Source organism: Rheinheimera mesophila (assembly GCF_000986865.1).
GTDB classification, from domain to species: domain Bacteria; phylum Pseudomonadota; class Gammaproteobacteria; order Enterobacterales; family Alteromonadaceae; genus Pararheinheimera; species Pararheinheimera mesophila.
Genome location: NZ_LAVS01000021.1, coordinates 1 through 48,370 on the forward strand (window position 1 = coordinate 1; position 48,370 = coordinate 48,370).

Below are 48,370 nucleotides of genomic sequence, written 5' to 3' on the forward strand. Positions count from 1 at the left end.
TTTATTTCAGGTGGTTTGGGGTTTTGTATGAAATGAGGTGAGGTTATAAAAATAGCAAACCAAACTACAAGGCTAATAATGAAAACGACACTGAGCTATCACCAATAAACCGTCCACATAGGTGTAAACCAGACGGTGTTCTCTGTTGATACGCCGTGAATAAAACCCGGTTAAATCGCCAATAAGGCGTTCAGGTTTGCCTTTACCCTCCAGCGGAGACCGCAGTGCTTCTTTAATTAGCTCATCAATACGAGCAGAAAGCTTCTGGTCATGCGTCTTAAAGTACAGGTAATCTTCCCAGGCATGCTTATCGAAGCCAATGCCGGGTTCAGCTTTTTTCTTCGACATTGACTACATCCTGCATTTCGAATGTACCTGCTTTAATCCGAGCTACAGATTCCCTTAAACGGTTTGCGTTATTTGGCGTACCCAATAGATACAGGGTTTCCTGCATAGCGTTAAAGTCTGCCTCGGAAATCATCACCACATTACCAGAACGCTGACTGGTGATAAGCGTAGGCTCATGCGTATCCAGCACGCGATCAATCACAGCTTTAAAGCTGGCTCTGGCTTCGCTGACTGTTAATACGTCCATTTTTCTATCCCCAAATTACCGAACACAACTTACCTAAAAACTACTACTTTACTGAGATAAAAGTACCAAACTTTGTACAATTGGTCAATTTTAAAAGTACAACACTTTGTACAATTACATTATCAGAGGCCTTCTGATAATGTAATTGTAGAGAAACGATAGCGCAGATTTGAGGTCGAGCAATAATTTAGCTAAATGGGCTTTGAGCGAAACAAGGAAACAACGCACACCGCAAGATCTGACGCTAAGGTTTTTCCTGCTTCAGCAACAAATAAATATGCCTGTTTAATTGCTCAAAGCGTGCGTGTTTTATGGTTAGAGCAAATAACACTCTGTATTAACCCTGATATATAGCCAAAGTCAGTTTTACGAACAAAACAGCACTACGCCAAAGCGAGGATGGGTATAGGGCTAAGCAGACCGTCTTTCGCAGGGATAGCGAAAGGCGAGCCCCCATGGAGGGGTTTACGGCGTGTCTGCGTGTACTATGCCCATTCCGCAGCCACCTCACCCGCTATCACAAAGTGAAAAACATGGTTAAAGCTAAACCCTAAGGGGTCTGAATTTTATAACTCTTCATATGCTTTAAATACGCCACTAAGTGGTCGATATCCTTATCGCTAAACTGCGGAAAAGTGGGCATTTTGCTTTTGTATCTGTAGCCGGAGGCGTTGGGGATAAAGGCTTTTAGGTGATCGTCAGTCCAGTATTCGGTAACGTTTTTCGGAGCGTTAAGCTCCGGCCCTAACTCGCCACCTTGCAGGTTGATGGAATGGCAACTGATGCAGCTTTGTTTAAACAGCAAAAAGCCCTGATAAGCGGCTGAGTTTTGGGCTGCATTGGTTGGATAGAGTTTGGGGTACCGTTGCTGGAAACTGACCAGCTCCAATTTCACTAACTGATAAGGCCAGGGTCTGGTTTTTTCGACCGCTTTGCCTTGTTTCCACACCAGATAAAATGGTGCAGGTGACACCATGGCTTTGCCCTGGGCTACTAACGCAAATTCAAAGTCCTTTTTGCCGCTTTCGGCAAACACCATTACCGCCTGGTCATCCAGCAAATACTCAAGTGGCATACTGGGCGCGTAACCGTCAGAGGCGGTCAGTACCACTTCATCGGCGGCTTGACCAGGCGTATAACCTGCAGCTTTTAATAGCTGCAATAACGACACGCCTTCGAAACTTTTTTCACTGTTGTAGACAGGGTCAACTAACTTGATCTGCTGCACCGGCACTTGTTGTTTGATTTGCGCCAGAGACCAGGTGAGCTTTTGCTCTGGCAGTTGGATCTGCAGATCTTGCGCAGCAAGACAGGATGGCATCACAGCCCACCATAAAACTATCCACCAAACTCTGTTCATCGCTGCTCCTGCCTTCTGTGTAGATAATACGAATGTTTTGAAGAACCTGGGCTTGGCGTAGCGCCTCTCTTGCCAACCTCGGTTAACAACTTTGCCGTATGATTAGCTCAGAGGGCATTACTAAATCAGCGCCTAACTCACCCGACAACAAGATGCGCGCCGCAGTACGGCCTTTTTCATCGCTATGCTGGGCAATAGTAGTCAGGCTGGGGTAAAAACGTTCAGCCTCCTCAATACCATCAAAGCCCACTACCACTAAATCATCCGGTATTTTAATCTCCAGCTCACGGGCAACCGCCATAGCAGCCAGCGCAATACGGTCGCTCATACAAAGCAAAACTTGAGGCCGTGGATACTGAGTTAAAGCCTCACGGGCAGCTATCAGAGCAAAATGATGAGTATTCACAGGAATATGCCAGACCGAATCGGCAGGTAAATCGCGGCCTTGCTCCTGTGCTGCCGCTAAATAACCATCTAAACGGCGGCGGGAAATGGCTTGTTCTGTGCTGTATAGCTCATGCGGTTGAATACGGCAGACTCTGTCGGATTCAATTAAACGCAGCCCCAGCACTGCCACTTTACCCGACATTTTTTTCAACGCATGTTCAGCAATCCGATGCGCAGCCGCGTAGTTATCAACGTTCACCGACATCACAGTATCCAGATTACAGTCCACAGTGATCAAAGGCTTACCACTTTTGATAATGCGGTTTAATTGCTCAGGATTGCTGGGCGCGCCATACAAAATAAAGGCATCAGGCACAGCTTCAGCACTGCTGCTGCTGGTATCGTGACGGCCAGACAACAACAGCATATCCATGCCCTGCTCCTGCAGTACTTCGGCCACCCCTTTAATAAACTGATTAGCGACCGGGTCGCTGACTGAATACTCCAATGTGTCCGACAATAAAATCGCCACTATGCCAGAGCGGCCGGTGCGTAAACTACGGGCTGCGGCATTGGGGCCGTCGTAACCCAATTCGGCGCATTGCTGCAAAATACGCTGGCGTAATTCAGGGGAAAGTTGGTCTGGTCTGTTGTAGGCATTGGACACTGTTGCCACAGATACCCCTAAGTAGGAAGCGACAGTTTTTAAATTGAGTTTTTTTGGTTTTTCAGTTGCCGACACAGCCATAACACCCTGTTTTAGTTCAGGCTTTATCATGCCTGTTCAGTCACAGAATTGCCAGCGCCAGAGTGTGACGCAGAAGCAGGTAATGCCACAGTGACCAAAAGTCCAGGCCCCTGATTTTGCAGGCTTAAACTACCGCCATGCGCTTCGGCAATATCACGGCACAAAGTTAAACCTATGCCAGAGCCATTCTCTTTGCTGGTGTAAAAAGGCACCATGGCATGGGCTAAAGCTTCGCTTGTCATACCGCCGCCTGCATCCTGAATATGGATCAGCAACTGATCTGGCATCTCGGTAAAACTCAGTTGAATTTGCTCTGGATCTGAACCTGATTCATGAGCGTTTTTTAACAGGTTTAACAGCAACTGCGACAGCTGCAGTGGGTCGGCCAGCCAGATACGGCGTGGTAAATCGCCTTCGAGTTCAAACTCGTACTGATCCTGCAACTGATTGATCAGCCGAGCCCATTGTACTGGCGCTAACGCCGGAGCAGGTAACTTGGCAAACTGAATATAAGATTGTAAAAACTGATTTAAATGCTGCTGGCGCTCACTAATGGTCTGGAAAATTTGCTGCAACTGGGTATGTTGTAATTGTGTTGCCACCAACTGGCCTGAGTAGGCCATAGAGGACAAAGGTGCCAGCGTATTATTCAGCTCATGCCCTATCACCCGCAGCAGTTTTTTCCAGGCTTTGACTTCTTCGCGATGAATTTCGCGGGTCATAGGTTTGAGTAAATAGAGCTGATGTGGTTTTTGATTGAGCGAAAATGAACTTACCGACAAATGCCAAATAGACACAGGTTCGCCCAGATGCAATAAACCCTGTTGTCCGCTTTGAATAGCCAGGGCCAGTTCAGGTAGTTTTGCCGTTAATTCAGCAAACAGCAGTCCTTCAAACTTACGGCCCTGATGCAATAAAACCCGGGCGGCCGGATTGGTCATCAGCACCCGTCCTGTCTGGTCTGTTAATACCATAGCACTGGGGCTGGATTGCAAGACGGTGTCGAGCAGCAATTCACGCTGATACAAAGTGGCGCGTTCCTGCCGGAGTTGCGCCGACATCTGCTGCAATACTTCAGCTAAAGGTTTTAACTCCCGCAACAGTTGTCTGTTGGCGTCGACATTAAAACTGCCGTCCTGCAGGTTTTGCGCATGTAAATTCAGCGCTTCAATCTCCTGCAGCAAAAGGTTTAACGCCAGGTGCAGTACCAGCCAAATCAGCAGAACAAAGCCGACAAAAATTCCGTACCAGAGCGGCTGCGCATCCAGATAGCGCAGCAACAAAAATACCGGCACTAATAAAGCCAGCACCAGTAAATACACTCGGCGGATCAATTGCATAAGCAATTACACTGGTTCAATGCCATAAAACTCCATGCGCCGGTACAAAGCCTGACGGCTAATGCCCAGTTGTTTAGCGGCTCGCGCCACCACCCCCTGAGCTTGTTGTAACGCCTGCTCTATTTGTTGTTTATCCAAATCATCCAACGCTTTTTTGGCTGAGCTTTGTTCCTGTGGCAAAGCTAAATCATCGGCGTCAATTTCATCCGAGAGCGTCAGCAATAAAGCGCGCTGACATAAATTTTGCAGCTCCCGCACATTGCCGGGCCAGTGGTAACTTTGTAGTGCCTGCTCGGCTTTTTTCGTTAGGCTTTTTTGGCCTGCTAAAAAATGCCGTGCCAGAGGCACTATATCGTCCACTCTGTCTTTCAGTGCTGGCAAATGCAATTGCACGACGTTAATGCGGTAATACAAATCCTGCCGGAAACTGCCTGCGGCTATGGCTTTGGTTAAATCGGCATTGGTGGCGCTGATAATACGCACATCCACTTTACGGGTCTGACTAGAGCCTAAACGCTCAAACTCACCGGTTTGTAACACCCGCAGTAACTTCATCTGGCCTGATAACGACAGGTTGCCTATTTCATCCAGAAATAAAGTACCGCCATCTGCCGCTTCAAAACGGCCTATCCGGGTTTTAGTGGCGCCGCTGTAGGCTCCGGCTTCGGCCCCAAACAGCTCAGCTTCCATTAAATCGGCAGGCAATGCGCCCATATTGACTTTGATCAACGGCTGTTGTTTACGGCTGGAATTGGCATGCAACACCTGTGCTATGCCCTCTTTGCCCGCACCATTTTCACCTGTAATCAGCACTGCTGCATTGCTGGGGGCCAATTGCAAGGCCATCTGCAGCAACTGCTCCATGGCGGTGCTGGCAAAGACTAAACCACATAAGTCTTTACCGGCAAACAGACCTAATCTTTCCTGCTGTTTGCGCTCAGCTTTTAAGTTTTGTTCGGTCAGTTGTTTAATTTTCAGCGCATTCGCCACAGTGGTGAGTAAACGCTGGTCATCCCAGGGTTTGGCGATATAGTCGGTGGCACCGGCTTTGACCAGCTCCACCACCATATCCAAATGAGTCCAGGCCGTCAGCAGCACCACCGGAATAGCCGGGTAGTCAGAGCGTAACTGATAAAACAGTGCTTTGCCCTGCGCGCCACTCATTTCCCCCTGAGCAAAGTTCATATCCTGCAAGATCAGATCGATAGCTTGCTGCTGCAAAATACTTTTAGCGAGCTGAGGCTGCTGCGCAATAAAGACCTGATACCCCTGCAACTGAAACAGGGTCATCAGGGCGGTACAAACCGCCTCGTTATCATCGATGACCAGTATTTTGTTCATTACTTATAAGGTCTTAGTTGCTGTGGCTGGTGAAATTCTGGTTGCTATTCTGGCAGGATACCATGTGGCCAGCGTGACACAAAGCAGCAATAAAACCAGTGTCAGCAGCGGCAGCCAGACCGGCACTGCAGGTATGCTGATCACCTTAGCCAGACTGATATTTAAGCCATAACAGACCAGAATCCCAAAGCCAGCACCTATGGCTGTGGTTAACCAGCTTTCACTTAACACGTCCAGCAACACCCGTGCCTTACTGGCGCCTAAAGCCCGCTTAATCCCTACTTCTTTTTGCATTTGTAGCGCGTGGAAATGGGCGTGGCTGTAGGCTGATATCATAGCCACTAACAACATCAGGCCACTTAATACAGCGAGTAACGTGGCTAAACCAATTTCGGAGCGGAATACTTCGTCACGGTTTTCATCCATCCGCATTACGGTATCAATGTCCATTTCTGGCTCGGCATTTCTGATCACATCAGTGAGTTGCTGACGCACAGCTTCAGACTGTCCCGCTGCGACCCGGACCATCAGTTGATAACCCATTTCCGCTCTGGCCATGGGCATAAAATTGATAGCACCATAGGATTGATCTGTGGCATAGCGCTGTGAATAAAAGTCAGACACTACACCAACCACAGTGCCCTGATTGGTGGATTTCCCGACAGGGTTTTGTTCAGCAAAAAGTTGTTTCGCCAGTTTCTCGGTCAGAACAATATTTTGCGTGCCTTTATCCAGCTCGGTCAGTTGCCTGCCCGCGATTAAGCGAGTGCCAAGCACCTGAAAAATCTGACTGCCTGTGTTGTAGTAAGGCACTGCATCAATATTACTTTGATCCTGACGGTCGGTTTCAAACAGGTTAGAACTTGACCCGCCCTGCCGCAAAGGGGTCTGATTGGCGTATTCGGCAGCTTCAACACCGGGAATTAAGCGAATGGCCGCCAGTTGCCTGTTTATCACTTCAGACAACGCAGGTTCAACCCGCATCGATGCGCTGGTCGGTTTTACTCTGACGGTCAGAATTTGCTCCAAAGCCAGCCCTGTTGGTTGATCCACTAACTCTTTAGCTGCGCTGGCCAATAGCAAAGAGTTCACTACTAAACCTAAAGTGACAGCCAGTTGCAGTAACAACAGAGCTGTTACCACTTTACGGCGCAATAAGGATTTAAGAATTAAATGAACAGACATGGTGTGCTCCTTATTGTTTTAACTGCTGATTCAGCGGACTGAATGAGGTTTTTAACGCCGGGTATAAAGTGACCAGATAACTGATCAACAGCACAAAGAGCGCCATCACGCCGAGCATCTGCCAGTCCCACCCCGCTAAAGCCCTGGTGCTGGGCAATAACGAATTAATAGTCCATAAGCCCAACTGAGCAAACAGCAGTGCCGCAGCAAAAGCTAATACCGAACTTAACAGCACATCGGCCAGAATTTGACTTTGTAGCTGCAAGCGGCTGGCACCTAAAGCCCGGCGTAAACTGAACTCGTATTGGTTCGCCATATAACGGTTTAACGATAAATGACTGGCATTGACCACACAGACCAGCAGAAATAATGACGCCACTAAAGCAAAAGCATCCAGTTGCTCATTGGTCGCCCGCATCGCTTTTTGCACGTCCAGAATATTATCCAACTTGTTACTTTCTGGTCGGGTATGGCGGCCAGCCGCTTTTTCATCCGCCACCAGGTTTTTCAGAAATTGTTGGTACTGCGTGACTTTTTCCGGGCTATCTAATTGAACCCAAAACTGCAACTGATTCACAAAGTTAGTTCTGGCCATTTGTGGATAGGTTTTCACATCTCCATCCCAATCCACATCAAAAAACGAGTTTTGTGTATTGGACTGAATGGCTAAATCATAAGCGGTTTCCAGCGGAATATAGATGTCCTCAGCAGGCTCGGCGGAGCGACGGCCGTTCACATCATACAAACGTGGCAACATGGCCCAGTCGCTCAGCACACCTATAACTTTATAAAGCTGGTCATCAATCAGCATCTCCTGCCCAACCACATCGGTGCGGCTAAAAAACTTCAGCGCGGTATTTTTACTGATCACCACTTCCATCCGCGCATTATTGTCAGGCCAGGTTTCGCCATGTAAAAAAGGCACATTAAACAGCTTAAAAAAGTCGCGCTGGGTGGCTCGCAGATTGACATGGCTTGGGGTAGCCTGCTGATTCTCCACAGTTTTGGCATAAGCCTCACTGGAAAACATTGCCGCTTCTGCCGATGGAATACCGCTGCCACTCATCTTTTGCATATCCATGTAACTCATCACCCGAGGCGGATCAAAACAGTCGGTACAATCGCCCGGTGTTGAGTTGAGGCGGACCATAAATAAGCTGGCACTTTTTTCCGGCAGCGGGTCACGATTCATCCAGTAATACAAAGTGGCGTTACTGAAAAAGGTGCCCAAACCTAAACTTAAAATCAGCAAGGTTAAGGCATAAGGCAAAGGCGCTCTTTTAATGCTGAACCAGCTCAGCTTCAGATTATGGAGTAAGGCTTCCATGTTAAGCTCCTGCTGCTGTTAAAGGTTCGTACCCCAGTGGTTCATATAAAGTCGCGTCATTGAGCTGACCATCCACAATCTGAATATGCCGGTTAGCGCGACGGGCCTGATCCGGGTCGTGAGTCACCATTAAGATGGTGCAGCCTTGCTGATTGATTTTCTCTAACAGCTCCATCACCTGGCGGGCCATCAACGAATCCAGATTACCCGTAGGTTCGTCCGCCAGCAGAATACGTGGCTCACCTGCAATAGCACGGGCTATAGCCACCCGTTGTTGCTGGCCACCAGAAAGCTGACTTGGGTGGTAATCACGACGCGCAGCTAAACCGACGGTTTCTAATGCATGTTCAACCCGGCGTTTACGCTCTGCCGCACTAAAACCACGATAACGCAGCGGCAGCTCGATATTGTCGAACAAGCTGAAATCTTTAATCAGGTTAAAACCCTGAAAAATAAAACCTATTTTTTCGTTTCTCAGGGCAGACAATTCCCGGTCTGATAAACCTTTGACCGAGCGGCCATCCAATAAATAATCGCCCTGATCAAAACTTTCCAAAGTACCCAGCACATTCAGCAAGGTGGATTTACCAGAACCGGACGGGCCTGTTAAAGCGGCGAATTCACCTTCGTTCACCTGCAGGTTAATTTGCCGCAGGGCATGAGTTTCAATTAAATCGGTTCGGAAAATCTTGCTTAAGTTATTAATTTTAATCATGGTGTGCTCCTGTAGGGCTCAAGCCCCAGATTCCTGCGAAAGCCTTAGTTCAGTTGAACTTTGTCTTGTTGTTTAAATTCATCCAGATTAGAAATGACCCATTGGTCTCCCTCTTTGGCACCTTGTAAAATTTCGACGTATTGCACTGAAGACGCACCTAACACCACAGGGGTTTTCACCGCCAGATTATTGGTGACCTGATACGCGATACGACTGGCGCCTGAACCAACAAAATCACCACGCTTGATGCGCAGTACATTTTCTTTTTGTTCGATAATGACGCGGGCTGATAAACGTTGGTTCTGGCGTAAGCTGGCACTGTCGTTCTGCGAGAAACGCACACGGGCTGTGACTAAGTTGTCTTTCACTTCAGGTGCTATATGGCTCAGCTCGCCTTTGAGTTGCTGATTGCCTAAGTTCACTTCAACCGGCATACCGACGGCTAAATCGCGGATATAACTTTCCTGCACCGACAACTCGGCTTCATAACGACTCAAATCGATGACAGTTAATAAACCTGTTCCCGCCAGTACATGACTTTGCTGTTCCACCAGCCAGTTGCCGACCTGACCAGTAACTGGCGCTTTAATTTGTAAAGCCGCCAGTTTGCGGTCCAGTTCAGCCACCACCAAAGCCTGACGGGCTAAAGCGGACTGACCCGACTTTTTTTCAAAATTCAGCTTATCTGAGGCCAAAGCGACTTTACGTTTGGCGTGATCAAACTCCAGTTCGGCCTGTAATAATTTGTCTTTGGCGACGTCGTAATCCAGTTGGCGAATCACACCCATTTTGATCGATTGCTCAGCCCGTGCCAGTTCACGTTTCGCCGCCACTAAGTTGACCTGAGCGGTGTTTTGCACCTGCTCCATATCCAGTTGCAGTTCACGGGCCAGTAAAGTGGACCGCTCAAACTCAGATTCCATGCTGGCCAATAAAGCGCGTTGTTGCTGCAGCTCGTTATCCAATGCCGGACTGGACACCACAGCCAATAAATCGCCTAATTGCACAGCTTCACCTGGTTGTTTCAGATACTGCACCTGGCCTGCTTCCTGACTGAACAAAGTAGGTGCATTGGCCGCTACGACCCGACCTTGCACCGACAAATCACGGGTAAAGCTGCCGCGCTCGACGACGGCCAGTTGCACCTGATCTTTGGGCAACACCAAAGAAGCCTGAGCCGAACTGGCCGCCAGCAGGCTATAGCTGATATAACAGATACCAGCCATAAACAAAGTGGCCAGCACAGGGCGGCGCCACTGTCTGGTTTTGTTCGGTTGGATTTGAATATCCTGATTTTCTGTACCCTGGATCATCGTTGTTCTCCGCAATCTGATTACGCAGACATAGCAGGGAACGTGCCAGCAGAATAAAATCAATTAACCTATTGTTTTATAAACAAATACCAATACACTAATGAATAATTAAAACTGTCCGCGGACAGAAAAAGTGTCCGCGAACAACAGCCGGACAGCGGACAAAAACCCAGGAGTCACCATGCACTATGTATTGCAGTATCAAACCTCAGCCGATTATCTGGAAAAGCGGGTGTTATTTCGTGCAGAGCATTTGCAACTGGCCTGGCAGGCCGCAGAGCGGGGAGAATTGGTGTTAGGTGGTGCAGTGGGCGAGCCTGTAGAAAGCGCTTTGCTGCTGTTTAATGTGGCCGACCCGGCGCAGGTGAAAGCCTTTGCCGAGTCGGACCCTTATGTCATTAATGGTTTAGTCAGCAGCTACCGGATCCTGCCGTGGCATACGGTAGTGGGTGAACAAGCCACTACACCTATACGCTAAAAATTAAAATCTGTTCTGACCTCAAGCTCTATTTTTTCTGCCACTGGCCATTAAGCTGAATGTAGTGACCGGCTTCGGTTTTTTCTATGGCTTTTTGGCCGGCCATAGCCTCAACGTCGGCTAACTGAATACCGTTTTTCGCCGCCAGTTTCTGGTATTCGGCTTTGCGGGCTTTGTTAATTAACTCGGCAATTTGTTCAGCTTGTGCCGAGGAGCCTACCACCCCCAAATAGCCATTCGGTTGTTCGCCCACTAAGCCCTGGCTTTTAGCAGAACTCAAGGCAGACATAGCCTGCTGCAAATCCATCGCCAGCACAGGCAAACTGATTGCAAACAAAGCTGACAGCACTAATTTATGTACAGTTTTCATCTTGGTGCTCCTTAAAATAAACCACTGGAATCACTGATCAGCTCGTCCAGCTCTTTGTCCACTTTAATTAAAATTTCATGCTGAATTTTGACATTCAGATTGATATTAATTGGCTCATTTGGCATAGCCACCTGTACAGTCGGGGTACAGGCTGCGCCGCCTAACATAACCAGACAGAGGATAAAACCCGGTGCTGCTTTTGTGCTGCGCTTTACCGGTGCTGACCGGGAACCTTGTTGATCCTGCCCATATCGCATTGTTACTCCTTACGGGCGTCTTTGGCTTTTTGGGTTGCCAGACGCTGTTGAACTCGTTTTTTTACTAAGTCGCTGACCTGACCACTTAACTGCAAACTGCTGATCATAGCCGGTAAATTTTCTTCTAAATTAATGGTGAAATTAACAGCCCGGCCTTGTTCAAAATCCGGGTTATTGCCTGCCAGTTGAAGCGCCAAGAACAACTGGCCCTCTTTGCTGTAGCTCACTCCGGCTGACAGCACTGAAAAATGAAAATTCTGCAGCGCCTGCATCACAATCTTCATGCCCTGATTCGACTGAGCCATCGCCTGAGCTTTTTGCGACTGATAGGCAATTTTGCCACCGGGTGCCAAAGCGGCCACCGAGCCCTGAGCCACCGTCAGCTTGCCTTGTTCTATGTTCAGAGGCAAAGTTCCTGACAGAGTTCCCTGTCCTGTGATATCGGCGCTGGGGTGCTGTTTCAACAATTCTGCTAACTGTAATTTCTCCAATTGCAGCGCTACCTTAGCATCCTGAGTTAAATCCAGCTTTTGCGGCTTTGCACTGACCTCGCCACCAAACAATGCCAGCTTGGCTTGCTTCAGGTCTAACTGGCCTTTTAGCCAGTCCGGTGCTGTAGTTTGGTAGACTGCATTCAGCTCCAATGGCCCCATCACCAGACCGTGGTTCACCTGTTGCAGCTTCAGATCGCCAGTCTCTACTTTCCAGGCCGCACCTTCGCTGAACAGCTTCAATCTGGTGGTTAAACCGTTAAAGACAGTCCGGTCGTAAATACCGCTGAGATCACGCAGCAGCAGTTCTGTTTGTTGTTTGGATAGCTTCATGCTGCCAAGGTCAAACACCAGTTGACCTTGGCCTGAGGCTTTGCCTTTTTGCAGCGTCAGCAGTTCAGGCCAAACAGGCCCGATTTGCAGCGGGTTACCGGCCAGAAAAAACAGCTCTGGCAAAGTCCAGCTCAGACTGACTTTTTGCTCTGCCATCTGCACTTTATGCTCAAGCGCTAAAGATGCGCTGTTGGCTAAACGCCCTTCGATTTGTGCTTGTTGCTGCTGATACAAAACAGTGCCGGCCCAGTTCCAGTCCAGCGTTTTGAGCAAAGGATACTGCAGCTGCTTCACTTCAAGTTTTAGATCGCTTTTCAGCTGTGCATTTGCCAGTAACGCCGGGGCTAATTCCAACTGCAATGAAGTTGCATTCAGCACCAGCTGCTGTACCTGCAAATCAGGTTGCTGATAACTGGTGGTCAGTTGCAAAGGTTCAGCGGCTTCAAATTGCAGCAGGTTGTTTTGCCAGACGGCGCGACCGCTTATCTTTAGAGCCAGATCAGAGAGCTGATACTGCTGCCAATTGAGCGTACTGCTTAAAAGGCTCAGTTCAAACTGCGGAATTTGCAGTTGTTCAGCACTTGGTGTGATCAAAGCTTTGAGCGCCAGCTTGAGATCGCCGACACCTTCAATAAATACGGCTTGTTGATTCGCCAGTTGCAGCTGTATCTGTTGGCTTTGTTCGCTGTAGGTTAAAGCGCCGGTCAGCTTGCAGTCGTTATTTTCAGTGCTGTTGCTGAGCTTAGTATTTAAACGGGCACAAGGCAGCGAGACTTCTATCTGTTCGAACGTCAACACCTTCGGCAACCAGAGCGGTAATGTGGGTACTGAAGGCGCAGCTTCCTGCTGTGTTTCGCTGGATGTCGCACGCTGTAAATCCAATTGGGCTTTTAAGGATTTAGCTTTTACCAAATCCAAAGGCCAGGGCCACCCCGTCCAGCCAAGTTCCAGTTGCTCCAGTTGCATCTGCTGCTGACCGGAAAACGGCAGAGTGAACGACAACTGTTGCACGCGCGCCGAGCCCCATGACCATTCCAGCACCTGCCATTTTGGATTCAGTTGAGTCCACCAGAACTGCAACTGAATAAAAGCAAATACACAGCCTGCCAGCAGTAATAACAGCAGGTTCCATTTTAACCGGGAAGTCGATTTCTTCGGGCCAAAAACAGGCTTAGCCACGTCATTTCCTCTTTGCTTATCAGAACTTTAACTCAGGCTGACTGAATTATGAATGAATTCAGATCTTTAGTCTGGCGCTAAACACAAACGGACACCAGCGCTATCAAGCCGCTTCTGGTCGCATTGTATCGCTTTGTTACATAGTTGTATCTTTTTAACCCCTGTGAAACGTGTTTTAATCGGACCACTTACAAGGAGGACCCTATGAACAAATCCAAATTAGCCATTGCTATCGCTTTTACTCTGACGTTGGCGGCGTGCGGCACTCAGACGCATTCAAACTTACCTGCGGGTGTGACATTGGTTGACCAGTCCAAAGCCCAGCAAGGTATTCATATTCCCTATAAAAAGTATGTGTTAGACAATGGTTTAACTGTGATTGTTCATGAGGATAACTCCGATCCATTAGTGCATGTAGATGTCACCTATCACGTGGGTTCGGCTCGTGAAGAGTTAGGAAAGTCAGGGTTTGCCCACTTCTTCGAGCATATGATGTTTCAGGGTTCTGAAAACGTGGCGGACGAAGAGCATTTTAAAATTATCACTGAAGCGGGTGGCACCCTAAACGGCACCACCAACTCAGACCGCACCAACTACTTTGAAACCGTACCTGTCAATCAGGTAGAAAAAATGCTCTGGTTAGAAGCAGACCGCATGGGCTTTTTACTGGACGCGGTAACAGAGAAGAAGTTTGAAGTACAACGCGAAACTGTGAAAAACGAACGGGGCCAGCGCGTTGACAACCAACCTTATGGCCGGTTAAACGAGCGGGTATCTCAGGCTTTGTATCCGGACGGCCACCCCTACTCCTGGCCTGTGATTGGTTATATGGACGACTTAAATCGCGCTAACGTCAATGATGTCAAAGCCTTTTTCCTGCGCTGGTATGGCCCGAATAACGCAACTTTAACCATAGGTGGTGCAGTAAAAGCTGAGGATATTCTGCCTCTGGTGCAAAAGTATTTTGGTTCTATTCCACGGGGTCCTGAAGTAACGGATGCGGCTAAAACGTTCGTGAAGCTACCAGAAACCCGTTATATCTCGATGGAAGATAATGTGCACTTACCTTTGGTCTACATCGCTTATCCAACAGCCTATGCCAATCACAAAGACGAAGCGGCATTGGATATTTTGTCGGAAATTTTAGGCGGCGGTAATAACTCATTGCTGTATAAGAATCTGGTGAAAAATCAGTTGGCGGTGCAAGCCGCTGTGTCGCACCCTTGCCGTGAACTGGCGTGTGAATTTTCTCTGTATGCCCTGCCACATCCGGCGTCCGGTAAAACGCTGGCCGATATAGAGCAAGTGATCCGTGCCAGTCTGACCGAATTTGAACAGCGTGGTGTCACTGACGACGATTTATTAAAAGTAAAAGCCAAAATGGAAGCCAGCAGTATTTTTGGTCTGCAAAGTGTAGCGGGCAAAGTCAGCCAGTTGGCGGCCAGTCAGACCTTTCAGGGTAAACCTGATACTATTGCCGACGATATAGCCCGTTATAACGCCGTGACCAAAGAGGATGTGATGCGGGTGTACAACACCTACATTAAAAATCAGCACTCTGTGGTGATGAGTGTGGTGCCAAAAGGCCAGAAACAACTGATTGCCAGAGCTGATAATTTCACGCCGGTCAAACACGATTTTGGTGGCCCGTCTACAACCAAAGCCGAGGATTTACAGGTACGTAAGGCCGTAGACACCTTTGACCGCAGCAAACAACCTCTGGCGGGTGTCAACCCTGCAGTAGAGTTACCCGCCACCTGGACCATGGATTTGGGCAACGGCATCAGAGTGTTGGGCAGCCAAAGCACTGAAACCCCGACCACTTCGTTGCTGCTGAAGATCCCGGTCGGCAGTTATTACGAAACAGCCGACAAAGCCGGTGTCAGCGCCTTACTGGCGGCTATTCTGAATGAGAGCACTCAAAACTACAGCACAGAACAAATGAGTCTGGAGCTGGAAAAGCTGGGCAGCAGTATCAGTATCAGCTCAGGCGACAGTTACATCGAGGTGTTTGTCTCCAGTCTCAGCAAACATCTGCCACAAACCTTAAGGCTGCTGGAGGAAAAGTTACGTAATCCAGCCTTTAAAGCCGAGGATTTCAGTCGCCTGCAACAGCAAACCTTGCAGGGTATTCAGCACAGCGCTACAAGCCCGGCTTATATAGCAGCCACTGCGTACAATAAACTGATGTTTGATGGCAGCATCGCGGCGTTACCAAACGAGGGGACGCTGGAGTCGGTCAGTAAACTGACCCTGGATGATGTGAAAAACTGGTATCAGACCTACTTTAAACCCGCGGGTGGCCAGTTAATAGTGGTGTCTGATCTGGCCCAGGACAAAGTGGCGGCAGAACTAAAAACTCAGTTGGCGGACTGGCAAGGTCAAGGCCCGTCAGTTCAGGTCAACACAGGTCGGATGAAAGCAAAACCCGGCACTATTTATCTGCTGGATAAACCTGATGCACCACAAGCTGAAATTCGCATTGGTAAGCGTTCACTGACTCAGGACATTACAGGCGAGTTTTATCAGGCCAGCCTGATGAACTTTGTGTTAGGTGGTACCTTTAATAGCCGTATTAACCTGAATTTACGTGAAGATAAAGGTTACACCTATGGTGCCCGTGCCAGCTTTATCGCCGACAAGTTTGCAGGTACTTACACTGCTTCAGCGGCAGTGCGTGCCGATGCCACGGCGGATTCAATTCGTCAATTTATCAACGAACTGGACACCTTCCGCCAAACAGGTATTACCGATGACGAGCTGGCCTTTATGCGTCAGGCTATTAATCAATCCGATGCGCTGAAGTACGAAACACCGAATGCCAAATTAGGTTTTATGGCGCAAATTCTGGAATTTAACTTAACGCCGGATTTTGTCCGTGAGCGGAATCAGATTGTGTCCAACATCAGCAAAGCACAAATTAATGCGTTGGCCGCTAAACATTTAAACACCAAAGAAATGGCAATTCTGGTGGTGGGAGATGCCAAAAGTTTAACGCCTGAACTGGAGAAACTGGGGTATCCGGTGGAAAAAATCAGTCTTTAATCGCCTCTCTGTACTATAGGCCACCTGCAGGTGGCCTTTATTTTTCCTCACCAACAGGCCAACTTTGTGATCGGTCTTAACAGTACAGCCATTTGGTTACAAATTTAATCTATTTTCCGATAGGTGAAAGTACTTTTGCTCGCTACACTCTAACGGCTATGGTTTGCGTCTTTGCTGTAGTTCCAACCTCAGATCAAACGCAAAATAGTCGGAATTGCCCAACGCCATTCAGGGATCATCACTACTCATTTCTTACATTTTTATTAATTTATGACTAATCGTCACAATTTGTCGAAAAACGTGGCACACTAGCCTGTGTGCGAGTCAGAACTAAGTTCAGAACTTCGGAGCTGAATTTAATTCTGGGTGAGGCTCTAATCCGGGAGTGAGGTCAGGTCGTAGTATCAGGGCTTCAACTTTTGGGTATTTATTAACTTTTAATCTGGTTACTGCTATGAAAAGATTTAAATCTATACTGTTTGCCTTACTTGGCCTGATCTGTGTGTTTATGCTGCTTGCAGGGGTCAAAGGTGGCCAGATTGCAGCCATGATCGCATCAGGCGAAAGCTTTGTGCCTCCGCCTGAGTACGTCAGCACCTTTAATGTGGAACAACAAAGCTGGCCAAATACCTACAATGCGATAGGTACAGTGCTGGCCGACGAAGGTATTATTGTGGCCGCTGAAGTACCAGGTCGGGTGAAAAAAATCAGTTTCAGTAATGGCCAGCAAGTTACCGCAGGTACAGTACTGATTGAGCAGGATGTCACCAACGAGCAGGCTCAGTTACGTGCCGCCGAAGCCAGCTTCAAACTGGCGAAAACCAGCTATGACCGGTTGGTGCAGTTACGCCGCACCAATATTGCCACCCAAAGCGAATTGGACAATGCCAAACAACAACTGGATAGTGCCGCAGCTCAGGTTGATAACTTAAAAGCGACCTTGCAGAAAAAAGTGATTCGCGCACCTTTTGATGGCCGCATTGGTATTCGTCAGGTGGATTTAGGCACAGATTTGCAGGCGGGTACTCCGATAGTGTCATTACAGGCCACCAACAAAGTGCGGGTGAACTTTCCGGTGCCGCAACACTGGCTGACCCAAATCTCCAAAGGGTTACCTGTGGAAGTCTCTGTTGGTGACGGCGCCGTGGTTGTCAAAGGCGAGATCAGTGCAATAGGGGCTGAGATTAATACCAGTACCCGTAATGTGATAGTGCAGTCTATTTTGGATAACAGTAGCAATGTGCTGATCCCCGGTATGGCTGTTTCTACCACTGTCACCTTAACAGAACCGCATCAGTTGCTGGTGGTACCGAGCACAGCCATTATCTACGCTCCTTTTGGTGACACGGTATTTGTGGTGGAAAAAGATGACAAAGGCGGCTTAAAAGCCCGTCAACAGTTTGTCCGTCTGGGCAAAGCCCGTGGTGATTTTGTTGAAGTAATTGACGGCCTCAAAGCCGGTGAACAAGTGGTGAGTGCCGGTGCTTTTAAGCTGTTTAATGGCCAGGCCGTGGTGTTGAGTAAAACTCAGCCGCCAGAGTTTAAAACCACACCAACACCAGCGGATACCTGAGTTGAAGACCATCAGCACCAGCCATCAAGAATGAGCAGATTATGAATTTTACCGATATTTTTATTAAAAAGCCTGTGCTGGCCATAGTGGTCAGCCTGCTGATATTGCTGGCTGGTTTCCAGTCGATGAGCAATATGACGGTACGGCAGTACCCACGTTCAGACATAGCTGTGATCAAAATTACCACGGCTTATATAGGCGCTAACGCTGATTTAGTCCGTGGTTTTATTACCACCCCAATTGAAAGGGCGATCGCCTCTGCCGGTGGTATCGATTACATCGAATCACAAAGCACTATGGGTGTCTCCACGGTCACAGCCCATTTACACCTGAACTATGATCCACTCAAAGCCATGACGGAAATCAGTGCCAAGGTGAATCAGGTGCGGGGCGATTTACCGCCCGAAGCTGAAGTCCCGGCTATCGCCATAGAGGCGGCCGACAGTCAGTTTGCCGCCGCTTATTTAAGCTTTAGCTCAGATATTCTGGAACAGAACCAAATTACTGAGTTTTTAAGCCGGTCAGTACAGCCTCGTTTAATTGCCATCAGTGGCGTACAAAAAGCCGATATCCTGGGTGGCCGTACTTTTGCCATGCGGGTCTGGCTTAAACCTGAACGTATGGCCGCATTAGGCATTACCGCCTCTGATGTACGCACCGCCCTGACCGACAATAATATTCAGGCCACTATAGGTCAAACCCGTGGGGCTTATACACAAGTCAATCTGCGCGCCAACACCGACATGAAAAGTGTTGATGAATTTAAGCGGATGATTTTACGTCAGAACAGTGACGGCATAGTGCGTTTGTCCGATGTTGCCGATGTGGTGTTAGGCGCTGATGATTACAACACAGACGTCAACTACTCAGGTGAAACTGCGGTTTTTATGGGCGTTTTTGTGGCGCCGAATGCCAACTCGTTGGATGTGATCAAAGCGGTCACCAAAGAGATGGAGCAAATTAAAGCTGAACTGCCCAGTGGCTTAACCGGCGAAGTGTCTTATGACGCCACCAAGTATATTGAAGCAGCAATAGACGACGTGGTGAAGACACTGGCAGAGACCTTGCTGATAATTGTCGTGGTGATCTTCCTGTTTTTAGGCTTTAGCCGGTCGGTACTTATTCCTATAGTAGCCATTCCGCTGTCGTTGATTGGCGCCATGTTCATCATGAAGTTGTTTGGTTTCTCTCTAAACTTGCTGACCCTGTTATCTATCGTATTGTCCGTCGGTCTGGTAGTGGATGACGCCATAGTGATGGTGGAAAACATAGAGCGCCATATTCAAAATGGCCTGAAACCATTCAAAGCAGCCTTAGTGGCAGCCCGCGAACTGGGTGGTCCTATTATTGCAATGACGGTGACGCTGATTTCGGTGTACGTGCCCATCGGTTTACAAGGGGGTTTAACCGGTACTTTATTCCGCGAATTTGCTATTACGCTGGCAGGTGCTGTGGCTATTTCCGCCATAGTGGCCATTACGCTATCGCCCATGATGGCGTCGCGGATGTTAAAACCTCATACTAGTAATAAGGCGCCGTTGGATGGTATTTTTAACAGGTTCCAAAACTTTTACAGCCGTAAACTGGAAAGCAGTTTACAGAACAGATCCGGTATGTATGTGTTTTGGGTTGGTATTACTCTGCTTTGTGTGCCTTTGTACAGCATGTCGCCAAAAGAGCTGGCTCCGGTCGAAGATCAGGGCGTTATTTTCGGTATAGTCGACTCGCCAGCCAACTCGACTGTTGACCAGTCGTCTTATTACGGCAAATACGTTAACGAAGCTTTTATGTCCGTACCAGAAACTGACTTTACCTTCCAGATCACCTTCCCTACCGGTGGTTTTGGCGGCATGGTCACTAAACCCTGGGCAGAACGTGAACGCACTGTATTTGAAATGATGCCGGAAGTGCGGCAAAAACTGGCAGAAATTTCAGGAGTTCGGATATTACCTATCACGCCACCGGCTTTACCCGGCGGTGGTCAGTTCCCTGTTGAGTTTGTGATTGCCTCCACAGCCGAATCAAAAGAGATTTACGAGTACGCGCTGAAACTGGAAAAAGTTATGCGTGAAAGTGGCATGTTCCCGTTTCAGGTGATTGATATGAAAGTCGATCAACCTGAATATCAGCTCAATATCGACCGCGATAAAGTGGCTGATTTAGGCTTGAACATGCGCGATGTAGTGCAGGACTTAGGCACTTTATTAGGCGGTGGCTACGTCAACCGCTTTAATATGTCGGGTCAAAGCTACAAAGTAGTGCCACAGGTGAAACGTCTGGAGCGGTTAACCCCTGACGATTTAACTAACCTTTATATCAAAGGGCCAGAGGGCCAAATGATTCGGGTTGATCAAATCGCCAGCCTGACCCACAGCACAGTGCCACGCAGTATTAACCGGATGCAGCAGCTCAACGCAGTGAAAATCAGCGGTGTGACTATTAAACCTCTGGATGAAACCTTAACCTTCCTCGAAACCGAAGCGAAGAAGTTATTGCCAGGTGGTTACTCTATTGACTACACAGGTGAATCGCGCCAGTTAAAACGTGAAGGCAATACCTTCCTGCCCGCTTTTACTCTGGCTGTGACTATGATTTTCCTGGTGCTGGCGGCGCAGTACAATAGTTTCCGCGATCCTATCGTCATTTTGTTAGGTTCGGTGCCTCTGGCTCTGTTTGGTGCACTGGTCTTTACCTTCCTGAAAATACCAGCGCCTATGCCATTTTTCACCGACGGTTTTACCAGTACGCTGAATATTTATTCGCAGGTCGGTTTGGTGACACTGATCGGTTTAATAGCCCGTAACGGTATTTTGGTGGTGGAATTTGCTAACAAACTGCAGGAGCAGGGAAAAGCCAAACTGGATGCGATACGCGAAGCGTCTGTATTGCGTTTACGCCCTGTGATGATGACCAGTATTGCCACTATTGCCGGTCACACGCCACTGATCTTTGCTGAAGGAGCAGGTGCCGAGGCCCGCAACTCGATAGGGATAGTTCTGGTATTGGGAATGACGATCGGCACCTTGATGACACTCTTTGTGTTACCTTCGGTGTATATGCTAATCGCTAAAGATCATAGTCATGACAAGGTCATGGACGAAGAGGATGACGATATAAACCAGGTAAAACCAGCCTAACCGCTGCGGTTTGAATAAAGGGCTAACAACGTTAGCCCTTTTTTGATTCAACCAGCAACATAGTGAAGTCCTCTGCCGACACCGCCCTGGACCACAAATAACCTTGCGCATAATGGCAACCTGCTTGTTGTAATAGTGCCAGGCTCTGCTGATCTTCCACCCCTTCAGCTACCGTTTGCAAACCCAGGCTGCTTGCCAGTTGAATAATACCTTTGACCAAAGCCAGGTCTTTGCCATCATGCGAGATCCGGCCAACGAAAGATCGATCTATTTTTAAACTACTGAGCTGAAACTGGCTTAAATAACCTAAATTCGAATAGCCGGTACCAAAATCATCGATGGCAAAATGCACACCCAAGGCCGCCAACTGTTGCATTTGTTGTTTTACCAAAGCGGTATCATCAATCAGTACAGACTCGGTTAACTCCAACTCCAGTGACTGTGCCGCCAAGCCAGTCTCTTGCAGAACTTGCCGGACCAGAGCGGGTAAATCGCCCTGCTTGCACTGCATTGCAGAGATATTAACGGCAATACGAAGCGCATGACCTGAGCCTTGCCAGACGACAGCCTGAGCACAAGCCTGTTGCAATACAAAAAGCCCTAACTCCTGGATTAAGCCCATTTCCTCAGCTAGTGGAATAAAGACGTCCGGTGCTATCACCCCCAATTCAGTGTCAGTCCAGCGTAACAAAGCTTCTGCTCCGCAGATTGTATTCGTTTTGATGTCATAGACAGGTTGATACAGCACAGCGAATAACTGCTGTTTGACCGCTAAACGTAAGCGCATCATCAGGTTAAATTTGTCCAATTGCTGCTGTTCCATTTCGCTCTGGTACCAGCAAAATCTGTTCCGCCCCATCTTCTTCGCCTGATACATAGCGGTATCAGCCTTTTTACACAGCAGATGAAAATCAGTACCGTCCTGTGGCGACAATGCCACCCCGATAGACGCAGAGAGCTGCACCTTATGTTGTTGTACCAGAACTTCCTGTTGGCAACGTTGTAATAAGTTTTGTACTAAAAGCTCAAGCTCTTGCCGCTGTTGCCATTGAGTTAACAGCACCACAAACTCATCACCGCCAAAGCGACTTAACACATCCAGCCCGGACAAAGGCTGCTGTAGATTGACTGCCAGTTGTTTGAGCACCTCGTCCCCGGCCTGATGCCCCAGCGCGTCATTAATAGGCTTAAAGTTATCTAAATCGATAAATAACAAAGCGATTTCAGCGTTTGGTTTAGCCGCCACAGCGCGTTGATAAGCCAGCTCACATTGAGTGCGGTTCACTAAGCCGGTCAGTGGATCGTGCTGAGCCAAACGCTGAATTTCTAACTGAGAGCTGACGACTCGTGCGTTTTCCTGCTTTAACTGCCGCAGCGCGTCTTTGGTATCCCGGGCAATCAACCTCATGCTTAAGCCGCTGACAATCAGCAGAATATTTAACGTGACAAAAGAATTCACAGTCGGCAAAGGCTGGCGAAACTCAACCCAGCCATACAAAGTGGCCAAAGCCAGAGTAGAGCAAAACAGCAGGATAAAACTAAACAACACCCAGTAAAAACGCGTCCCGCTATACATAGCGGCGTAGGCCAGTACCAATGGATAACCCAGCAGCATTAGATCGAAAATCCCCAAATTAATACTGATCAGACTACAGATCATCAGGGTCAACAACCATAACAAGGCACCGGTCGCAAACCGGACTTTAGCCCGGTAAAGCAGGATCAGAATACAGACTAAGCCAAGGCCTGTGGCGCATAAAATAGCAGAGGATTTTGGTCCTGACGGAAATAAACCACAGATCACTGCAGCCAGACAAATCCAGACGATTTGCTTTAACCGCTTAAGCTGATGTGCAGTTAAAGCAATCTCATCGGTGCTGGCTGAAAAATCAAAAAAAGTCCGCTGTTTCATATCCTGCCTTGTGCCTGAATAGACCACCATTTACCGCTGATAAAAACGATAAAAGCTGCAATAACACGTTCTTTGCTCAGAATACCAGACTACTGAAAAATAAACACAGTGAGCAGAGGCAGAATTTGCTGGCTCGAAGTTTCTGCACTTTGTCATCTTGCTCTGCGTCAACGGAGGTATCGCCGTCAAGTCATCAGCAGAGCAAAAAACACCGGCACGAAGTCCGGTGTTTTGATGGTAAATGCAAGGGTTTTACTTACATACTGTAGCGCACCCCTAAGGCGAAAGTACGGCTGTATAACGCAGTGCCGAAATTGCCTGTGGTCGCGTCATTACCATAGTAACTCTGATAAAGCTCATTGGTCAGGTTGGTGCCATCCAGCGTAATTTCAAACTGCTCTGTTAGTTTGTAACTTAACTGGAAGTCCATGCTGGCTTCGGATTTACGGCGCATTTCCAGCGGGTTGGCAAACAAAGCCGCTTCATAGTTAGCCAGGAAACCTTCACGCCAGGAGTAAGATAATCTCATGCCCAAGTCGTTTTTATCGTATGCCAGCACCACGCTGTAAGACGAGTCAGACACACCAAACAGATCGGTGTCTCTGTAGCCGGTAATCTCACCTTCACTGTTCGTGTCAGGGGTCGTTTGTTGCGACGACAAGCGGGTATAGCTGGCCTGCACCCCAAAACCATCTAAAGCTTCTGGTAAATAGTCAGGGAACCAGACCAAACCAATTTCAGCACCGGATAACTCGCCATTCGAAGCATTGTATGGCTGTGTCAGCACAAACTTATACGGAGTTGGATCGGTCGCTGATTTTGGCGCTGTGACAGAGCGGCGGAAGCCCACCACAAAACCGTCAATATCACGTCTGAATAAAGTACCGTACAACGAACTGGCTTCAGCAAAATACCATTCCAGCGACAGATCGTAGTTTTTCGATTCAGTCGGTTTTAAATCCGGATTGCCACCCCCAGCCGTGCCATAGCCTATGCCTGTAACGTCCTCGTTGTAGATGATCAGTGGGTTTAAATCGCCAAAAGCCGGGTAACGTAAAGTTTCGGTGTACGCAAGCCGGGCCTGCAGATCATCCGTTAACTGATAACGCGCCGTCAGACTAGGCAGAATTTTACGGGTTTTACTCTCCCCTGCCGTGGTGTTTTGCGCCATGCCAGGAGCAGTCTCCTGATAGAAAGTGGAATCTGTGTCTATTCCGGTATACCGGGCACCAATTTCACCGTTTAATGCCCGACCTGCGACATCGGTTTCAAATTTCCCTTGCAGATACAAGGACAAAGTGGTGGCGTCTATATCAAAGGAGCGCTGTAAATCCAGCTTGTTCAGGCCGTACAGAGCGCGGAATTCATCAGCGTTATTACGGATAGAATAGCCATTGGCTACAGCCCAACTGGTGGGTACGTTAGCTTCACCGTCCATAAATCCTGAATTGATCGATGCCAGCCCGTCGATAGTGCCTACATTAACTGCACCACCACAGCAACGATCCTGACGGCTGAACGCTGTGGTCGCACCACGCTTGTCATAACGTATACCTGTTTCTACTGTGGTAAAAAAACCATCAAGACGATAGGTCAAATCAGAAGTAAATGTCACTGCATCGCCTTCGTCCTTGTTGGCATTGTCATACATGCTGTCAGTCAGATAAGCCGAAGGATCCGCCATACTGGATTCGTCCACGCCAGCAGTCGCCGGATTATCCTCAAAGTTAAAACCCGGAATACCACCGTTTTCATTAAAGTCGACATTCAGTTTGTAGTTGTTCCCCGGCCGCACAAAGCGCATGGCAAAAAAATCACTGGTGTATTCACTGTCCTGGTACACCAGTTCAGATTTTAACGTCATGTAGTCAGACAGCTCCCATTGACCGCCAAGAGCATGCAAGTAACTGTCGGTTTTACCGGTGGACAAATCACCGCTGGTAAAAACCCAGGGGTCGTTAACTGAACGGGATTTGACAATATTAGTGCCTGGATGCAACTGCACATTGGCCGCAGCGGCAGCCTGTGCCGGTGTCATGCCCGCATAGCCGCCCCACCAGTCAGCAAAAGAGAACAGTAGGCTGTTAAAACCTTCATTACGAAAGCCGTTGTAAAAGGACTCAAACACGTACTCCGACTTTTCATTCGGCGCAAACTGCAAGGAAATATTGGCCGCCGGACGTTCGCGCTCACCGTTGTAATCGCTTTGGAATATTGCATCACGACTGAGTAAATAAGGCGTTGCTACCCCATTGATATCCAAAGTAGCGCCCTGATTGGACGGTAAACCCGCCAATAAACCCGGTTGCCAGATTGGATTTTCAGCAACCCCTGGCTTATCCAGGAAAATACGCTCGTACGGAGTAAAAGGGGCTGTCGGATTTTCTGTCATAAAAGGCAACATAGCGCCAGCAGTCACGCTTTGATCGCGGTAACGCATTCTGGAATAGGAGACATTCACCAAAGCGCCAAACTGACCCGCATCCAGCTCCCAGTTATTACTGGCTAAAGCGCTAAAGGTTGGATTAATTTCTTCATTTTGTTCGGTATAAATACCGCGGGCATTGGCTATAAACTTAGCACCGTCAAAATCAAAAGGCCGATGCGTTTTAACATCGATAGAACCGGCAATACCACTTTCAATTTGACTGGCGGAACGGGTTTTATACACATCCACCTGTTTTAATAAACTGGCTGGAATATCCTGCAGCGCAACGGCTGTGCCTGAGGCGGTAAAAATGTTACGACCGTTTACTGTGGTGGTGATGTCACTTAAACCACGAATGGAGACCGCTGAAATCTCGCCTGAAGCGCGGTTTGTCACCTGCACACCTGTCACGCGCTGCAAAGACTCTACGACGTTATTGTCGGGAAACTTACCAATATCTTCTGCGACTATCGCATCCACAATTTGTTCATTGTGGCGCTTTACACCCAGCGCTTTATTCAGGCTACCCCGAATCCCTTTTACTTCAATAATTTCAACTGCTGTTTCCTGGTTATCTTGTTGCGCTGCGGTCACTGGCTGACTAACTAAAACAATAGCCATAGACACTGCACTGCTTAAGACGGATCGCTTAAACATGAGCTTCTTCTCCCCTTGTCGTGGTTTTAGTACACCTTCCCGGTCAAAACACAGCAGACCTTCGAGGTATTTTTTTATCATTTCTCAAATCATGCTATTGTATGATTAATAGACTGTCAACTCAGAAACAAAGAAATATTCACCTCAGCAGATAAATTCCGATCCCAGGTAAATCAGCAGTTTCACCGACCGATTTGCACCTATATCAACTACAACCTATAGTGTTAGCGGCCCGGCTGTGACCGCGTTTTAGTGACAAAGTCTTAGGCTATAAATCAAAAGCGGCACAAAGCAGCTTTTATCAGTCCGCACAACCTACTGGAGCAACCATGACTACTGTGAATCCACAAATTACCGACGCAGTCACCCAAACCAACACCACAGTGCTTTGCAACGCACCGAGTCAGGCGATCGCCACTTTGTATCAGCTCAGCGCTCATGCCTTGGGGCTTGCAATGCATAACGCCGTTAGTAACCAACAGAACCTGAATCAGCTCAATCCGGCTATTGTGGCTCAGGCTATTCAGTTGCTGAAAAGCTAAGCAGGATCACATCAGATGACAACCACAGCAGATCCTCACTCAGAGCCAGCCGAAAGCTCCGACTCTTTTCAGGCGGTAAACCAGCAGTTGCTCCAGACCAATCCACAACTTGCTGCAGCGGCAAGCCGACTTATGGCCAATCAGACTGCGGCTTTGATGCTGGAAGATATGCGCTGTTTTTTGCAAGGCAGCGAACAAGTTTTATTAGTGGCCTTAGCAAAAGCTGCCCGTTTAGCCACAGAAGAAACCAGCACTGAACAAGGCAAAGCGGCCTTAAATGCTGTTACAGATGCATTACAGGGTTTAACAGGTTTTGCGCGGGAACTGACAGCAGCAGCTAGCGCTGTCGCAACAGCTTTTGATGGTAAAACAACAGGTTAATCAAACACTGATGTTGTTACAGCAGTAACAACACACCCACTACAGGAGAATTAAAATGGCTAGTACAGTCAATGAACAAATCACAGATGCAGTGACTCAAAGCAATGTTAAAAGCGTCGCCGAAAGTCCGGCCATGGCAATGGGAACCTTGTACCAGAGCATGGCGCACTCTACAGGGATTTTATTTGAGAACGCGGTCAGTAATCAGCAGCAACAGAATATTCTGGCGCAGGCCGCAACTACTCAAGGCGTTATGCAGATTTATAGCGTAGATACTATGGCTGATGCACTGGCTGTAGCCACAATGCAGGATGCCCCAAAAAGTTGATGCAGTAAAACTCAGGCCACAAAACACTGTGGCCTGAGAGTTTTCTTAACGCTATCAGTGCTGCAACGATTGATCCCGTATCGCTTTAAACTCTTTACCAGGCAACCAGTTTGGCCAGCTTTGACTGTTTGCAACCTCTAAACCCACCTGATAAAACAGGAATAAATCCTGCTGTGAGCCGCGTAAATCCCAGTTCGGATCAAACTCATCGTTTACTTTGTGGTAGTAATCTGTGACGTAGTTTTTGCGTTGTGCTAAACCCCAGTCTTTGCCGTGCTCTACGCTGTCAATGCCACCACGGGCATACAGCATTGGCACGCCTTTTTTCGCCAGATTAAAGTGGTCTGAGCGGTAATAAAAACCGTCCTGCGGTGTAGGTTCTGGTGCTATATAACGGTTTTGCGCTTTGGCATATTTAGCCAGAATAGGCTCCAGCTCTGAACTGCCGTAACCAAATACCATCACATCCCGCATAGGGCCATAGACATTCATAATGTCCATATTAATACCAGCCACGGTTTTATTCACCGGAAACAATGGATGTTCAGCATACCAGCGAGAACCTAACAAACCCCGCTCTTCTGCGGTGACAGCCACAAAAGCGATGGAGCGCTCCGGTGCAGGGCCTTGTTTAAACTTCTCAGCCAGAGCTAATAAACCGGCAATACCACCGGCGTTATCCTGAGCACCGTTAAAAATTTTGTCATCGCTGCGGCTGAAATCCAGACCAAAATGGTCCCAGTGCGCCATATAAATCACGGCTTCATCCGGCTTTTTACTGCCCGGAATAAAACCTATCACATTGTTGGAATCTATTTCGCGCAGGTTGTTTTTAATGCTGATACTGGCTTTGGCATTCAGTGGTATCGCCTTAAAGTCAGGCTGTAAGGCTTTGGCTTTCATCTCTTTTAAGCTGCTGCCATTGGCGGCAAATAAACGCTCGGCCGCATCCAGAGATAACCAGCCCTCCACCTGAGCTTTGTGCATATTTTTATTGGCATCCGCCAGTTCAAACCGGATAGGACTGGTGCCAGCGACCACATTCCAGCCATAACTGGCCGCTTCTGTTTCATGTACGATCAACAGCATAGCGGCACCCTGACGGGCCGCTTCTTCAAATTTGTAAGTCCAGCGACCGTAATAGGTCATGGCATTACCGGTAAACAGCTTAGGATCCTGAGTGGCAAAACCCGGATCGTTCACCAGCACCACCACTGTTTTGCCTTTTACGTCTAAGTCTTTGTAATCGTTCCAGTTGTACTCTGGTGCCACTATGCCGTAACCAGCAAACACCATGTCGCTGTTTTCAACCTTAATCTCCGGCAGCATACGGGTGGACCAGGCCATCATATCGGTTTTGTAGACCAGATTCGCCGCAGTTTTATCCCCTGTTAAGGTCATGCTGGACACAGACACTGGATCAATTTGCACCACAGGCACGGCCTGACGGTAACTGCCATCTTTGTAAGCTGTTAAACCTAAACGTTTAAATTCAGTTTCAAGGTAAGCGACAGTGCGCTTTTCACCTTCAGTGGCCGGAGCCCGGCCTTGCATTTCATCCGACGCTACTTTTTCAAAATAGCGGGCAAAATTGGCGTTAAAGTCGGTTTGAACTAATACAGGCTCAGCGGCACCGGCAGTAAAAGCCAGAGCCAAAGCCAGAGTGGTTGCTAACTTATTCATAGATTTCCTTGTAGAGGGCCAGAGCCTTGGCTCTGCCCTTCAAATAAGGTATTAGGGTTTCCCCTAAGTAATTGGAGTTGCAGCGCGACGACAAGCGAGCAAGACCCCAGGAGCATAGTTGCCTATGTGACTGGGGCTGTGAGCGCAGTCAACAAAGCTGCGGCTTCAAGAACGACGGGGATACTTTACTTAGCGGCCAGAGAAGCATCCCGGATGGCTCTGAACTCGCGCCCTTCAAACCAGTTTGGCCACTGATCTGAGTTGGCAAGTTCATTACCTATCTGATAAAACACATTCATGTCCTGTTGCACACCACGTAAATCCCAGCTTTCGTTAAACTCGTCAGCGGCTTTGTGGTAACAACAGACGTTGTATTCTTTCTTCTGAGCAGCGCCCCACTCTTTGCCATGTTCAAAACTGTCGATACCACCTTTAGCGTACAACATAGGTACGCCCACTTTGGCCAGATTGAAGTGGTCTGAGCGGTAGAAAGAACCATGCTCAGGACTTGGCTCAGGCGCCACATAACGGCCTTGTTGTTCAGTGTATTTAGTCAGCAGGTTTTCCAGCTCTGAGTTGTTATGGCCCACCACTACCATATCTTTCATCGGACCATAAACATTCATCACGTCCATATTGATACCGGCAACCGTCTTATTCAGCGGGAACACAGGATGAGCAGCGTACCAGGCTGAACCTAATAAACCACGTTCTTCCGCCGTCACGGCCAGGAAAGCCACTGAACGTTTTGGTTGTGGTTGTTTGGCAAAATGTTCGGCTAGGGCTATCACAGCAGCAGTACCGCTGGCGTTGTCTTGCGCACCGTTAAAGACTTTGTCTTTTGGATTAGAGAAATCGACCCCTAAGTGATCCCAGTGGCCCATATAAAGCACCACTTCGTCCGGTTTTTCAGACCCTTCGATATAGCCCATCACGTTATTTGACGTCAGTTCACTGATATTGTTTTTCACTGAAACCGAAGCTGTTACGCCCATAGGCACAGGGGCAAAGTCTTTGCTCAGTGCTTTTTGCCGCATGGTTTCAATGTCTGTGCCCATAGAGGCAAACAGTTGCTGCGCCGATTCAGTGGTCAACCAGCCTTCTACTTTGGATCTGTCCATATTTTTATTTGGATTGATCAGATCAAACTTAGTAGGCGAACCACCCGCTATCACCTGCCAGCCATAAGAAGCAGGTTCAGTTTCGTGGATGATCAAGGCCATAGCAGCGCCCTGACGGGCCGCTTCTTCAAACTTATAAGTCCAGCGACCGTAATAGGTCATGGCATTACCGGTAAAAAGGTTTGGATCTTTAGTGGCAAAACCAGGATCGTTGACAAACATCACGACGGTTTTGCCTTTGACGTCCAGACCTTCATAGTCGTTCCAGTCGTATTCCGGCGCTACTATGCCGTAACCGACAAACACCAGTTCGCTGTCTTTAACTTCAACCTGTTCCGTCACTTGCGTGGTCCAGGCCATCATTTGTTCTTTGTATTTCAGCTCTGTATTGAGCTTATCACCCGACAATTTCAGGCCTGACACTTCTTTAGGGTCAATACGCACTAAAGACACAGGCTGCAGGTAACTGTCGCCATTAATACCTTTTAAACCAATACGTTTAAATTGCTCTGAAATATAGTTAATGGTTTTTTCTTCGCCCGGCGTTGCAGGCATACGGCCCTGAAACTCATCGGACGCCAGAGTTTTTAAGTAGTCTTTATAGGCTGAGTTAAACTCAGTTCCCACCAAAGCCGCTGTAGCTGCTTTGGCTGGTTCAACTGCTGCAGTGCTGGCACTTTGTTCCTGTTCAGCGGGTTTGGAACACGCTGTTAAGGTTAAAGCGGCCATCACGGTCAGCGTTGTGGCTGAAAACCAAAATTGTGGTTTCATAACACTCCCGATTTCTGATGTTTTAGTTCTTGTGTAAATACTCTTCGATACTAACCAAGCGCGCTGCGACTGACCAGAGCAGTTATCGCAGGTTTTGCCCCGTTAGCGGTGATTTCGCCGTCAATTGCTTTATTTTGCAGCACCCCAATTGGGTTTTGGTAAGGCCACCTCTTTGGTTAAATCAAAATCAACCCGAAATTCACGACCTTCGCGGGTTAAGCGGTAGCTGAAACTTTCATTGGGGTATAAATACAGATGCCAGCTATTGCCGACGGACTGCGGTGTTTTGGTTTTGATAAATAAATCTTTTGAATAGTCATCAGCCGGGAAAGTCTGAGCTTGCGCCCAGCCTGCTGTAGTCGTATGGCCACCGTACAGCGTAGAGATGTCATCTGTGCCATCTTGATGTTTGTGCTGATGTTGCAACTTCAAGCCTGAGTCGGTTTTAGTAATAATCCAGGTGCGGGAGCGGTTTTCACCCACCACAAAAGGCACCTGAATTTGTCTGTCGCTGCAATCGCGCACATGCATCAGCATCTCACCACTAAAAGCCGGGCTTGGCTGATTGTCCACCGTGGTCTTGCCAGCAAAAGCTTTACCGCAAAGCGCTTTGAGCTGATCGAAGAATTGTAATTGCGCCTGGCTTGGTGCCGCAGAAACAGACAATGAAATAAGGCAAGAAGATAAAGAAAGAGCGTTGATAAGTAATGTTTTTTTAGTTATTTGCATCCGTGGACTCCTTTTTTTCGTAACCGCACTATACCTTTATTAACTGCTCTGACGCAAAAGAGCGCTGCTACTTTGGACAACTTATGCAAAATTTAATAGACGCAAAATTACTGATGAAAGTATTTAGCAAAGTGGAGCAACAAGGTGTGGCAGTGGACACGCCCTTTGGCAAAGGTTTTGAACTGGATGGCATGACGATAGCGAGCGGCTTTGATGGCTACGATTTGTATTTTGTCGCGGATGAAGTGACAGTCACCTTAGGTTTTCATCAGAAATATCATATAGATGCTAAAGACGAAGAGCATATAGACCGTTTTATCCAACGCTTAAAGCGGATAGAGGCTAAATAACCTGTTGGCTTTGGAATAGCAGACTATGAAAACGTATGCAGGAAAAAAGCCGAACAGAGTGGCTGTGTTAGCATAAGGAAAAACGATATGGAACCAGACAAAGATGCATCTATCTATTTATTCCAAAAGCAACAAGTTGCTGCTCAGCGCTCTGGCCTTTGCTGTATTGGCCTCCTGCGGTAAAGCCCCGGTGGAACATCAGGCCGTCGCTCAACAACCTGCTGTCGAGAAACCGGTACAAGCCACTGCGCCTGCAGCAGCACCAGCAGGCAAAGTGGTGGTGTATCAGATGTTCACCCGCTTGTTCGGCAATAGCAACGCCACTAATCAGCCCTGGGGCACGATAGAACAAAACGGTGTCGGCAAATTTAACGATATTAACGAAGCGGCACTCAAAGGCATCAAAGAGCTGGGGGCCACTTATGTCTGGTATACCGGCATACTGCATCATGCTGTGATCCGCGATTACAGTGCTTATGGTATCAGCCACGACGACCCGGATGTGGTGAAAGGCCGGGCTGGTTCCCCTTATGCGGTCAAAGACTATTACAGCGTTAATCCGGATTTGGCGGTCAACCCAGCCGAACGGCTGCAGGAATTCGAAGCTCTGATAGAACGCACCCATGCCCAGGGTTTAAAGGTCATTATTGACATAGTGCCGAACCATGTGGCACGCCATTACCAATCTTTGGATAAACCGGCAGGCATTGAAGACTTCGGCGCCAATGATGACACCAGCGTCGAATACAAACGCGACAATAACTTCTACTACGTGGTTGGCCAGCCGTTCCAGGTCCCCAAACCACAAAACGGTTACCAACCCTTAGGTGGCGAAGCGCATCCACTGTCGGACGGCAAATTTGACGAAAACCCGGCGAAATGGACAGGTAATGGCTCACGTTTAGCCCAACCGGACTTTAACGACTGGTACGAAACCGTCAAAGTAAACTACGGGGTTAAACCAGACGGTAGTTACGATTTTGACCGCTTACCGGCCGACTATGCCGATAAATCAATACAGGAACACGCCGCTTTTTGGCAAGGCAAAGACCTCCCCGACTCCTGGTTGAAGTTTCGTGATATCGCGTTCTACTGGCTGGATAAAGGGGTCGACGGTTTCCGTTTTGATATGGCGGAAATGGTGCCTGTCGAATTCTGGAGCTTTTTAAACTCCAGCATTAAAAGCAAAAACCCGGACGCTTTTTTATTGGCTGAAGTATATAACCCGAGCTTATACCGTGACTATATTCGCCTGGGTAAAATGGATTACCTGTACGATAAAGTCGAAATGTACGACAGCTTAAAGCTGGTGATGCAAGGCAAAGGCAGCACAGACGCGATAGCCCAGGTGCAACAAGGCATGGCCGATATTGAACACCATATGCTGCACTTTTTAGAAAACCACGACGAACAGCGTATTGCCGCCCCTGAATTTGCCGGTGATGCCAACAAAGCCAAACCCGCTATGGTGGTGTCGGCGTTAATCAGCAGCTCCCCTACTATGTTGTATTTTGGTCAGGAGGTCGGTGAAGCCGGTGCATTAGACTCTGGTTTTGGCGATCCAAGCCGCACCACTATCTTTGACTATGCAGGAGTTCCGGCTCATCAGAATTGGCTTAATGACGGCAAATTTGATGGCGCTAAGCTGACGGCGGAACAAAAACAGCTACGTGAGTTTTATGTGCGCTTAATGAGCTTGTCGGCCACAGAAGCGGTATTTAATGGTGCTTATCAGGAACTGCACAGTATCAATAAAGCTACGCAAGGCTATAACGATAAAACCTATGCCTTTGCCCGTTTTAACGACACGGCCAAAGTGATAGTGGCCAGTAACTTCGCGACCGAAGGGACCAACTTTGCACTGAAATTGCCTGCTGATTTAGTACAACAATGGCAGTTAACTAAAGGCGATTATCAGCTAAAAGATCTGTTATCTGAGCGTAAAGCCACTTTAAAAGTGACAGGCGATACTGCTTCAGTACAGATTGAACTGGCACCGCTGGAGTCTGTGGTGCTGAAGTTTTGATAGGTTGAGTTGAATATTGCTTGATACTTTGTTTTTTGGATTCAGGCGGAAGTAACTTCTACTTCCGCCTGTTGGCACTAAATGAAGGTTTTAATATCAGTCGTCTTTACTGGTACCTGGTTTGCCACAACTCGGTAGAGACTTGCAGTCAGTGATAGTGACTGTTCCCCTTGGAATATCATATACACCCAGACTAAAAGCGTTGATCCAGTAGTTAATCAGAGCGGCGTCACCATCCACTTTGATCCTCATTCCTGCCAAACCAGCAGCGGTCAGAGGTACTGTATTGTTATTCTTATCCACCACTTGCCAAATCTTGATGTAGAGTTTGCCATTTGCATCGACGCTTAACTTAATTCTGACAAAACCTCCGTTCTCCATTGCTATTTGATAAGTGTTAGGTAAATTGCTTTTCAATAATCCTATTGCCTTCGCAATTTCTTCGATATTGTACAAAGCCTGATTCATAGTAGTTCTGGATTTTAAAAAGTCGTTCACATCGTTTTCGCAATAAGCGCAATTTACCCATTCCCAAGGGTGTGAAATAAGTGATGCAGGAATAGTAATACTGTTGCTTGCATCAGTAGCTTCAGCCACGGCAGCTTTAAGATTTTGCATACGCTGTGTTAAAGCTGGAGTTGTAGCTACCACTTCTTGCACAAAGATTTTTTTAGTCGTTTGTAAAAAAGGCATCTCATGAACAGTCAATCGAACAGACGTAGTTGTATAGGTGTTCAAATCCAGTGAATGGTAAAGTATCTGGTCGCCCAATTGCATGTTGGCTAGCTGAGGGTACGAATAGTTATGTGCATTTTGCTTAATTTGGTTTAAATCACAACCAGTACAAACTTCGGTAGCAACGATCTCTGCCGCAGCAGCATTCAGTAGTGGGGCCAAAACCAAAACAAATGATGCAATAATGTTACGCAAAACAATCTCCAATGTTTCAAATAAAATTAATTATCATTTGAAAAATGAAATTGTGTCAAGTCAGAGCCTCTCCAATGCTCTACAGATTGACTTACTACTATTTCAGAGCATTTGTTGTCTTAATCTGGCACTCTGGCAGAACTCACTTACTAAAGGTGACCAGCAATTCGTCTAGTGTTGAGGTGCCACAGCAATGGCAGGATCGAACTAACATCGTTTTAGCCAATAGAGTGGCTTGTTGCCAATGTCAATCAGTACAAAGCTGGGGGCGGTCAAACAGGTTGTGTCAACATTCAAACCAGAACCAAAACTCTGCTAGTCATTGACCACAGACTGATCTTTAATCTTTTGTAAATGCTCATTAAATTTTTCTATCAGTAGCTGATGGGCGGGTTCGCGTCTGAGAGCCAGATGCAAACTTTTCAGTTCAGTTAAACTGGCGTTAAATTGCACTTTACCTGTCGCCAGCCGTTTAACTTCAGCGTCATGCTCCAGCAAATAGGCTAAAACTCTGCGGTCTATCACCGCCAGATCCAACCGGCCTAAAGCGACTTTAAGAATATTCTGCCGATCAGACAGCGCCAGTTGAGGCGTCAGTTGACCTCTGGCAATCATTTGATCAACCAGGGTTAAATTGACGTAGTCTTGCACTACACCCAGTTGAAATTTGGGCAGTAACACAGCACTGAGTGACCCCAGAGGTTTTGCCGTTGATTCAACAAAGCCCAGTTCGCTGCTGCCTAAACTGTCCGACAAAATAAAGCCGGGGTGAGCAGTTTGGTATTCAGGAAAATAGCCCGCATAGATAGCTCCGGGGCTTTCACTGGCGCGAATAGCTCTGGACCAGGGTAAAAACTCAGTGTGCACCTCCAGTTGCATAGCCTTAAAAACCCGTCTCAGCAGGACAGAGGTCTCACCTTGCTGTTCAAGCTGATGTCCAGTGTAGGGTGGCCAGTCCAAACTGGCCAACCGAACAGGTTCAGCGACAGCACCCAGCACAGATGCAGGCACTGCCCATAACAGAAACAACCAGTTTTTCACTCACCTTGCCTCAGATTCTTAGCAGCGTAATTGCGCTAGCTGAGCATCCATGGCTCCGGTAATGCTGTCAATCTCTTTGCTGATCAGCAGGTTTTGCTTCGCCAATTGATTCAATGCCTTAGTCGCATCATCTATGGCTGTGATATTCCGGTTAATTTCTTCACTGACCTGGTTTTGTTCCTCGGCTGCAGACGCGACCTGAAAGGCATTATCCGCAATAGTGGAGATGCCCGCCGTGGCCAGAGACAATTTTTCATACGAACTTTCAGCTTCCTGCAAGGTGCTGGTGACCTTGGCCGTATTGGTATGAATTTGTTGCACGGCAGCCGCAACTTGTTGCTGCAAAGCGTGGATCAGATTTTTGATTTCATCAGTGGAACTGTGAGTGCGCGCCGCCAGTGAACGCACTTCATCGGCAACCACAGCAAAACCACGGCCTTGTTCTCCGGCCCGCGCAGCTTCAATGGCCGCGTTTAATGCCAGTAAGTTGGTTTGCTCCGCTATAGCCTGAATGACGTCAATAATACCGTTAATTTTCTGGCTGCTTTGTGCCACTTCATTCACGCCCTGACTGGTATGGTTAAATTCAACCGACACCGCCTTAAAGGCTTCCACTGTGTTCTGAAATAACTGGTTGGCCGACGTTAACGCCTCCAGAGACTGCTGAGCTCCTTGAGCTGTACTGCTGGCCAGATTAGCCACTTCATGGGCTGTTGCCGACATTTGATGCATGGCAGAGGCCACATTTTGAATTTCACTGGCCTGAATGCTGACCGAACTATTGGTTTGGTCTGTGGTTTTTACCATTTGCTCAGACTGATACTGCATCAGCTTAGATGATTCTTTTAAGTTATTGATCATAGAGCGTAATTTGGCAGTGAACAGATTAAAGCCATCGGCCATATCATTCAGTTCCTGATGCTGGCTTTGAGTCAGTTGCCGGGTTAAATCGCCCTCAGATCCGGCCAACTCCTTCATCAGCATGCTCATTTGGAGAATGGGCGCAGTGGCGGTTTTTAGACCTAAAGCCATCAGTAATACAAAAGCCAGCAGCAGGATCAGGCCCAAACCAATCATACTTTGAGTCGTTTGAGCCGAGTCTGCATTCAGTTGCTCCGCCAATTGAGTGGCCATAGCCAAAGCGGTTGCCTCAGGTACGGCGACAACCACAGTCCAGCCTGACTCTGCGCTGTCGAGTCGAATAGGGTGAGTCACCAGCATGGAGTGATTGAACAAACTTACCCCGCTCTGTTGCTGTTCCAGATGTGCAGCCAGCTCTGCATCTAAAGTTTTAATCGACTGCCCGAGCTTGTCAGGAAATCTGTTACTGGCCACAACTGCGCCATATTTACTTAATAAATAAAGTTGGGCGTTGCCGCCATATAACAAGTCAGCCTGAGCCTGCAGCAGGTTTTGTAGCACGGGCAGGTTTAAGTCGACACCGGAAACACCACGGAACTGGTCCTGAGTGACAACGGGATAAACCAAAGAGGTCAGCAAGACCTGATTACCCGGTGCTATCTCCCATAAGTAAGGTTCCATCAGGCAGGCTTTTTTACTGTCACGACTGCAGAGATACCATTCAGCTTCCCGCACGCCGAATTCATTCTTGCTGTCTTTGTATTTCACCGCCGGGTCTGGGGTTTGTACAAACTTCAACTGGTTTTGTTCACGCACCCAATAGATTTCCATGGTGCCGGTTTTTGAGCTGTGATCATTGGCAATGGAGAATTGGCTGTCAGCACCATCGTAACCATTGGGTTCAAACTGGCCAAATAAGGATGAAATGCCGGTATTACTGGCCAGTATATGGCCTGCCATGGCCTTGACCTGCTCCCGACTGTAAGGGGTTTGGCCACTGCCCAGGGCTGAGCCGGATAACACAGCAGCAAAGTTTTTTGCCGTATCAAAGTTACGGTCCAACACACTGCTGGTTTCCAGTGCAGTACGCTGTGCAGCTTCGGTCAGAATTTGTTCCGCCAGAGTACGGACCGATTGGGTCAGTTTGGTCACGGCCGACTCATTACTGCTGGTCATCGAATACCAACCAATAAAAGCCATGCTGCCTATACTGATTGAAAGTAAAAGTGCGACGCCAAAAGTGAGTTTAAAACGCAAGGAATTTAACTGCATAATTGCCACCTAGAGCCAATTAAATGTTTTTGCCACTGACAACGAAAAGGTGGGTTCACCCAAATCATCCAACTCCAAATCAGTGTCATCAAAAGCTGCCGTCCATTTTGCCCCCAGCCATTCACTGATCAGCGCAATGCGCCAGTGATGGTAAGTGCCGTCGTTATCCCGCAGAAATTTACTGGTGTCGGTTGAAGTGGAACGATCCCCCGACAAAATCAAGCTGAGTCCATCCGTTAGCTGAATAGTTTGAGTCAACATCACTATGTAATGTCCTCCCCCAGCGCCGAAATAATCTTTTGCGTACCAATAACTTAGTTTAGTGTTGCCATAAGACACTTTGATGTACGCCTCAGGATAATCAAACGCACTGCTGTCGCTGCTGCCGTAATAAGTGTAATGGGCTATGCCAAGATCCATCGCCCAGTGGTTGCCCAGATCTGTGTAATAGCCGGTATAAAAATCAACTTCGCGGTCGGTATTTTCGGCAAAACTAACATTGGATCCCCAGGTGCCAAGATACCAGCCGGAATCAGATACCCAATCAAGACTGGGCTGTAACGCCGGATCATCCTGAGTCAGCGTAATGCCGTTAAATAAATAATTGGAGGTCAGAGTAACAGTCGAACTCAAATTAGCGTGAGCCGATGGCGCGATCCCTAACAACAGCAGGGTTGAAAAAATGACAGAATGTGTGGTCCGCATAAAAACTCCAATGCTTATTAAGAATTAAATTCAACTACTTAGACTCCTTTCTGTGATATCACCCTTAAAGGTATAGCAAGAGTTCAGAAAAAAGCCCGTTTGAGCATGAATTTACCCAATCCAGAAATAGACATCTAAACACCCAGAAATCTCTTTATTTAAAGAGCAAAATCGGGTTAACTGGACGCAGTATGTTCAGGGAGCAAAAAATCAGATGTTTAAAGTAAATAGTTATTTTGACGGCAAAGTGACCTCCATCGCTTTTCAAGGCGAAGAACTTCCAGCCACAGTGGGTGTAATGGCGCCGGGTGAATATGAATTTGGCACTAGTCAGCATGAAGTTTTAACTGTGATTAGCGGCGCTTTAACCGTATTATTACCAGGTCAGACAAAGTGGCAAACCTTTGCGCGCGGTGCTTCATTTGAGGTACCTGCTCAGGCAAAATTTCAATTAAAAGTCGAAGCTGATACGGCTTATCTTTGCACTTATCAATAAGGTGTGTATCCGGCACGCCTATTCAGGAAAACTGATGTATGCGTGGTATGGGAACAGTGGCGAAAAGAGCGGATGCGGTAAAGCAGAGTGAAGCTCTTAATCTGAAGCAAACTGCAGAGTATATGTGGCCCTATATCTGGGCCTTTAAAGGCCGGGTGTTATTGGCGCTGGCCGCTTTATTGGCGGCCAAAGCCGCGACCTTGTACCTGCCTTATGCCTTAAAACTCATCATTGACGATTTAGATCCCAGCTTAAATTCTGTCGTGACCTTGCCACTGGCCTTTTTGTTGTTTTACGGTGCCTTACGTTTTGGTTCGGTATTTTTTGGTGAAGTACGTGACGCGCTGTTTAGCCGGGTCACTGAACACGCGATGCGTAAAGTAGGCCTGCGGGTATTTAACCATTTGCACCAGTTGGAGCTGAGTTTTCATTTAGACCGCCAGACCGGCGGTATCAGTCGTGATATTGAACGAGGTACCAACGGCATCAGCTTTTTGATGCGGTTTTTGATGTTTAATATTGTGCCCACCCTGCTGGAAATTCTGCTGGTGGCGGTGATTTTTGCGCTGCTGTTTTCCTACTGGTATGCACTACTGACTTTTGTCGCCGTGGCTTTGTATGTGGCTTTTACTTTTTATGTCACCGAGTGGCGCAATAAATATATCCGCGAAGCCAATCAGGCCGATTCGGCCACCAACAGCAGAGCTGTCGACAGTCTGCTGAACTACGAAACAGTCAAATACTTTAATAACGAAGCCTATGAAGAGCGCACTTACGATCAGTTTTTAGCCCACTGGGAAACCGCTAAGCTGAAAAACCGAATGTCGTTGCTGGCGTTAAACTCTGGTCAGGCGCTGATTATCGCGCTGGCCATTACCCTGATGATGTGGATGGCAGCACAAGGTGTACTCGACAAAGAACTGACCTTGGGCGATTTAGCCATGGTCAATGCCTACATGCTACAGCTTTTTATCCCGTTGAATTTTTTAGGTTTTGTATACCGGGAGATCCGCCGTTCTTTGACGGATCTGGAAAATATGCTCGGACTTTTGAAAAAAGAAGCGGCGATCAAAGACAAAGCTCAGGCCCCACAACTGCAATTACCACAGGGACGCATTGAGTTTAAACAGGTACACTTTAGCTACCAGCCGGGCCGGCCTATTTTAAATGGCTTAAGTTTTGTGGTGGAACCAGGGCAAAAACTGGCCATAGTGGGTGCATCGGGCGCGGGCAAAAGTACCATAGCACGGCTTTTATACCGTTTTTATGATATTCACAGCGGAGCTATCGAAATCGATGGTCAGGATATCAGGGATGTTACTCAACACTCCTTACGCCAAAGTATCGCCATAGTGCCACAGGATACGGTGCTGTTTAACACCAGCATCAGAGAAAATATTCGCTACGGTAAACCTGATGCCAGCGAAGCAGAGGTGGATCAGGTGATTAAGATGGCCCATCTGGAGGCTTTTATTCAAAGTTTGCCTCAAGGCGACCAAACCCTGGTCGGCGAGCGCGGTTTAAAAGTCTCTGGCGGTGAAAAACAACGTATTGCCATAGCCCGCGTGTTGTTAAAAGGTTCTCCTATCCTGATTTTTGATGAGGCCACCTCGGCTTTGGACTCGAATTCAGAAGCCGCTATTTTACAAGCCTTAGCTGAACTGGCGGAACATCACACCTCACTGGTCATCGCACACAGGCTATCCACTATTATCGATGCAGATAATATCTTAGTTATGCATCAGGGTGCAGTTGCTGAAGCTGGCACTCATCAGCAGTTACTGGCCAAACAAGGGCTCTATGCACAGTTATGGGCGAAACAACAAGAGGCAAAAATTAAAGCTGAGTAAAGTTAGATTAAGCAGGGTAAATGCAGGGTAAAGACCTGAACCCTGCCCGATTTTTTTGTTCTGATGTCGGTATTTATCATCACAGGACAAGAAAACCATTATGTTGTTACGTCAGTTCATTCTTCCTATCACCAGTCTGGTCTTACTGTCTGCCTGCGGCGGAAGCAGTTCGTCCGGGGGCAACGAGACTTATCCAAGCAGTTATTTACAGTTCTACAACGGCTCGTCCAACAGTGCGACCACGACACTGACGTTAACCGACAGTGATGACGTGGAAAGTATTTTAGGCAGTGCCGCTTTTGGTGACGCGACGGCTTTAACGACCCTAGATACCGAAACTTATGATTTAGCCTTCACCTATACCGATAATAGCGGTGATGTGCAGACGGTACTGGATGATCAGGTCAGTCTGAAAACTAGCCAGAAAACCGTACTTTTTATGGTGGATAACTACGAAGCCCCTAAGTTACTGAACTTAAGTTTTGTGCGGGATGACGAGTTGGATGATCAGTTTAAAATCTACTTTGCCAATTTACTGGCAGAAAACAAAACCATGGATCTGTATATCAGTAGCTCCACTGAAGATTTTGCCGATGCCGAATTTGTCGCTACCCTGGGTCAACATGCCTTTAGCGACGCTGTTACTTTTGATACCGGCAGCTACATCTTATATCTGACTGATGCAGGCAGCACAGACGTGGTGTTGCAAAGCCCTGTCTATTCCTTCAGCTATGAAACCGAATATATTCTGGCTTTACGCGACAATGCAGGCCCGCTCAAACGCAAAATTGCTTTGGATATCATAGGCAATACCACCACTGTCTATCCGCTGGAGGATGTAAACAGCAACGCTCAGTTTCGGGTGTATAACAGCCTGAATGATTTAGATCCGGCACAGATTTATGCTGGCAGCACCAGCAGCACTCCGGTCTTTGCCAATATAGCAGCCGATACTCTGACCTCTTATACCGAAATACCTCATGGCGATTACAGAGTAACCTTGACAGCAAACGAAGGAGCCAGCCAAATTCCGAATGGTTTACTGACACTCAATCAGGGCGAAAGCAAAAGCCTGATCTTTTACCGCGACCAAGATGATCAGCCTACCGTGATGTCAGTGAAGGATAGCGCCACCCCTCAGGTCTATGACTTTGTGTTTAATGTTGTCAATGTCATCCCTGATTTTGAAAACGTCAGCATCTACTTTGTGCCTCCGGGCAAAACGATGGAAACTACCTCTTACTACATCAGCAGTATCAACGATGCCACCAGCGCCAGTATAACGCTGCCACTGGACAGCTATACGGTGTTGCTGGTTCGAAAAGACTTAAATAACAATAAGACTTTATTGGCTCAAACCGCTGAAATCGAGCTTATTCAGGGCAGCTCCTACCTGCTGGTGGCAGAAAAAGACCCGGACACAGAAACAGGTTATAAAATCAGTTTGCAGTACTAAAAACGAAGTTGATTTGATCACCGGGGTCCGTCTGAGCAGCGGACCTTTTTATCTACGCTTTATCCGTAACCACCTGGCCAACGGACAGAGCCGTTGGCGCTCAGCCGGGCCTTGCCAAACTGTTGGCAAGGCTTTATCCGAAAACTACCTGGCCAACGGACAGAGCCGTTGGCGCTCAGCCGGGCCTTGCCAAACTGTTGGCAAGGCTTTATCCGGCTTCGCTCTTCCAACTGCGTTGATTTTCCTCTAAATTAGCCTCCAGTTAAATTCATCAGATGGAGTAACGCATGACCTGGATTTTTTTAGTGGTTGGCCTGGTATTACTGGTCGTTGGTGCGGATTTATTAGTCAAAGGAGCTGCTCGTTTGGCAGGTTCTTTCGGTATTCCGGCTTTAGTCATAGGTTTAACAGTGGTCGCATTTGGTACCAGCGCCCCCGAATTGGCCGTCAGTGTCAAAGCGGCCTATTCAGGACAAGCAGAGCTGGCTATTGCCAATGTGGTCGGCAGTAATATTTTTAACGTGCTGTTTATTTTGGGCGCTGCAGCGATGATCTCACCTTTGATTATCTCACGGCAGTTAATCCGCCAGGATGTTCCCATTATGGTGCTTATTTCCGTGGTGGCACTGTTGATGACGCTGGACGGCAATATCACCAGACTCGAAGCCGGAGTGTTGTTTGCCGGTTTATTAGGTTACACCTGGTTTTTGTTCCGTCAGGGCAAAGCGAAAGGTGCCGATACCGTCGATGAAGAAGTTGAAGCTATGCTCAAAGCCAAAGTACCTGCCTGGCAAAATGTGCTGTTGGTGATAGGAGGTTTAATTCTGCTGGTATTAGGTGCACGCTGGCTGGTTGAAAGCGCGGTGGAAATTGCCAGAGCCTGGGGCGTGAATGAAGCCGTAATAGGTTTAACTATAGTTGCAGCAGGCACCTCTTTACCTGAAGTGGTTACCTCTATAGTGGCAACAGTGCGTGGAGAGCGGGATATTGCAGTAGGTAACGTGGTCGGCAGCAACATTTTTAATATTCTCTGCGTATTGGGTTTATCCGGATTAGTCTCACCTGTCCCACTGTTAGCCGGCGCACAAATGGCGATGGTGGATATTCCGGTGATGGTCGGTGTGGCCCTGCTCTGTGTGCCGCTGTTTTTTATCGGCTCAGTGCTGAACCGCATCGAAGGTTTACTCTTTATGCTGCTCTACGTCGCCTACACCTGGTATCTGGTGGCTATGGCACTAAAAGAGGCGTATCTGCCAGAGTTACAACAAGGTATTTTGTACGGCTTATTGCCTCTGGTTGTGCTTTATGTGGTCGCCTCCTTTATTCACGACCGCCTAAAGAACAGACAACTGCCGCAATAACAGCAGTAATAGCACGAACAGGCCCACCAGGGCCTGTTTTTATTTACACCCACTATGACATTTCGATGATCTGAAGACTGGCGCCGACCAGAACTCTATCCAACCCCGTTTTTTGTTTATATAATCCGTCGCAGTTCATAACCTCAATGAGACCCCATGGAAATCTTTATACTTGTTGGACTTATCGTGTTAAATGGCATTTTTGCCATGTCTGAAATTGCTATTGTCACAGCCAAAAAATCGCGCTTAACCGCTCTGGCTCAAAAAGGGAAATCCTCCGCAGCCATAGCGTTAAAGCTCTCTGAAGACCCCACTCAGTTTTTGTCGACAGTCCAGATCGGTATTACCTCTATCGGTATCTTAAATGGTATCTTCGGTGAATCTATTCTTGCCGAACCTTTTGCTCTATGGCTGCAAAGTCTGGGTATGCCTGCTGAATTCAGCAGCATTTTTGCCACAGCTTTAGTGGTAGTCGTGGTGACTTATGTCTCTATAGTCGTAGGCGAACTGGTGCCCAAACGTATAGGACAAATCAGCGCTGAAGCCATCGCATGCTTAATGGCGAAGCCCATGTTATTGCTCGCTTTAGTCACTAAACCATTTGTCTGGTTATTGTCTGGTTCAACTCATGGCCTGATGCGGGTTTTTGGTTTTGCTCACAGTACAGAATCCAATGTCACTCATGAAGATATTCAGGCCATGTTGCTTGAAGGTTCCAGCTCAGGGGTGATTGAACACAATGAACATGCCATGGTGAAAAACGTATTCCGCCTGGACGAGCGTTCTATTTCGTCGTTGATGGTGCCCCGCTCTGACATTATCTTTTTAGACACGGCCATCAGTATGGAAGACAACTTACATCGCGTGATGCAATCGCCGCATTCACGTTTTCCGGTCTGTAAGCAAAGCGCAGATGAGCTGATTGGCATCGTCTCTGCCAAACAATTGCTGGCACAATCCGTAGCTGGCCAACTGAGCGATTTATCGTCTTTGGTCCAGCCTTGCCATTATGTGCCTGATAGTTTAACTGGTATGGAATTGCTGGAGCATTTCCGTACCACGGCTCGTCAGGTCGTCTTTGTGGTAGACGAATATGGCGACTTAAAAGGTATGGTGACGCTGCAGGATTTGATGGAAGCCTTAACAGGTGAACTGAACCCGGATGACGGCGAAGATTTAATGGTGGTGCAGCGTGACGATGGTTCGTACTTGCTGGACGGTTTATTGCCTGTCATCGATTTAAAAGACTGCTTAGGCCTGGACGAGCTCCCTGAAGAGAATCAGCGCAACTATCAGACTCTAAACGGTTTATTGATGCTGCTGATGGGAAAAATCCCACAGACTGCAGACAAAGTACTGCTCAATAACTGGCAACTCGAAATCGTGGATATGGACGGTAAAAGAGTGGATAAAGTTTTAGCAGTGCAACTGACCGCCGAACAACTGGCTGAATTAAAAGCTGCAACCGATGAAATGCATGATTAAAACCTGCTCCTGTTAGCGCTCTGTGTTCAGCAACCCCAACCATAAAACGCCACTGATAAGTGGCGTTTTAGTTTTTTGCTTAATCTTTGCTGCGTTTCGCCCGCAATGCTAAAGGGTCGGAATCCAAAGCAAAACCAAGCAGCGGTAAGAGTTCCGGTATTTCATCTTCCGGTATACCCACTTTGTGGAAATGCTTTACCACATACTGCACATCATGGCCTTGTTCTTTGAATTGTTGTGCTGTTTTTAAGTGCACAGTTCGCATAAAGTTTGATGTCATGACAGTCACTCCCTGAAGAAAAGCGACAGTCATAGTGGTGAAATATTCAGCAGCAGGCAAGCAATTTTCGATGAAAATTTGCACAATTTTTTCGAACGAATTTAAACTGGAATACAAACAAAAACTTAACGATAAAGGCACAAGTCTGTACCCTTATCGTCAGTACAGTTTCATCAAAAATCAAGCTGAACCGGAGTCGCAGAACTGGTGATGGTGAGGTTTTTACCTTGCAAAAAGACCAGTTGATCATTTTGTTCTGGCTCGTCATTCAGTTGGCAAGTCAAAGCTGCAGTATAATTTCCGGCATCAATAAAGCCTAACTCATAACTATAAGCGGATGCTCCATCAAACAATACCGGCGCACTTGCATAAGGTAATACTGTCTCTGTGCCACCATAATCAGCCAGACTGCTCAGCTCTAAATCTGAGCCTGGATAGAGATAAACAGCAGCCACCGGCTGATTCTGATCAGCCGGAGCTACAGCACAATTATTAGCTAATAAAAATGCTTCACTGACCACGCCTTCCAGATGACCTATTTCACTGGTATTGACCAAACGTAACCCCGTCGGTTTGAGCAGATATTTTTGCGGATTAGCTAACACCATAGCTTTGCGTAAATCAAATTCTAGCGTGTAACTGAAAGTTCCACCGGCCGATAAAGTCACACCGTTTAGACGAAGCTGATTGGAGGGCACTTCCAATGGGTATTGAGTCCCATCGCTCAACTGAATATAACTACCCGGCACAATATTCAGACGCATTTGGCCATAGTTACCTGCGGGCACTGTGGCCTGAGAAATCAAAGATAGCGAGGTAGCTCCGGGCAACGTTAACAAGTCAACCCCAATACTGTTCGCGACCACAGCACCAGTGCTGTCACGACACTCGCTATTGTTATTGGCAGTTACAGACTCCAAACCCGGAGTAAACGTCTGATTCCCAAGGCCATTTCCCACCAGTTCAACCGAGCCAAAACACAACATCACTTTGTCTACACCATCCACCGGCGCATCACTAACAGCCAGACTGAAACTGGCATTTTGCTCAACAGGTTCAGATGAGCCACCACCACAGGCAGCCAAATTGACCGATAGAGCACTGACTAACGCTAGGGTTTTCCATTGTTGTTTTCTATTCATCTTTTTTACTCCTGATCACCGGGACCGGTCCCACATCACTCAGAAGTTATAAAACGATGAAACTGAATTGAGGCTGAAATGCTTGTTTAATTAATTTTTACTAAAAACTTATGCCGTAACAGCTTATCCAACCACCGTTGTGGCATCCATCTGGCAAGCAAAGGCAGAGTGAAGGCACCATGCCCTATCCCCAGTACACCACTGCAATCGGCTTTATTCAGTTCTGATACTAACGCTGTGGCAAAATCTGCGGCAGAGCTGGGACGGTTTTGACTGGCGTTGGCACGCCGCATTACCCCCTCACGCATAGACCACCAGAGTGAGTCCGGCTTTAACAAAAGTGCAGCTTCCTTACTGGCTCGGCTGGCAAATCCGGTATCTATCGCACCGGGTTGCACCGTCAAGACCCTAACCCCCAGAGGGGCCAGCTCCATTCGTAGTGCGTCAGACAAACTATGCAAGGCGGCTTTTGATGCGCAGTACACGCCAGCAAAAGGTGTGGTCAATACCCCTGATACGCTGCCAATATTGACCACCAGCCCTTTACTTTGCAGTAACAGCGGCAAACAGGCCCGGGTCAGATCCACCGCGGCAAAGACATTGACTTCAAACTGTTGACGTAAACCCTCAGCGCCGGCATCCAAAACCGGGCCCATCACACCAAAACCTGCATTGTTCACCAGAATATCCAGGCGCCCAGCCTGTTGTTGCAACTGCAATACGGCTTGTTTCACAGAATCTGGGTTGGTCATTTCCAGTGCTATGGTTTCCAGCCCCAACTGCTGTAGATGCTGCAAATCGGCCTCTTTTCGGGCTGTGGCAAACACTCGGTAGCCTTGCCGTTTAGCCTCCACAGCTAATGCTTTTCCCAGGCCGCCGGAGCAGCCGGTGATCAGTATAGTTTTAGTCATCATTGGCCAACCTGCACTAAATGCTGCTCCTCAGGCCGCAGGGTCAGCACGCTAAAACCGGTATCAGTCACAGCCACTGTGTGCTCCCACTGCGCCGATAACTTCTTATCTTTTGTCACTACAGTCCAGCCATCAGATTTTTGTTTTACCCGCCTGTCGCCCTGATTAATCATAGGTTCAATGGTAAATACCATGCCAGGCTTTAAAGTAAGACCTGTGCCTGCTTTGCCGTAGTGCAAAATTTGTGGTTCTTCATGCATCTCACGGCCTATGCCATGACCACAGTATTCGCGTACAACCGAATAACCATGCCGTTCAGCATATTGTTGCACTGCAGAGGCTATATCACCTAAACGGGCGCCGGGTTTCACCTGATAAATGCCCTGCCACATCGCCTGATAAGTGACATCCACCAAAGCCTGTGCTAAAGGACTGACCTTGCCTACACAGTACATTTTACTGGAGTCGACGATAAAGC

General features: G+C 47.8%; 40 protein-coding genes. 14 read left to right on the plus strand and 26 right to left on the minus strand.

Annotation, left to right across the window (positions count from 1 at the left end):
- Nucleotides 1–72: 72 nt before the first annotated feature.
- The 10 genes from SD53_RS09245 to SD53_RS09290 form a co-directional block, all read right to left on the minus strand.
- Nucleotides 73–348 (minus strand): Txe/YoeB family addiction module toxin, encoded by a 276-nt coding sequence (locus SD53_RS09245; protein ID WP_046519956.1) that lies wholly within the window; start codon nucleotides 346–348, stop codon nucleotides 73–75.
- Complete coding sequence (locus SD53_RS09250) at nucleotides 329–595, minus strand: type II toxin-antitoxin system Phd/YefM family antitoxin (protein WP_046519957.1); 267 nt, start codon at nucleotides 593–595, stop codon at nucleotides 329–331. The genes SD53_RS09245 and SD53_RS09250 overlap by 20 nt, the downstream gene beginning before the upstream one ends.
- Before the next feature lie 550 nt (nucleotides 596–1,145).
- Nucleotides 1,146–1,955 (minus strand): c-type cytochrome, encoded by an 810-nt coding sequence (locus tag SD53_RS18025; RefSeq protein WP_052749327.1) that lies wholly within the window; start codon nucleotides 1,953–1,955, stop codon nucleotides 1,146–1,148.
- A gap of 82 nt (nucleotides 1,956–2,037) precedes the next feature.
- The gene (locus SD53_RS09260) at nucleotides 2,038–3,090 is read right to left on the minus strand and encodes a LacI family DNA-binding transcriptional regulator (RefSeq protein WP_046519990.1); all 1,053 of its coding nucleotides are present in this window, start codon (nucleotides 3,088–3,090) and stop codon (nucleotides 2,038–2,040) included.
- A 26-nt stretch (nucleotides 3,091–3,116) separates the two neighbouring features.
- A complete protein-coding gene (locus SD53_RS09265) occupies nucleotides 3,117–4,430 on the minus strand; it encodes a sensor histidine kinase (RefSeq protein WP_173425694.1) in 1,314 nt (437 codons plus the stop codon).
- 6 nt (nucleotides 4,431–4,436) lie between these two features.
- Nucleotides 4,437–5,771 (minus strand): sigma-54-dependent transcriptional regulator, encoded by a 1,335-nt coding sequence (locus tag SD53_RS09270; RefSeq protein ID WP_046519958.1) that lies wholly within the window; start codon nucleotides 5,769–5,771, stop codon nucleotides 4,437–4,439.
- Nucleotides 5,772–5,774: 3 nt separating this feature from the next.
- Nucleotides 5,775–6,956, minus strand: a complete 1,182-nt coding sequence (locus SD53_RS09275) for an ABC transporter permease (RefSeq protein ID WP_046519959.1) — start codon at nucleotides 6,954–6,956, stop codon at nucleotides 5,775–5,777.
- Between the two features lie 10 nt (nucleotides 6,957–6,966).
- Nucleotides 6,967–8,283 carry an ABC transporter permease gene (locus SD53_RS09280; protein ID WP_046519960.1) on the minus strand — a complete coding sequence of 439 codons (1,317 nt, stop codon included), beginning with the start codon at nucleotides 8,281–8,283 and terminating at the stop codon, nucleotides 6,967–6,969.
- 1 nt (nucleotide 8,284) lies between these two features.
- On the minus strand, nucleotides 8,285–8,998 hold the full coding sequence (locus tag SD53_RS09285; RefSeq protein ID WP_046519961.1) for an ABC transporter ATP-binding protein: 714 nt from the start codon (nucleotides 8,996–8,998) through the stop codon (nucleotides 8,285–8,287).
- 44 nt (nucleotides 8,999–9,042) lie between these two features.
- Nucleotides 9,043–10,311, minus strand: a complete 1,269-nt coding sequence (locus tag SD53_RS09290; protein ID WP_046519962.1) for an efflux RND transporter periplasmic adaptor subunit — start codon at nucleotides 10,309–10,311, stop codon at nucleotides 9,043–9,045.
- A gap of 181 nt (nucleotides 10,312–10,492) precedes the next feature.
- Between SD53_RS09290 and SD53_RS09295 the strand changes: the two genes are divergently transcribed.
- Complete coding sequence (locus SD53_RS09295; protein WP_046519963.1) at nucleotides 10,493–10,789, plus strand: YciI-like protein; 297 nt, start codon at nucleotides 10,493–10,495, stop codon at nucleotides 10,787–10,789.
- 28 nt (nucleotides 10,790–10,817) lie between these two features.
- On the opposite strand, the gene SD53_RS09300 is transcribed toward SD53_RS09295, so the two are convergent.
- The 3 genes from SD53_RS09300 to SD53_RS09310 are packed head-to-tail and all read right to left on the minus strand — an operon-like array spanning nucleotide 10,818 to nucleotide 13,419.
- Nucleotides 10,818–11,159, minus strand: a complete 342-nt coding sequence (locus tag SD53_RS09300) for a YdbL family probable chaperone protein (protein WP_046519964.1) — start codon at nucleotides 11,157–11,159, stop codon at nucleotides 10,818–10,820.
- A gap of 11 nt (nucleotides 11,160–11,170) precedes the next feature.
- Complete coding sequence (locus SD53_RS19010) at nucleotides 11,171–11,416, minus strand: YnbE family lipoprotein (protein ID WP_052749328.1); 246 nt, start codon at nucleotides 11,414–11,416, stop codon at nucleotides 11,171–11,173.
- Between the two features lie 2 nt (nucleotides 11,417–11,418).
- Nucleotides 11,419–13,419 carry an intermembrane phospholipid transport YdbH family protein gene (locus SD53_RS09310; protein WP_046519965.1) on the minus strand — a complete coding sequence of 667 codons (2,001 nt, stop codon included), beginning with the start codon at nucleotides 13,417–13,419 and terminating at the stop codon, nucleotides 11,419–11,421.
- A 204-nt stretch (nucleotides 13,420–13,623) separates the two neighbouring features.
- Here SD53_RS09310 and SD53_RS09315 point away from each other — a divergent pair, with 204 nt between their 5' ends.
- The 3 genes from SD53_RS09315 (at nucleotide 13,624) to SD53_RS09325 (ending at nucleotide 21,174) form a co-directional block, all read left to right on the plus strand.
- Nucleotides 13,624–16,464, plus strand: a complete 2,841-nt coding sequence (locus SD53_RS09315) for a M16 family metallopeptidase (protein ID WP_046519966.1) — start codon at nucleotides 13,624–13,626, stop codon at nucleotides 16,462–16,464.
- Between the two features lie 454 nt (nucleotides 16,465–16,918).
- Complete coding sequence (locus tag SD53_RS09320) at nucleotides 16,919–18,037, plus strand: efflux RND transporter periplasmic adaptor subunit (RefSeq protein WP_046519967.1); 1,119 nt, start codon at nucleotides 16,919–16,921, stop codon at nucleotides 18,035–18,037.
- Nucleotides 18,038–18,078: 41 nt separating this feature from the next.
- Nucleotides 18,079–21,174, plus strand: a complete 3,096-nt coding sequence (locus SD53_RS09325; RefSeq protein ID WP_046519968.1) for an efflux RND transporter permease subunit — start codon at nucleotides 18,079–18,081, stop codon at nucleotides 21,172–21,174.
- Between the two features lie 31 nt (nucleotides 21,175–21,205).
- Here the strand turns inward: SD53_RS09325 and SD53_RS09330 are convergent, their stop codons facing one another.
- Together SD53_RS09330 and SD53_RS09335 are read right to left on the minus strand one after the other, a co-directional pair.
- Entirely contained in the window at nucleotides 21,206–23,086 is a 1,881-nt protein-coding gene (locus SD53_RS09330; protein WP_046519969.1) for a putative bifunctional diguanylate cyclase/phosphodiesterase, read from the minus strand.
- A gap of 256 nt (nucleotides 23,087–23,342) precedes the next feature.
- Nucleotides 23,343–26,252: a TonB-dependent receptor gene (locus SD53_RS09335; RefSeq protein ID WP_206539923.1), complete on the minus strand. Its 2,910-nt coding sequence runs from the start codon at nucleotides 26,250–26,252 to the stop codon at nucleotides 23,343–23,345.
- 248 nt (nucleotides 26,253–26,500) lie between these two features.
- On the opposite strand from SD53_RS09335, the gene SD53_RS09340 reads away from it, so the two are divergent.
- Genes SD53_RS09340 through SD53_RS09350 form a run of 3 tightly spaced genes read left to right on the plus strand, consistent with a single transcriptional unit; the run spans nucleotide 26,501 to nucleotide 27,422 of the window.
- On the plus strand, nucleotides 26,501–26,713 hold the full coding sequence (locus tag SD53_RS09340) for a RebB family R body protein (protein ID WP_046519971.1): 213 nt from the start codon (nucleotides 26,501–26,503) through the stop codon (nucleotides 26,711–26,713).
- A 15-nt stretch (nucleotides 26,714–26,728) separates the two neighbouring features.
- Complete coding sequence (locus tag SD53_RS09345; RefSeq protein ID WP_046519972.1) at nucleotides 26,729–27,094, plus strand: hypothetical protein; 366 nt, start codon at nucleotides 26,729–26,731, stop codon at nucleotides 27,092–27,094.
- Nucleotides 27,095–27,149: 55 nt separating this feature from the next.
- The gene (locus SD53_RS09350) at nucleotides 27,150–27,422 is read left to right on the plus strand and encodes a RebB family R body protein (protein ID WP_046519973.1); all 273 of its coding nucleotides are present in this window, start codon (nucleotides 27,150–27,152) and stop codon (nucleotides 27,420–27,422) included.
- A 54-nt stretch (nucleotides 27,423–27,476) separates the two neighbouring features.
- On the opposite strand, the gene SD53_RS09355 is transcribed toward SD53_RS09350, so the two are convergent.
- The 3 genes from SD53_RS09355 to SD53_RS09365 all read right to left on the minus strand — a co-directional run bounded on the left by SD53_RS09355 (nucleotide 27,477) and on the right by SD53_RS09365 (nucleotide 31,726).
- On the minus strand, nucleotides 27,477–29,105 hold the full coding sequence (locus SD53_RS09355) for a M28 family metallopeptidase (RefSeq protein WP_046519974.1): 1,629 nt from the start codon (nucleotides 29,103–29,105) through the stop codon (nucleotides 27,477–27,479).
- Nucleotides 29,106–29,290: 185 nt separating this feature from the next.
- Nucleotides 29,291–30,997, minus strand: a complete 1,707-nt coding sequence (locus tag SD53_RS09360) for a M28 family metallopeptidase (RefSeq protein ID WP_046519975.1) — start codon at nucleotides 30,995–30,997, stop codon at nucleotides 29,291–29,293.
- 129 nt (nucleotides 30,998–31,126) lie between these two features.
- Nucleotides 31,127–31,726, minus strand: coding sequence for a hypothetical protein (locus SD53_RS09365; RefSeq protein ID WP_173425695.1), 600 nt, complete (start codon nucleotides 31,724–31,726; stop codon nucleotides 31,127–31,129).
- A gap of 83 nt (nucleotides 31,727–31,809) precedes the next feature.
- On the opposite strand from SD53_RS09365, the gene SD53_RS09370 reads away from it, so the two are divergent.
- Both SD53_RS09370 and SD53_RS09375 read left to right on the plus strand, forming a co-directional pair.
- Nucleotides 31,810–32,076 carry a DUF3081 family protein gene (locus SD53_RS09370; protein WP_046519976.1) on the plus strand — a complete coding sequence of 89 codons (267 nt, stop codon included), beginning with the start codon at nucleotides 31,810–31,812 and terminating at the stop codon, nucleotides 32,074–32,076.
- Nucleotides 32,077–32,179: 103 nt separating this feature from the next.
- Nucleotides 32,180–34,102, plus strand: a complete 1,923-nt coding sequence (locus SD53_RS09375) for an alpha-amylase family glycosyl hydrolase (protein ID WP_046519977.1) — start codon at nucleotides 32,180–32,182, stop codon at nucleotides 34,100–34,102.
- A gap of 96 nt (nucleotides 34,103–34,198) precedes the next feature.
- Here the strand turns inward: SD53_RS09375 and SD53_RS09380 are convergent, their stop codons facing one another.
- The 4 genes from SD53_RS09380 to SD53_RS09395 form a co-directional block, all read right to left on the minus strand.
- Nucleotides 34,199–35,032 (minus strand): hypothetical protein, encoded by an 834-nt coding sequence (locus SD53_RS09380; RefSeq protein WP_046519978.1) that lies wholly within the window; start codon nucleotides 35,030–35,032, stop codon nucleotides 34,199–34,201.
- A gap of 315 nt (nucleotides 35,033–35,347) precedes the next feature.
- Nucleotides 35,348–36,073 (minus strand): substrate-binding periplasmic protein, encoded by a 726-nt coding sequence (locus SD53_RS09385; protein ID WP_046519979.1) that lies wholly within the window; start codon nucleotides 36,071–36,073, stop codon nucleotides 35,348–35,350.
- Between the two features lie 18 nt (nucleotides 36,074–36,091).
- Nucleotides 36,092–38,206 (minus strand): methyl-accepting chemotaxis protein, encoded by a 2,115-nt coding sequence (locus tag SD53_RS09390; protein ID WP_046519980.1) that lies wholly within the window; start codon nucleotides 38,204–38,206, stop codon nucleotides 36,092–36,094.
- Nucleotides 38,207–38,215: 9 nt separating this feature from the next.
- A complete protein-coding gene (locus tag SD53_RS09395) occupies nucleotides 38,216–38,911 on the minus strand; it encodes a TorF family putative porin (RefSeq protein ID WP_046519981.1) in 696 nt (231 codons plus the stop codon).
- A 214-nt stretch (nucleotides 38,912–39,125) separates the two neighbouring features.
- Between SD53_RS09395 and ppnP the strand changes: the two genes are divergently transcribed.
- The 5 genes from ppnP to SD53_RS09420 all read left to right on the plus strand — a co-directional run bounded on the left by ppnP (nucleotide 39,126) and on the right by SD53_RS09420 (nucleotide 45,559).
- Nucleotides 39,126–39,407, plus strand: a complete 282-nt coding sequence (ppnP, locus tag SD53_RS09400) for a pyrimidine/purine nucleoside phosphorylase (RefSeq protein WP_046519982.1) — start codon at nucleotides 39,126–39,128, stop codon at nucleotides 39,405–39,407.
- Between the two features lie 38 nt (nucleotides 39,408–39,445).
- Nucleotides 39,446–41,257 (plus strand): ABCB family ABC transporter ATP-binding protein/permease, encoded by a 1,812-nt coding sequence (locus SD53_RS09405; protein WP_046519983.1) that lies wholly within the window; start codon nucleotides 39,446–39,448, stop codon nucleotides 41,255–41,257.
- Nucleotides 41,258–41,357: 100 nt separating this feature from the next.
- Nucleotides 41,358–42,713 (plus strand): DUF4397 domain-containing protein, encoded by a 1,356-nt coding sequence (locus SD53_RS09410; protein WP_046519984.1) that lies wholly within the window; start codon nucleotides 41,358–41,360, stop codon nucleotides 42,711–42,713.
- Nucleotides 42,714–43,000: 287 nt separating this feature from the next.
- Nucleotides 43,001–44,074: a calcium/sodium antiporter gene (locus tag SD53_RS09415; protein WP_046519985.1), complete on the plus strand. Its 1,074-nt coding sequence runs from the start codon at nucleotides 43,001–43,003 to the stop codon at nucleotides 44,072–44,074.
- 156 nt (nucleotides 44,075–44,230) lie between these two features.
- Entirely contained in the window at nucleotides 44,231–45,559 is a 1,329-nt protein-coding gene (locus tag SD53_RS09420; RefSeq protein ID WP_046519986.1) for a hemolysin family protein, read from the plus strand.
- 79 nt (nucleotides 45,560–45,638) lie between these two features.
- On the opposite strand, the gene SD53_RS09425 is transcribed toward SD53_RS09420, so the two are convergent.
- The 4 genes from SD53_RS09425 to map all read right to left on the minus strand — a co-directional run.
- Nucleotides 45,639–45,839, minus strand: a complete 201-nt coding sequence (locus SD53_RS09425) for a hypothetical protein (protein WP_046519994.1) — start codon at nucleotides 45,837–45,839, stop codon at nucleotides 45,639–45,641.
- Between the two features lie 173 nt (nucleotides 45,840–46,012).
- Nucleotides 46,013–46,981, minus strand: coding sequence for a DUF4382 domain-containing protein (locus SD53_RS09430; RefSeq protein WP_046519987.1), 969 nt, complete (start codon nucleotides 46,979–46,981; stop codon nucleotides 46,013–46,015).
- Between the two features lie 86 nt (nucleotides 46,982–47,067).
- The gene (locus SD53_RS09435) at nucleotides 47,068–47,895 is read right to left on the minus strand and encodes an SDR family oxidoreductase (RefSeq protein ID WP_046519988.1); all 828 of its coding nucleotides are present in this window, start codon (nucleotides 47,893–47,895) and stop codon (nucleotides 47,068–47,070) included.
- Nucleotides 47,892–48,370, minus strand: a 479-nt coding sequence (gene map / locus SD53_RS09440; protein WP_046519995.1) for a type I methionyl aminopeptidase, incomplete at its 5' end; no start/stop codon positions are given. The genes SD53_RS09435 and map, both read right to left, overlap by 4 nt.

Coding starts and splice junctions, on each gene's coding strand:
- SD53_RS09245 (WP_046519956.1), bottom strand. CDS start 348: ATGTCGAAGAAAAAAGCTGAACCCGGCATTGGCTTCGATAAGCATGCC.
- SD53_RS09250 (WP_046519957.1), bottom strand. CDS start 595: ATGGACGTATTAACAGTCAGCGAAGCCAGAGCCAGCTTTAAAGCTGTG.
- SD53_RS18025 (WP_052749327.1), bottom strand. CDS start 1,955: ATGAACAGAGTTTGGTGGATAGTTTTATGGTGGGCTGTGATGCCATCC.
- SD53_RS09260 (WP_046519990.1), bottom strand. CDS start 3,090: ATGGCTGTGTCGGCAACTGAAAAACCAAAAAAACTCAATTTAAAAACT.
- SD53_RS09265 (WP_173425694.1), bottom strand. CDS start 4,430: ATGCAATTGATCCGCCGAGTGTATTTACTGGTGCTGGCTTTATTAGTG.
- SD53_RS09270 (WP_046519958.1), bottom strand. CDS start 5,771: ATGAACAAAATACTGGTCATCGATGATAACGAGGCGGTTTGTACCGCC.
- SD53_RS09275 (WP_046519959.1), bottom strand. CDS start 6,956: ATGTCTGTTCATTTAATTCTTAAATCCTTATTGCGCCGTAAAGTGGTA.
- SD53_RS09280 (WP_046519960.1), bottom strand. CDS start 8,283: ATGGAAGCCTTACTCCATAATCTGAAGCTGAGCTGGTTCAGCATTAAA.
- SD53_RS09285 (WP_046519961.1), bottom strand. CDS start 8,998: ATGATTAAAATTAATAACTTAAGCAAGATTTTCCGAACCGATTTAATT.
- SD53_RS09290 (WP_046519962.1), bottom strand. CDS start 10,311: ATGATCCAGGGTACAGAAAATCAGGATATTCAAATCCAACCGAACAAA.
- SD53_RS09295 (WP_046519963.1), top strand. CDS start 10,493: ATGCACTATGTATTGCAGTATCAAACCTCAGCCGATTATCTGGAAAAG.
- SD53_RS09300 (WP_046519964.1), bottom strand. CDS start 11,159: ATGAAAACTGTACATAAATTAGTGCTGTCAGCTTTGTTTGCAATCAGT.
- SD53_RS19010 (WP_052749328.1), bottom strand. CDS start 11,416: ATGCGATATGGGCAGGATCAACAAGGTTCCCGGTCAGCACCGGTAAAG.
- SD53_RS09315 (WP_046519966.1), top strand. CDS start 13,624: ATGAACAAATCCAAATTAGCCATTGCTATCGCTTTTACTCTGACGTTG.
- SD53_RS09320 (WP_046519967.1), top strand. CDS start 16,919: ATGAAAAGATTTAAATCTATACTGTTTGCCTTACTTGGCCTGATCTGT.
- SD53_RS09325 (WP_046519968.1), top strand. CDS start 18,079: ATGAATTTTACCGATATTTTTATTAAAAAGCCTGTGCTGGCCATAGTG.
- SD53_RS09330 (WP_046519969.1), bottom strand. CDS start 23,086: ATGAAACAGCGGACTTTTTTTGATTTTTCAGCCAGCACCGATGAGATT.
- SD53_RS09335 (WP_206539923.1), bottom strand. CDS start 26,252: ATGATAAAAAAATACCTCGAAGGTCTGCTGTGTTTTGACCGGGAAGGT.
- SD53_RS09340 (WP_046519971.1), top strand. CDS start 26,501: ATGACTACTGTGAATCCACAAATTACCGACGCAGTCACCCAAACCAAC.
- SD53_RS09345 (WP_046519972.1), top strand. CDS start 26,729: ATGACAACCACAGCAGATCCTCACTCAGAGCCAGCCGAAAGCTCCGAC.
- SD53_RS09350 (WP_046519973.1), top strand. CDS start 27,150: ATGGCTAGTACAGTCAATGAACAAATCACAGATGCAGTGACTCAAAGC.
- SD53_RS09355 (WP_046519974.1), bottom strand. CDS start 29,105: ATGAATAAGTTAGCAACCACTCTGGCTTTGGCTCTGGCTTTTACTGCC.
- SD53_RS09360 (WP_046519975.1), bottom strand. CDS start 30,997: ATGAAACCACAATTTTGGTTTTCAGCCACAACGCTGACCGTGATGGCC.
- SD53_RS09365 (WP_173425695.1), bottom strand. CDS start 31,726: ATGCAAATAACTAAAAAAACATTACTTATCAACGCTCTTTCTTTATCT.
- SD53_RS09370 (WP_046519976.1), top strand. CDS start 31,810: ATGCAAAATTTAATAGACGCAAAATTACTGATGAAAGTATTTAGCAAA.
- SD53_RS09375 (WP_046519977.1), top strand. CDS start 32,180: ATGCATCTATCTATTTATTCCAAAAGCAACAAGTTGCTGCTCAGCGCT.
- SD53_RS09390 (WP_046519980.1), bottom strand. CDS start 38,206: ATGCAGTTAAATTCCTTGCGTTTTAAACTCACTTTTGGCGTCGCACTT.
- SD53_RS09395 (WP_046519981.1), bottom strand. CDS start 38,911: ATGCGGACCACACATTCTGTCATTTTTTCAACCCTGCTGTTGTTAGGG.
- ppnP (WP_046519982.1), top strand. CDS start 39,126: ATGTTTAAAGTAAATAGTTATTTTGACGGCAAAGTGACCTCCATCGCT.
- SD53_RS09405 (WP_046519983.1), top strand. CDS start 39,446: ATGCGTGGTATGGGAACAGTGGCGAAAAGAGCGGATGCGGTAAAGCAG.
- SD53_RS09410 (WP_046519984.1), top strand. CDS start 41,358: ATGTTGTTACGTCAGTTCATTCTTCCTATCACCAGTCTGGTCTTACTG.
- SD53_RS09415 (WP_046519985.1), top strand. CDS start 43,001: ATGACCTGGATTTTTTTAGTGGTTGGCCTGGTATTACTGGTCGTTGGT.
- SD53_RS09420 (WP_046519986.1), top strand. CDS start 44,231: ATGGAAATCTTTATACTTGTTGGACTTATCGTGTTAAATGGCATTTTT.
- SD53_RS09425 (WP_046519994.1), bottom strand. CDS start 45,839: ATGACATCAAACTTTATGCGAACTGTGCACTTAAAAACAGCACAACAA.
- SD53_RS09430 (WP_046519987.1), bottom strand. CDS start 46,981: ATGAATAGAAAACAACAATGGAAAACCCTAGCGTTAGTCAGTGCTCTA.
- SD53_RS09435 (WP_046519988.1), bottom strand. CDS start 47,895: ATGATGACTAAAACTATACTGATCACCGGCTGCTCCGGCGGCCTGGGA.